Source organism: Synechococcus sp. CBW1004 (assembly GCF_015840715.1).
Classification (GTDB): Bacteria; Cyanobacteriota; Cyanobacteriia; order PCC-6307; family Cyanobiaceae; genus Cyanobium.
Window position 1 is genome coordinate 2,081,686 of the sequence record NZ_CP060397.1, and the last position, 55,138, is coordinate 2,136,823.

Annotated in this window: 55 protein-coding genes, 1 tRNA gene and 1 pseudogene (2 of these 57 running past the window's edge); 26 read left to right on the forward strand and 31 right to left on the reverse strand. The window is 69.0% G+C overall.

The features are described 5' to 3' along the window. On the forward strand, nt 1-951 hold the 3' portion of the coding sequence (gene trpB, locus H8F25_RS09940) for a tryptophan synthase subunit beta (protein ID WP_197210282.1). The gene continues 324 nt to the left of window position 1, outside the view; the window shows 951 of its 1,275 coding nt (coding positions 325-1,275); the start codon falls outside the window, past its left edge; it ends in the stop codon at nt 949-951. A gap of 111 nt (nt 952-1,062) precedes the next feature. On the opposite strand, the gene H8F25_RS09945 is transcribed toward trpB, so the two are convergent. The 3 genes from H8F25_RS09945 to H8F25_RS09955 all read right to left on the reverse strand — a co-directional run bounded on the left by H8F25_RS09945 (nt 1,063) and on the right by H8F25_RS09955 (nt 3,514). After that, entirely contained in the window at nt 1,063-1,878 is an 816-nt protein-coding gene (locus H8F25_RS09945) for a 20S proteasome subunit A/B (RefSeq protein WP_197210283.1), read from the reverse strand. A gap of 13 nt (nt 1,879-1,891) precedes the next feature. Next, nucleotides 1,892-2,917 (reverse strand): heat-inducible transcriptional repressor HrcA, encoded by a 1,026-nt coding sequence (locus H8F25_RS09950; protein ID WP_197210284.1) that lies wholly within the window; start codon nt 2,915-2,917, stop codon nt 1,892-1,894. A 222-nt stretch (nt 2,918-3,139) separates the two neighbouring features. Continuing rightward, nucleotides 3,140-3,514, reverse strand: coding sequence for a rhodanese-like domain-containing protein (locus tag H8F25_RS09955; RefSeq protein ID WP_197210285.1), 375 nt, complete (start codon nt 3,512-3,514; stop codon nt 3,140-3,142). 45 nt (nt 3,515-3,559) lie between these two features. Here H8F25_RS09955 and H8F25_RS17720 point away from each other — a divergent pair, with 45 nt between their 5' ends. The 10 genes from H8F25_RS17720 to H8F25_RS10005 all read left to right on the forward strand — a co-directional run bounded on the left by H8F25_RS17720 (nt 3,560) and on the right by H8F25_RS10005 (nt 12,916). Beyond that, the gene (locus H8F25_RS17720) at nt 3,560-5,704 is read left to right on the forward strand and encodes a DUF3352 domain-containing protein (protein ID WP_231596749.1); all 2,145 of its coding nucleotides are present in this window, start codon (nt 3,560-3,562) and stop codon (nt 5,702-5,704) included. 99 nt (nt 5,705-5,803) lie between these two features. Continuing rightward, a complete protein-coding gene (gene sixA / locus H8F25_RS09965; protein ID WP_197210286.1) occupies nt 5,804-6,328 on the forward strand; it encodes a phosphohistidine phosphatase SixA in 525 nt (174 codons plus the stop codon). A 149-nt stretch (nt 6,329-6,477) separates the two neighbouring features. After that, on the forward strand, nt 6,478-7,656 hold the full coding sequence (locus tag H8F25_RS09970) for a citrate synthase (RefSeq protein ID WP_231596750.1): 1,179 nt from the start codon (nt 6,478-6,480) through the stop codon (nt 7,654-7,656). An 85-nt stretch (nt 7,657-7,741) separates the two neighbouring features. Next, entirely contained in the window at nt 7,742-8,860 is a 1,119-nt protein-coding gene (nuoH, locus tag H8F25_RS09975; RefSeq protein ID WP_197213702.1) for an NADH-quinone oxidoreductase subunit NuoH, read from the forward strand. 90 nt (nt 8,861-8,950) lie between these two features. Then, entirely contained in the window at nt 8,951-9,568 is a 618-nt protein-coding gene (gene ndhI / locus H8F25_RS09980; protein WP_197213704.1) for an NAD(P)H-quinone oxidoreductase subunit I, read from the forward strand. Next, nucleotides 9,568-10,203, forward strand: coding sequence for an NADH-quinone oxidoreductase subunit J (locus H8F25_RS09985; protein WP_197210288.1), 636 nt, complete (start codon nt 9,568-9,570; stop codon nt 10,201-10,203). Before ndhI ends, H8F25_RS09985 begins: the two co-directional genes overlap by 1 nt. Beyond that, nucleotides 10,200-10,520 carry an NADH-quinone oxidoreductase subunit NuoK gene (nuoK, locus tag H8F25_RS09990; RefSeq protein ID WP_197210289.1) on the forward strand — a complete coding sequence of 107 codons (321 nt, stop codon included), beginning with the start codon at nt 10,200-10,202 and terminating at the stop codon, nt 10,518-10,520. Before H8F25_RS09985 ends, nuoK begins: the two co-directional genes overlap by 4 nt. 151 nt (nt 10,521-10,671) lie before the next feature. Next, nucleotides 10,672-11,634: an NAD(+) kinase gene (locus H8F25_RS09995; RefSeq protein WP_197210290.1), complete on the forward strand. Its 963-nt coding sequence runs from the start codon at nt 10,672-10,674 to the stop codon at nt 11,632-11,634. 223 nt (nt 11,635-11,857) lie between these two features. After that, complete coding sequence (locus tag H8F25_RS10000) at nt 11,858-12,112, forward strand: hypothetical protein (RefSeq protein WP_197210291.1); 255 nt, start codon at nt 11,858-11,860, stop codon at nt 12,110-12,112. Between the two features lie 300 nt (nt 12,113-12,412). Continuing rightward, entirely contained in the window at nt 12,413-12,916 is a 504-nt protein-coding gene (locus H8F25_RS10005; protein ID WP_231596751.1) for an adenylate cyclase, read from the forward strand. Nucleotides 12,917-13,049: 133 nt separating this feature from the next. Here H8F25_RS10005 and H8F25_RS10010 read toward each other — a convergent pair whose 3' ends face one another. Then, nucleotides 13,050-13,370, reverse strand: a complete 321-nt coding sequence (locus H8F25_RS10010) for a LuxR C-terminal-related transcriptional regulator (protein WP_370525717.1) — start codon at nt 13,368-13,370, stop codon at nt 13,050-13,052. A gap of 45 nt (nt 13,371-13,415) precedes the next feature. Here H8F25_RS10010 and H8F25_RS10015 point away from each other — a divergent pair, with 45 nt between their 5' ends. Beyond that, nucleotides 13,416-14,351 (forward strand): methylenetetrahydrofolate reductase, encoded by a 936-nt coding sequence (locus H8F25_RS10015; protein ID WP_197210292.1) that lies wholly within the window; start codon nt 13,416-13,418, stop codon nt 14,349-14,351. Between the two features lie 183 nt (nt 14,352-14,534). On the opposite strand, the gene H8F25_RS10020 is transcribed toward H8F25_RS10015, so the two are convergent. From H8F25_RS10020 to H8F25_RS10040, 5 genes and pseudogenes are all read right to left on the reverse strand, one after another. Further along, complete coding sequence (locus tag H8F25_RS10020) at nt 14,535-15,719, reverse strand: NDP-sugar synthase (RefSeq protein WP_197210293.1); 1,185 nt, start codon at nt 15,717-15,719, stop codon at nt 14,535-14,537. 45 nt (nt 15,720-15,764) lie between these two features. Then, nucleotides 15,765-16,673, reverse strand: coding sequence for a segregation/condensation protein A (locus tag H8F25_RS10025; protein ID WP_197210294.1), 909 nt, complete (start codon nt 16,671-16,673; stop codon nt 15,765-15,767). A 158-nt stretch (nt 16,674-16,831) separates the two neighbouring features. Continuing rightward, nucleotides 16,832-17,200: a lipopolysaccharide assembly protein LapA domain-containing protein gene (locus H8F25_RS10030; RefSeq protein ID WP_197210295.1), complete on the reverse strand. Its 369-nt coding sequence runs from the start codon at nt 17,198-17,200 to the stop codon at nt 16,832-16,834. Nucleotides 17,201-17,385: 185 nt separating this feature from the next. Next, nucleotides 17,386-18,945 (reverse strand): annotated as a pseudogene (locus H8F25_RS10035) (NAD(P)H-quinone oxidoreductase subunit 4); the annotation flags it as partial. Between the two features lie 559 nt (nt 18,946-19,504). Further along, a complete protein-coding gene (locus tag H8F25_RS10040) occupies nt 19,505-20,296 on the reverse strand; it encodes a hypothetical protein (protein WP_197210296.1) in 792 nt (263 codons plus the stop codon). A 366-nt stretch (nt 20,297-20,662) separates the two neighbouring features. Here H8F25_RS10040 and H8F25_RS10045 point away from each other — a divergent pair, with 366 nt between their 5' ends. Next, nucleotides 20,663-21,508 (forward strand): hypothetical protein, encoded by an 846-nt coding sequence (locus H8F25_RS10045; RefSeq protein ID WP_197210297.1) that lies wholly within the window; start codon nt 20,663-20,665, stop codon nt 21,506-21,508. A gap of 173 nt (nt 21,509-21,681) precedes the next feature. Here H8F25_RS10045 and H8F25_RS10050 read toward each other — a convergent pair whose 3' ends face one another. The 3 genes from H8F25_RS10050 to H8F25_RS10060 all read right to left on the reverse strand — a co-directional run bounded on the left by H8F25_RS10050 (nt 21,682) and on the right by H8F25_RS10060 (nt 25,760). After that, nucleotides 21,682-22,248, reverse strand: coding sequence for a Uma2 family endonuclease (locus H8F25_RS10050; protein ID WP_197210298.1), 567 nt, complete (start codon nt 22,246-22,248; stop codon nt 21,682-21,684). A 572-nt stretch (nt 22,249-22,820) separates the two neighbouring features. Beyond that, a complete protein-coding gene (locus H8F25_RS10055; RefSeq protein WP_197210299.1) occupies nt 22,821-24,830 on the reverse strand; it encodes an NAD(P)H-quinone oxidoreductase subunit 5 in 2,010 nt (669 codons plus the stop codon). Between the two features lie 228 nt (nt 24,831-25,058). Beyond that, nucleotides 25,059-25,760 carry an NnrU family protein gene (locus H8F25_RS10060; RefSeq protein ID WP_231597353.1) on the reverse strand — a complete coding sequence of 234 codons (702 nt, stop codon included), beginning with the start codon at nt 25,758-25,760 and terminating at the stop codon, nt 25,059-25,061. 239 nt (nt 25,761-25,999) lie between these two features. On the opposite strand from H8F25_RS10060, the gene H8F25_RS10065 reads away from it, so the two are divergent. Beyond that, nucleotides 26,000-26,971, forward strand: coding sequence for a LysR family transcriptional regulator (locus tag H8F25_RS10065; protein ID WP_197210301.1), 972 nt, complete (start codon nt 26,000-26,002; stop codon nt 26,969-26,971). A 189-nt stretch (nt 26,972-27,160) separates the two neighbouring features. On the opposite strand, the gene H8F25_RS10070 is transcribed toward H8F25_RS10065, so the two are convergent. The 4 genes from H8F25_RS10070 to H8F25_RS10085 all read right to left on the reverse strand — a co-directional run bounded on the left by H8F25_RS10070 (nt 27,161) and on the right by H8F25_RS10085 (nt 29,145). After that, nucleotides 27,161-27,715 (reverse strand): hypothetical protein, encoded by a 555-nt coding sequence (locus tag H8F25_RS10070; protein WP_197210302.1) that lies wholly within the window; start codon nt 27,713-27,715, stop codon nt 27,161-27,163. Further along, nucleotides 27,687-28,043, reverse strand: a complete 357-nt coding sequence (locus H8F25_RS10075; protein WP_197210303.1) for a hypothetical protein — start codon at nt 28,041-28,043, stop codon at nt 27,687-27,689. Before H8F25_RS10075 ends, H8F25_RS10070 begins: the two co-directional genes overlap by 29 nt. 102 nt (nt 28,044-28,145) lie before the next feature. Continuing rightward, nucleotides 28,146-28,370, reverse strand: coding sequence for a DUF3955 domain-containing protein (locus tag H8F25_RS18160; RefSeq protein WP_197210304.1), 225 nt, complete (start codon nt 28,368-28,370; stop codon nt 28,146-28,148). Between the two features lie 175 nt (nt 28,371-28,545). Next, on the reverse strand, nt 28,546-29,145 hold the full coding sequence (locus tag H8F25_RS10085) for an SH3 domain-containing protein (RefSeq protein ID WP_197210305.1): 600 nt from the start codon (nt 29,143-29,145) through the stop codon (nt 28,546-28,548). Between the two features lie 311 nt (nt 29,146-29,456). Between H8F25_RS10085 and H8F25_RS10090 the strand changes: the two genes are divergently transcribed. Then, nucleotides 29,457-30,065 (forward strand): hypothetical protein, encoded by a 609-nt coding sequence (locus tag H8F25_RS10090; protein ID WP_231596752.1) that lies wholly within the window; start codon nt 29,457-29,459, stop codon nt 30,063-30,065. After that, on the forward strand, nt 30,062-30,955 hold the full coding sequence (locus H8F25_RS10095; protein WP_197210307.1) for an MlaD family protein: 894 nt from the start codon (nt 30,062-30,064) through the stop codon (nt 30,953-30,955). The genes H8F25_RS10090 and H8F25_RS10095 overlap by 4 nt, the downstream gene beginning before the upstream one ends. A gap of 216 nt (nt 30,956-31,171) precedes the next feature. On the opposite strand, the gene H8F25_RS17725 is transcribed toward H8F25_RS10095, so the two are convergent. Further along, the gene (locus H8F25_RS17725; protein WP_231596753.1) at nt 31,172-31,927 is read right to left on the reverse strand and encodes a DUF3172 domain-containing protein; all 756 of its coding nucleotides are present in this window, start codon (nt 31,925-31,927) and stop codon (nt 31,172-31,174) included. Next, nucleotides 31,924-32,271, reverse strand: coding sequence for an NAD(P)H-quinone oxidoreductase subunit M (ndhM, locus tag H8F25_RS10105; RefSeq protein WP_197210308.1), 348 nt, complete (start codon nt 32,269-32,271; stop codon nt 31,924-31,926). The genes H8F25_RS17725 and ndhM overlap by 4 nt, the downstream gene beginning before the upstream one ends. A gap of 223 nt (nt 32,272-32,494) precedes the next feature. Here ndhM and pds point away from each other — a divergent pair, with 223 nt between their 5' ends. Both pds and H8F25_RS10115 read left to right on the forward strand, forming a co-directional pair. After that, the gene (gene pds / locus H8F25_RS10110) at nt 32,495-33,910 is read left to right on the forward strand and encodes a 15-cis-phytoene desaturase (RefSeq protein ID WP_197210309.1); all 1,416 of its coding nucleotides are present in this window, start codon (nt 32,495-32,497) and stop codon (nt 33,908-33,910) included. Nucleotides 33,911-33,915: 5 nt separating this feature from the next. After that, nucleotides 33,916-34,842, forward strand: a complete 927-nt coding sequence (locus tag H8F25_RS10115) for a phytoene synthase (protein ID WP_197210310.1) — start codon at nt 33,916-33,918, stop codon at nt 34,840-34,842. A 10-nt stretch (nt 34,843-34,852) separates the two neighbouring features. Here the strand turns inward: H8F25_RS10115 and H8F25_RS10120 are convergent, their stop codons facing one another. The 3 genes from H8F25_RS10120 to H8F25_RS10130 all read right to left on the reverse strand — a co-directional run bounded on the left by H8F25_RS10120 (nt 34,853) and on the right by H8F25_RS10130 (nt 38,175). Then, complete coding sequence (locus tag H8F25_RS10120) at nt 34,853-35,803, reverse strand: alpha/beta fold hydrolase (RefSeq protein WP_197210311.1); 951 nt, start codon at nt 35,801-35,803, stop codon at nt 34,853-34,855. A gap of 366 nt (nt 35,804-36,169) precedes the next feature. Beyond that, entirely contained in the window at nt 36,170-36,598 is a 429-nt protein-coding gene (locus tag H8F25_RS10125; protein WP_197210312.1) for an RNA-binding protein, read from the reverse strand. Nucleotides 36,599-36,657: 59 nt separating this feature from the next. Continuing rightward, nucleotides 36,658-38,175 (reverse strand): CCA tRNA nucleotidyltransferase, encoded by a 1,518-nt coding sequence (locus tag H8F25_RS10130; protein ID WP_197210313.1) that lies wholly within the window; start codon nt 38,173-38,175, stop codon nt 36,658-36,660. Between H8F25_RS10130 and H8F25_RS10135 the strand changes: the two genes are divergently transcribed. The 3 genes from H8F25_RS10135 to H8F25_RS10145 all read left to right on the forward strand — a co-directional run bounded on the left by H8F25_RS10135 (nt 38,174) and on the right by H8F25_RS10145 (nt 39,875). Next, complete coding sequence (locus H8F25_RS10135; RefSeq protein WP_197210314.1) at nt 38,174-38,425, forward strand: Ycf34 family protein; 252 nt, start codon at nt 38,174-38,176, stop codon at nt 38,423-38,425. The two genes, H8F25_RS10130 and H8F25_RS10135, sit on opposite strands and share 2 nt — an antisense overlap. Further along, nucleotides 38,422-39,150 carry a tRNA (adenosine(37)-N6)-threonylcarbamoyltransferase complex dimerization subunit type 1 TsaB gene (locus H8F25_RS10140; RefSeq protein WP_197210315.1) on the forward strand — a complete coding sequence of 243 codons (729 nt, stop codon included), beginning with the start codon at nt 38,422-38,424 and terminating at the stop codon, nt 39,148-39,150. The genes H8F25_RS10135 and H8F25_RS10140 overlap by 4 nt, the downstream gene beginning before the upstream one ends. 62 nt (nt 39,151-39,212) lie before the next feature. Next, a complete protein-coding gene (locus H8F25_RS10145; protein ID WP_370525718.1) occupies nt 39,213-39,875 on the forward strand; it encodes a YdcF family protein in 663 nt (220 codons plus the stop codon). Here the strand turns inward: H8F25_RS10145 and H8F25_RS10150 are convergent. The 5 genes from H8F25_RS10150 to rpaB are packed head-to-tail and all read right to left on the reverse strand — an operon-like array spanning nt 39,802 to nt 44,859. Further along, a complete protein-coding gene (locus H8F25_RS10150; RefSeq protein ID WP_197213713.1) occupies nt 39,802-40,560 on the reverse strand; it encodes a 1-acyl-sn-glycerol-3-phosphate acyltransferase in 759 nt (252 codons plus the stop codon). The two genes, H8F25_RS10145 and H8F25_RS10150, sit on opposite strands and share 74 nt — an antisense overlap. Before the next feature lie 44 nt (nt 40,561-40,604). Further along, entirely contained in the window at nt 40,605-41,495 is an 891-nt protein-coding gene (gene fabD / locus H8F25_RS10155) for an ACP S-malonyltransferase (protein WP_197210317.1), read from the reverse strand. A 37-nt stretch (nt 41,496-41,532) separates the two neighbouring features. Beyond that, nucleotides 41,533-42,591 (reverse strand): beta-ketoacyl-ACP synthase III, encoded by a 1,059-nt coding sequence (locus tag H8F25_RS10160; RefSeq protein WP_231596754.1) that lies wholly within the window; start codon nt 42,589-42,591, stop codon nt 41,533-41,535. A 59-nt stretch (nt 42,592-42,650) separates the two neighbouring features. Next, on the reverse strand, nt 42,651-44,105 hold the full coding sequence (gene plsX / locus H8F25_RS10165; protein ID WP_197210319.1) for a phosphate acyltransferase PlsX: 1,455 nt from the start codon (nt 44,103-44,105) through the stop codon (nt 42,651-42,653). Beyond that, nucleotides 44,086-44,859 (reverse strand): response regulator transcription factor RpaB, encoded by a 774-nt coding sequence (gene rpaB / locus H8F25_RS10170; RefSeq protein WP_197210320.1) that lies wholly within the window; start codon nt 44,857-44,859, stop codon nt 44,086-44,088. Before rpaB ends, plsX begins: the two co-directional genes overlap by 20 nt. A gap of 140 nt (nt 44,860-44,999) precedes the next feature. Between rpaB and radA the strand changes: the two genes are divergently transcribed. Continuing rightward, nucleotides 45,000-46,748, forward strand: a complete 1,749-nt coding sequence (radA, locus tag H8F25_RS10175; RefSeq protein WP_197210321.1) for a DNA repair protein RadA — start codon at nt 45,000-45,002, stop codon at nt 46,746-46,748. On the opposite strand, the gene H8F25_RS10180 is transcribed toward radA, so the two are convergent. Beyond that, nucleotides 46,749-47,297, reverse strand: coding sequence for a photosystem I assembly protein Ycf3 (locus H8F25_RS10180; RefSeq protein ID WP_370525719.1), 549 nt, complete (start codon nt 47,295-47,297; stop codon nt 46,749-46,751). A 251-nt stretch (nt 47,298-47,548) separates the two neighbouring features. Here H8F25_RS10180 and H8F25_RS10185 point away from each other — a divergent pair, with 251 nt between their 5' ends. From H8F25_RS10185 to H8F25_RS10195, 3 genes are read left to right on the forward strand one after another with little or no spacing between them, the layout of a single operon-like run. Further along, nucleotides 47,549-50,047: a cation-translocating P-type ATPase gene (locus H8F25_RS10185; protein ID WP_197213715.1), complete on the forward strand. Its 2,499-nt coding sequence runs from the start codon at nt 47,549-47,551 to the stop codon at nt 50,045-50,047. Beyond that, on the forward strand, nt 50,034-50,768 hold the full coding sequence (tmk, locus tag H8F25_RS10190; protein ID WP_197210322.1) for a dTMP kinase: 735 nt from the start codon (nt 50,034-50,036) through the stop codon (nt 50,766-50,768). Before H8F25_RS10185 ends, tmk begins: the two co-directional genes overlap by 14 nt. A gap of 6 nt (nt 50,769-50,774) precedes the next feature. Then, entirely contained in the window at nt 50,775-51,767 is a 993-nt protein-coding gene (locus H8F25_RS10195) for a DNA polymerase III subunit delta' (RefSeq protein WP_197210323.1), read from the forward strand. 61 nt (nt 51,768-51,828) lie between these two features. On the opposite strand, the gene H8F25_RS10200 is transcribed toward H8F25_RS10195, so the two are convergent. The 4 genes from H8F25_RS10200 to H8F25_RS10215 all read right to left on the reverse strand — a co-directional run bounded on the left by H8F25_RS10200 (nt 51,829) and on the right by H8F25_RS10215 (nt 54,376). Beyond that, the gene (locus H8F25_RS10200) at nt 51,829-52,623 is read right to left on the reverse strand and encodes a response regulator transcription factor (RefSeq protein WP_197210324.1); all 795 of its coding nucleotides are present in this window, start codon (nt 52,621-52,623) and stop codon (nt 51,829-51,831) included. Nucleotides 52,624-53,134: 511 nt separating this feature from the next. Then, nucleotides 53,135-53,206 (reverse strand) — tRNA-Asn (locus H8F25_RS10205). A gap of 178 nt (nt 53,207-53,384) precedes the next feature. Further along, a complete protein-coding gene (locus H8F25_RS10210; protein ID WP_197210325.1) occupies nt 53,385-54,095 on the reverse strand; it encodes an ABC transporter ATP-binding protein in 711 nt (236 codons plus the stop codon). Nucleotides 54,096-54,112: 17 nt separating this feature from the next. Then, complete coding sequence (locus H8F25_RS10215; RefSeq protein ID WP_197210326.1) at nt 54,113-54,376, reverse strand: hypothetical protein; 264 nt, start codon at nt 54,374-54,376, stop codon at nt 54,113-54,115. Nucleotides 54,377-54,539: 163 nt separating this feature from the next. Here H8F25_RS10215 and psbD point away from each other — a divergent pair, with 163 nt between their 5' ends. Beyond that, nucleotides 54,540-55,138, forward strand: the 5' portion of a protein-coding gene (gene psbD, locus H8F25_RS10220) for a photosystem II D2 protein (photosystem q(a) protein) (protein WP_197210327.1). Its footprint extends 457 nt past the window's final position; the window shows 599 of its 1,056 coding nt (coding positions 1-599); its start codon is at nt 54,540-54,542; the stop codon falls past the right edge of the window.

Consider the following 55,138-nt stretch of genomic DNA (forward strand, 5'->3'; position numbering starts at 1 on the left):
AATCACACCGGCGCCCACAAGATCAACAACGCCCTCGGCCAGGCGCTGCTGGCCCTGCGCATGGGCAAGAAGCGGATCATCGCCGAGACCGGCGCCGGACAGCATGGGGTCGCGACCGCCACCGTCTGCGCCCGCTTCGGGCTGGAGTGCGTCATCTACATGGGCGCCGAGGACATGCGCCGTCAGGCGCTGAACGTGTTCCGCATGCGCCTGCTGGGGGCCACGGTGCAGCCGGTCACCGCCGGCACCGCCACCCTCAAGGACGCCACCAGCGAGGCGATCCGCGACTGGGTGACCAACGTCGAGTCCACCCATTACATCCTCGGTTCGGTGGCCGGTCCGCACCCCTACCCGATGCTGGTGCGCGACTTCCACGCCGTCATCGGTGAGGAGGCCAGGCAGCAGTGCCAGCAGGCCTTCGGGCGCCTGCCGGATGTGCTGGTCGCCTGTGTCGGTGGCGGCTCCAACGCCATGGGCCTGTTCCATCCGTTCGTGCAGGACACCTCGGTGCGGCTGATCGGCGTCGAGGCGGCCGGTGAGGGCGTGGCCAGCGGCCGCCATGCCGCCACGATCACCGAGGGGCGTGTCGGTGTGCTCCATGGCGCCATGAGTCTGCTGCTGCAGGACGGCGAGGGCCAGGTGATGGAGGCCCATTCCATCAGCGCCGGTCTCGATTACCCCGGTGTGGGCCCGGAGCACAGCTATCTCAAGGGCATCGGCCGCGCTGAATATGCCGCCGTCACCGACGACGAGGCCCTCGACGCTCTGCAGCTGATATGTCGGCTGGAGGGCATCATTCCTGCCCTCGAGACGGCCCATGCCTTCGCCTGGCTGGAGAAGCTCTGCCCCACCCTCGCCCCCGGCACCGAGGTGGTGGTCAATCTCTCGGGTCGCGGCGACAAGGACGTCAACACCGTGGCCGACCGGCTGGGAGATCGACTCGGGGGCTGAGGCCTCTTCTGACCGCGGGACCTCCCGATCTCCGAGGGGCCGTCGAGGGCTGGCCTGGAGCCAGAACCGTCCCCCGCTCCCGGGGCGCCGAGCTGTGACGGATCCGGCTCTTCAGAGGGGATCCTGCTCCCAGCTGAAACGCGGCAGGCGCTGCACGCTTTCCCGCATCGTCGTGGCCCACACTTCCATGGCCCGGATCACCTCGGGGGCATCCTTGTCCAGCTTCATCCGGCGCGACACGCGCAGGTCACCGGCAGGCACCAGGGCGATCTCGAAGGGCGGCCCCACGGTGAGATTGGAGCGGCGCGTGATGATCTGCGACACCAGGCAGAGGCGTGCCCCATCCTCCAGCGACAGGCCTGGATGGCCGACGTAGTCGAGCGGTGGCTTGCCGTATTTGCTCTCGCCGATCTGCAGAAAGGGTGTCTCCGCCGTGGCCATCACGGCATTGCCCTGGGGATAGATCAGGTAGAGGCCGTGGGGCTCTCCGGCGATCTGACCGCCGAGGATGAAGCTGGCCTCACCGGTGGCGCCGGCCTCCCGCAGCGAGGTGGCGAACTGTCGCTGCACCGCCACGCTGAGGTGGCCGATGTAATCCGCCACCTCGAACAGGTAGCGGGCGCTGCGCAGATCGGGCCGTTTCGGTGTCCCTTCGTTGGTCGTGGCTGCCGTTCCCCGCTCGCTCGCGCCCTGCTCAGTTGTGCCGTCGTCCACCGCCGCTGCGGCCAGGTCGCGGCGGATGCGGTTGAGCACCGCCTGGGTGGTTCCCAGATTGCCGGCCGCCATCAGCACGAACAGCCGATCGGGCGCCGGCTGGAACACATGCATCTTGCTGTAGGTGGAGATGTAATCCACCCCGGCGTTGGTGCGCGAATCGGAGGCGAACACCAGGCCCTTCTCCAGCAGGAAGGCAACGCAGTAGGTCATGGCGTCTGCTCCCTCAGCCCAGCAGCCGCTGCAGAATCGCCGCCACGGAGCGCACCGCCGCGCCGGCGGTGGCGTAGGCCATGCGCATCGGTCCCACCAGGGCCACATGTCCCAGGTCGCCATCACTGGTCCGATAGGGAGCCTGGACCACGGCACAGGCCGCCAGCGCGGCATGGGGATGCTCGCTGCCGATCCAGATGTGGTCCGCCGGAGTCTCCAGCGGGGGAGGCAGCTCCGAGGCGGAGGCCAGGGGGCCCAGCACCTGCTCGGGGCGATGTTCCACGAGCTGCACCAGGGGCAGCAGCGCCGCCGTGCGACTGAACTCCGGCTGGGCCAGCAGGCCCCCCAGGCCGGCCGCCACCACACCCTCCGGTTCGGCGCCACCGCGCCGCTCCAGATCCTCCAGGCCCTGGCGCAGCACGGCCCCGCCGGTGCGCAGCTCCTCCGGCAGCCGCTCCCAGGCGATGTGTCCGCCGCCCTGGCGCAGGCTGTCGTTGGCCCAGCGCTCCAGGATCGCCAGGTTGGCCTCGGCCTCCAGCGGCAGGCGCAGGTTGAGGCTGCTGGTCAGCGCCGGTCCCTGCACCAGGAACACCAGCAAGCGGTCGCGGCTGGGCACCAGGCGCAGGGCCTGAAGCTGGGGTCGCTGCCGCTGGGGCCGGCTGATCAGGCTGAGGAGGCCGGTGAGGTCCGAGAGGCGTCGGGCCAGGTGGCGCAGGAGGTCGTCGAGGGCGGCCCACTGCAGGCTGATGCCAGCCAGCTCCCGCTCCAGCTGGCGGGCGGCGGAGCCGGGCTCCGGCAGCAGCTGATCGACATAGAGGCGATAGCCCTGCTGGCTGGGGATGCGGCCGGCGGAGGTGTGGGGCTGGGTGAGCAGGCCGCGCTGCTCGAGGGCTCCCATCGCCGAGCGCACCGTGGCCGGGCTGGCGGTGAGGCCGAAGCGACGCACCAGCGTGCGGCTTCCCACCGGCTCCACCGTGTCGACGTAGTGGCGCACTGTGGCACGCAGGACGTCCTGTTGGCGGCGCGGCAGGGGATCCAAGCCGAGGAGTAGCGAGGCGAAGAGGTGCGTGGATCGTAGGGAGGTCGCCGCGGGCCCGGAGAACGGCGGCACCAACCGTTGTGGCTCCGTGGCGCATCGCCGTGCCGGCGAGGGTATTGCGGGTCGCGCCAACCGCAGGACTCATCCGCAGGACTGGCCGGCTGTCTGTCCGCCCGGGGGGGGCGCCGGAATGCCAGCGCCGCTTCGCAGTCGCCTGCGCCGTCAGTAGCGCGGCACCGAGCGGTCCACCTCGACGCTCCACGCATCGATGCCGCCCTGCAGGTTCCACACCTGGGGAAAGCCCTTCTGCTGCATCAGCCAGCAGCCGAAATGCCAGCTGCGCACACCGGCGTGGCAGAACACCGCCACCGGCCGTGAGGCGTCCAGCAGCGTGTCGAGCCGCTCCATCCATTCGGCCGAGCGGCTCAGGGGCAGGTGCAGCACCGGCAGCGGCAGGCGGGCGATGGCCAGCTCCTCGTCCTCGCGCACATCGATCAGCTGGATGCCGCTCCCTTCCACGTCGCCCTCGACCAGGCGCCCGGCCAGATCGGCGGCGGTGATCGGGAGGGGAGTGGGCGCCGGCGCGGCAGGGGCCATGGGGGGCAGGGGAACGGCAGGATGGAGCCATCCTGCTGTGCGTGCATGAAGGGCCGCGCCTTCGCGGCGGTGGTGCTGTCGGCGCTGCTGCTGCTGTCCGGCCTCGGGATCGGGGGCTGGTGGCTGGTGTGGCAGCGCGGTCCCCTGCAGCTGGCGCACCACCGTCTGGCGATGCCGCGGTCGGCCCGGTTCGTGCCGGCCTCGGCCTCCTTCAGCCTGTATCTGTTCAGCGATGGCCAGCGGCCGGTCGACTACGCCCGCGCCGTGGCTCCGGCCCGCCAGCGCCGCCCCGCGGGAGAGGCGATCGCCCGTCTGCGCGACGGCGCCTTCGCTGCCGCCGGCCTCGATTACCAGGATGAGCTGGCCGGCTGGCTCGGCGGAGAGATCGCCATGGCCCTGTTCGAGGATCCGGTGGTGGCCGCCACCGGTGGGGCTCCCGAGCAGCCGTCGCGGGGGTGGCTGCTGGCCCTGGCGAGTCGTGATGACGACGGTGCCCGGCGTTTCCTGCAGCGGTTCTGGCAGACCCGCAGCCTGGCCGGCACCGACCTGCAGGTGAGCCGCTACCGCGGCATGGGGTTGATCAGCGGCCGTGGTGCCCTGCTCGGCAGCCGATCCGAGCCCCTGGCCACGGCCCTGGTGGATGACGATCTGGTGCTGATCGCCTCCGGCCGCAATCTGCTGGAGCGGGCCCTCGATGTCTCCCAGATTCCGGGTCTGAATCAGGCCGGCCAGCCGCTGCTGCGCCAGGGGCTCGCCTCCTTCGCCAGCGGTGCTGCCCTGGCGGTGGCCGCCCCGGAGGCCCTGCAGACCTGGCTTGGATGGCCTGCGCCCCTGCCTGCCGATGCGGTGGCCAGGCCCATGGACCTGTCCCAGGCCGTGGCCGCGGCCCGTGGCCTGCCCCGCACGGCTGCCCTGGCGGCGGTGCTGCCCGATCCGCAGGACTCCGCCGACGCCGTCAGTGGCTCCAAGCGGCCTGCGGAACCCTCGCCGTCGGGGGAAGGAGACCTCGTTGTCGTCTCCACCGACAGCCCGGATCCGGGCGAGCCGGCCGCATCAGCGCCCTCCGCTCGCCAGGCCCTGCCGGACGTTCCGGCCTCTGGCCCGGCGCCGGATGCGGCTTCTCGTAACCCCACCGCCGGGCCCCAGGACGCCCTCCAGCCTCCTGAGGCACCACCCCAGGCCCCGCAGCCCGGCACTCCGGTGCGCACGGCTGCGCCAGTTGCTCAGACCCCCGAGGACGTCCCCGCCACCACGCCAGCTGCTCCTGCTCCCTCGGCCTCCGCGCCTCCCGCCAGGAGCGACGCCGCTTCCGGCGGAGCCGTCCCAGTGGCGCCGCCCCCGACCAACGCTCCTGGCGCACCAACCCTGCTGGCGGTGCTCCAACCCCAGGGCCGCCAGCTGGAGCTGCGCGCCCGGTTGCTGCTGCCCGAGGCGCCGCGCCTGGCGCCGCTGCTGCCGGAGCAGGCCGAGGCGCTGCTTTCGGCCCTGCGCGGCAGCCCCGAAAGCCTGGCGCTGATCCAGGATCCGCCGGCCCTGGGCCAGGTGGCCCTGCTGCGCCCCCTGCTGGAGCGCAGCCTGGGTCTGCGTCCGCAGGGGATGGCAGAGCGCCAGGGCCCCCTGCCCGCTCTGCTGTCGCGCACGATCCACGGCCCCTTGCTGGCGAGTCAGGCGCCCATGGGCTGGCAGCTGGCCAGCCTTTCAGGCGATCCCGCGTCGTCCGATCTGGAGCCGCTGCTCCGCCAGGAGGGTCTGCTGGAGGCACCCCTCGCCGTGGACGGCCACAGCCTGCGGGTGTGGACCCACCTGTCCCTGCCGGGCCGGGCCGGCCGCCGGGAGCGCGGTGGCGCCGATGCGCTGGTGGCCCCCCTGGCCGGCTGGAGCGAGCAGCGCCAGGAACTGGCCTGGTGGGGACAGACGCTCGCGGCGCTGGAGGCCCCGGCCGAGAGCCGCTCCCTCACCTTTCTCCGGCGTGGCCTGCGCGAGCTGGGGGTGCCGCAGGCGCCCCTGCAGTGGAGCCTCGACGGCGACGGTGCCCGCGGCCTGCTGCGCTCCTGGCAACCCTGGCGGCTGCTCTCGGCCCTGGCCGGTGGCGGTCTCGATGGGCCTGTGCGGGGCCTGGCCCTGGCGCTGGAGTCGCCGCCCGAGCTCTCGGCGCTGGAGCTGCGGGCCCGCCTCAACCTGGGCGAGTGAACCTGGGCGAGTGAGCCTGATCGAGGGCTCCGCCGCTGGCGCGCGTGGCCCGGAGCCTCAGCATGGGTGAGCGCCCCTGCCGTTCGCCGTTCTGTCGCCATGGCTGCCTCCACCCTCCTGCTCCTGCGCCATGGCATCGCCGAGGAGCGACGGGCGGGACTGGAGGATGGCGATCGGGCCCTCACCGAGCGGGGGCGCAGCCGCACCCGTGCGGTGCTGGAGCGGCTCGTGGCCCTGGGGCTGATGGCGGATCGGCTGCTCTGCAGCCCGTTGCTGCGGGCTCGTCAGACGGCCGAGATCGCCGTGACGGCGGGCTGGGCGCCGGATCTGACGCTCGCCTCCGAGCTGGCTCCGGGCGGAGCGGCGCTGGCCTGCCTGCCAGAGTGGTGCCAGGCATGCGGTGGCGACAGCCTGGCCTTGGTGGGCCATGAACCGGATCTCTCCGCCCTGGCCGCCTGCCTGATCGGCGCGCCCGCAGGCCATCTGGACCTGCGCAAGGCGGGCCTGATCCAGCTGCGGCTGTCCGAGGCTGCTGCGCGTGGTCAGGCTGTTGCCGGCGGCCAGCCTGCCGCCGGCGGGGCCGTGCTGGTGTCGCTGCTGCGGCCGGGGCTGCTGCTCGGCTGAAGCCGCTGGCTGGCCATCAGCGCTACGGCAGAGCCACCGGGCCGGAGCCTAGGTTCGGCAAAACGGTACGACCTTTGATGGCGGTCAAGAGCCCCTCCAACGGCCCGAGCGGTGCCGATCCCAGCGCGGCCTCCGACGGAAGTCCCGCTGTGACCAGCAGCCCCGCCCCGCAGGCCGCGAGCGTGCCTGTGCCGTTCCGCCCGGGTCTCGAAGGTGTGCCCGCCACCCAGTCGGCGATCTGTGACATCGATGGCATCCGCGGCCTGCTCACCTATCGCGGCTATCCGCTCGAGCAGCTGGCGGCCAACAGCACCTTCCTGGAGACGGCCTACCTGCTGATCTGGGGTGAGCTCCCCACCATTTTCCAGCTGCGGGACTTCGAGCAGGAGGTGCAGATGCATCGGCGGGTGAGCTTCCGCATCCGCGACATGATGAAGTGCTTCCCAGCGGGTGGGCATCCGATGGATGCCCTGCAGGCGAGCGCCGCGTCGCTGGGGCTGTTCTATTCCCGCCGCGCCCTGGATGATCCGCAGTATGTGTTCGACGCGGTGGTGCGGCTGATTGCCAAGATCCCCACAATGGTGGCGGCGTTCCAGCTGATCCGCAAAGGACAGGATCCGATTCAGCCCCGTGATGATCTGGCCTATTCGGCCAACTTTCTCTATATGCTCACCGAGCGTGAGCCCGATCCGATCGCGGCCAGGATCTTTGATCGCTGCCTGATCCTGCACGCCGAGCACAGCCTCAACGCCAGCACCTTCAGCGCCCGCGTCACCGCCAGCACGCTCACCGATCCCTATGCCGTGGTCGCCTCGGCCGTCGGCACCCTGGCCGGACCGCTGCACGGCGGCGCCAACGAGGACGTGCTCGAGATGCTGGAGGAGATCGGCACGGTGGATGCGGTGGAGTCCTGGCTCGATCAGGCGATCAAGGCCCGCAAGAAGATCATGGGCTTCGGTCACCGCGAGTACAAGGTGAAGGATCCCCGTGCCGTGATCCTGCAGAAGCTGGCCGAGGACCTGTTCCTGCGCTTCGGCCATGACGCCATGTATGACGTGGCGCGCCGCCTCGAGGAAGTCGCCGCTGATCGCCTGGGGCCGAAGGGCATCTATCCCAACGTCGATTTCTACTCCGGCCTGGTGTATCGGAAGCTCGGCATTCCGCGCGATCTGTTCACACCGATCTTCGCGATCGCTCGCACAGCCGGCTGGCTGGCCCACTGGCGCGAGCAGCTGGGCGCCAACCGCATCTATCGCCCCACGCAGATCTACACCGGCTCCGGCGAGCGGGCCTGGCTCCCCCTGGAGAGCCGCCCGGCGGTCGTCTGAAGCACCACGCCGTCTCCCCCGTTCCACCAGCGGGGCCTTAACGTCTCCCCCACTCCTCCCACCCGCCATGCAGCCCTTCGCGGTCGTGACTCCGGGACTCGATCTGCAGGCCAGCTTCGTCGACCTGCTCGAGGGCTTCGGGCTGACTCCCGGACTCGCCCACCTGATCTGGCTGCCGCTGCCGATGCTCACCGTCCTGGTGGCGGCGGTGGTGGGCGTTCTGGTCAACGTCTGGCTCGAGCGCAAGATCTCGGCAGCCGTCCAGCAGCGCATCGGCCCGGAGTACGCCGGCCCCCTGGGGGTGCTCCAGCCCATGGCCGACGGCCTCAAGCTGCTGTTCAAGGAAGACGTCATCCCGGCCCGAGCCGACGGGCTGCTGTTCACGCTCGGCCCGGTGCTGGTGCTGGTGCCCGTGATCCTTTCGTGGCTGGTGGTGCCCTTCGGCCAGAACCTGCTGATCAGCAACGTCGGGGTGGGGATCTTTCTGTGGATCGCCCTGAGCAGCATCCAGCCGATCGGCCTGCTGATGAGCGGCTACGCCTCCAATAACAAGTATTCGTTGCTCGGCGGCCTGCGGGCTGCGGCCCAGTCGATCAGCTACGAAATCCCCCTGGCCCTGGCGGTGCTGGCGGTGGTGATGATGAGCAACTCTCTTAGCACCGTCGACATCGTCGCCCAGCAGAACGGCGCCGGCATTCTCAGCTGGAACATCTGGCGCCAGCCGGTGGGCTTCGTGATCTTCTGGATCTGTGCCCTGGCCGAGTGTGAGCGCCTCCCCTTTGACCTGCCCGAGGCGGAAGAGGAGCTGGTCGCCGGCTACCAGACCGAGTATTCGGGCATGAAGTTCGCCCTCTTCTACCTCGGCAGCTACATCAACCTCGTGCTCTCGGCGCTGCTCGTCTCGGTGCTTTATCTGGGTGGCTGGGGCTTCCCGGTGCCGGTCGAGTGGCTGGCCAACCTGCTGGGACAGTCGGTCGATGCACCTCTGGTGCAGGTGATCACCGCCACCACCGGCATCGTGATGACCGTGCTCAAGGCCTACCTGCTGGTCTTCTTCGCGATTCTGCTGCGCTGGACCGTTCCCAGGGTGCGGATCGACCAGCTTCTCGATCTCGGCTGGAAGTTCCTGCTCCCCGTCGCCCTGGTCAATCTGCTGGTCACCGCCGCTCTCAAGCTGGCCTTCCCCGTCGCCTTCGGCGGTTGATCTGCACTTCCGATCCCGATCCTCCAGTTCTCAGCCGGCCCCGCCATCATGGGCCGATCCCGCCTGTCCGCCCCTCCCCCAACCAGCGCCATGTTCGGGTTCCTCAAGAAAGTCGGTGACTACACCAAGGATGCTGTGAGTGCCGCCCAGTACCTGACTCAGGGGTTGGCGGTCACCTTTGACCACCTCAAGCGCCGCCCGATCACGGTTCAGTATCCGTACGAGAAGCTGATCCCGTCCGAACGTTACCGCGGCCGTATTCATTACGAGTTCGACAAGTGCATCGCCTGTGAGGTGTGTGTGCGCGTCTGTCCGATCAACCTGCCGGTGGTGGACTGGGTGATGAACAAGGCCACCAAGAAGAAGGAGCTGCGGAACTACTCGATCGATTTCGGGGTCTGCATCTTCTGCGGCAACTGCGTGGAGTACTGCCCCACCAACTGCCTCTCGATGACCGAGGAATACGAGCTGGCCGCGTTTGATCGCCACAGCCTCAATTACGACAATGTCGCACTTGGGCGACTCCCCACCAGCGTCACCTCCGATCCGTCGGTGTTTCCCCTGCGTGAGCTGGGCTACCTCCCCGCCGGTGAGATCGATCCCCACGGCGTGCCCGCTGATGCTCCCCGGGCCGGCAGACTGCCTGAGCAGGTCCTCGAGACCCTGCCTGCAGCCGCCAAGACCCCGCAGCAAGGAGTCCAATCCTGATGACGATCGCCTCCACCACGCAGCAGATCTGCTTCCTGGTGCTCTCGGCCACCCTGGTGCTGGGTTCCCTGGCCGTGGTCCTGCTGCCCAACATCGTCTATTCCGCCTTCCTGCTGGGAGGCGTCTTCCTCTCGGTGGCTGGCCTCTACCTGCTGCTCAACGCCAGTTTCGTGGCGGCGGCCCAGGTGCTCGTCTACGTCGGCGCGGTCAACGTGCTGATCCTGTTCGCGATCATGCTGGTGAACAAGCGTGAGGCGATGGCCGACATCCCCGGCCTGCTGCTGCGTCGGCTGCTCTCCGGGGCCGTCTGCGCCGGGTTGTTCGCCCTGCTCCTGCGCGTCGCCTTCACCACCCACTGGGCCCTGCCCGGTCCGGTGCCGGTGGGCGAGGAGGCGACGATCCGCATCGGTGAGCACTTCTTCAGCGACTACCTGCTTCCCTTTGAGCTGGCGTCGGTGCTGCTGCTGATGGCCATGATCGGCGCCATCGTCCTGGCCCGACGGGACGTGTTCAGCACCGATGTGGTGACCGGCGAGCCGGCCGATCAGGGCCTGCTTGAGAAGGCCCGCACCCCTCTGCTGCTGGAGACGCCCTCCGGCTCCACCACATCCACCCTGGCGGAACCCCGTTCATGAGCTCCTCGGCCATTCCCCTCCAGGCTTTCCTCGCCCTGGCTGCCGTGCTGTTCTGCACCGGCGTCTGGGGCCTGATCAACAGCCGCAACGCCGTTCGCGTGCTGATGAGCATCGAACTGATGTTCAATGCCGTCAACCTCAACCTGATGGCCTTCTCCAGCTATCTCGATGGTCAGCTGGTCCGCGGTCAGGTGTTCACCATCTTCGTGATCACCGTGGCGGCGGCCGAAGCTGCGGTGGGTCTGGCGATCCTGCTGTCCCTCTACCGCAACCGCGAGACGGTCGACATGGAGCGCTTCAACCTGCTGCGCTGGTGATCCGCTCGGCTGCGCTCCCCCAGTTCCGAGTCCACCACTGCCGCGTCGCCTCCCCTTCCGGCCCGGCTTGAGGCGATCGTCTGAGGCTTCGCATCGCTTCTGGCGTCTGGCCCCAGGAGAGAGCAGGCTGGGCCCCTGAGTTCCTCAATCGATGCGCCTCGAGCGGGTCTGGGTGATCCATCGCAGCGGCAGCCCCGCCGCACAGCGTCAGGCCAGGGCCTGCGCCGCTGAGCTGCGGGCCGAAGGGGTTGTCGTCAGCGTCGCCGAATCCGGCCTGAGCGCCAATCCGTTCCCGGGTCTGCAGGCCACCGAGCCCGGCCCGCCCGATCTGGCCCTGGTGCTCGGCGGCGATGGCACCGTGCTCGGAGCGGCGCGGCACCTGGCCCCCCATGGGGTGCCGATCCTCAGCTTCAACGTCGGCGGCCACCTCGGCTTCCTCACCCACGAACGGGTGCTGCTGCGACCGGAGCACGGCATCAGTCTCTGGGAGCGCCTGCGGCAGGATCGCTTCGCGCTGGAGCGACGCATGATGCTGGAGGCGCGCATCGACCGCGCCGATGGCGTGCCGTTGCCGGGTGACGCGGCGCGCATCGGCCACGCCCCAGCAGAGGTGGATGCCTGTGGTCCCCACAGCGCCCTCAATGATTTCTATTTCCGGCCCTGTCTCGATGAGGTGTCGCCCACCTGCCTGCTGGAGCTTGAGATCGACGGAGAGGTCGTCGATCAGTACCGCGGCGACGGTCTGATCATTGCCACCCCCACCGGCTCCACCGGTTACGCGATGGCGGCAGGGGGCCCGATCCTGCATCCCGGCATCGAGGCGATCGTGGTGAATCCCATCTGCCCGATGAGCCTCTCCAGCCGGGCCATCGTGGTGCCGCCCCGCGCCCGGCTGAGCGTCTGGCCCCTGGGGGAGAGCAGCCGTCGCGTCAAGCTCTGGAAGGACGGCGCCCACGCCACCGTGCTTGACCCTGGCGATCGCTGCACCGTGCAGCGGGGGCCCCATCCGGCCCTGCTGCTGCAGCTCCAGCAGAGCCCCTCCTACTACCGCACCCTCACCCGCAAGCTGCACTGGGCGGGAAGTCTCACGGGCGTGGAGCCCTCCCACAACTGAGTGGCGCCCACGGGGGTGCTCAGGCCAGGGCGGCCTCGCCAACGTGCTGGGCGATTCGATGCTTCGTGGTCCGGGCTGGTTGGTTGAGCGGAGCCTGACCAGGGGATGCCCTCGCCTGGAACGCGGCAATCGTTCACGATTCCGGCAGGAGGTGTTGCCAAGACCTTTGTCTTTCTGTATTCTTATCTCCAGAAGTGAGGCGCTTCATTCTATAGCCTCGGACATGGATTTTGGCCTGTCGGCTCAGCAGAAGCTCATCCTCCGTCTTGCCCGGGCCAACGGTCTCAGCGGCGCCCACCGCTGGCAGGTTCTGCCGCCCCTCTGGCTGATTGCCCTGGTCAGCCTGGCGCCCTGGCTTCTGGTCTGGCATCCAGGCCGCTATCTGTGGTTGCTCCTGATTCCGCCGCTTGGGTTCTGGTACCGCCGCCGGGTGGAGCGTCGTTTTCAGGAGTGGGTCCTGGATCTGCGGGAGCTCTGAGCGCGCCTTCCGGCAGGCATGGCCGATGGAGATTCCCTGCGGTCGGCAGATCTCGCCATCGTCGGGAGGTTGGTTGCGGCCGGCCGGTGCGTTACGCAGGGTGATCCTCGGCGGCGGGCGTGGGCAGAATCGATGGGGTGATGTGTTGGGAGATCTGTTCTGGCCCTTGAGATCGAACGGCGGTTTCTGGTCGCTGGCGACCGGTGGCGAGGCCATGTCCTCTGGCAGGCGCGCCTGCAGCAGGGTTATCTGAGCCGTCCCGGCGAAGGGCTGACGGTCCGGGTCCGCACCCGTGAGCCGTTGGAGGGTGGAGCGGCCGAGCAGGCCTGGCTGACGCTCAAGGCACCCGCGCCCTCCTCGGGGCAGCGGCAACCTGAGGGGCCTTCGCTGGCGGCCCCGGACGGTCCGGCGGCAGGCGACGCCCTCTCCTCCGTGCAGACGGCTCTTCAGGCCAGGGGGGAAGGGCTGGCCGGGCTTGCCCTCAGCCGCCTGGAATTCGAATACGCCATCCCCACGGCAGATGCCGAGGCGCTGCTCGCCCTGACCGAGCAGCGACTGGTGAAGTGCCGCCATGGCCTGGATCTGCCCGGCGGCGACTGGGTGCTCGATGTGTTCGAGGCAGAGAATGCGCCGCTGGTGGTCGCCGAGGTGGAGCTGGAGCATCCCGATCAGCCCGTCGATCTGCCGGCCTGGTGCATCAGGGATGTCACCGGCCGTCGTGACCTCAGCAACGCCGCTCTGGCCGCGCGTTCGCTCGCACGATGGAGCGAGGCCGAGCGCTGCGAGCTGCTCAGCGGTCTGTAGAACGCCTGGCCGGGATGGCTGCATACGGCAGAGGCGGCCCCCATCCTCTGGCGTTGTCACTCCGGTGGCGTGCTCACTCCCCTGATGGACCCCGCCGGGAGGCGGCCCAGCCCCAGGCTTGCCCCGGTACGGTTCAGTCCTGATCGCCGCCTGGTCCGTCCTCGAGCGAGCAGCAGTTGAAGCCGTCGCGGCAGATCTTGCCGTTGTCCATCGCCCAGTTCAGAAGCGCCACCCGGTTCTTGGCTCCGGTCTTGGTGAAGATGTTGCTGACGTGGTTGTCGACCGTGCGCTTGCTGATCGTCAGGCGTTCGGCGATCTCCTGGTTCGTCAGGCCGGTGGCCACCAGCTCGATGATCTCCAGTTCCCGCTCGGACAGGTCGCCGCGCGGCTGGGGGGAGTGATGGGTCGGCGGACGGGGTGCCGGAGCCCGATCAGGCAGGCCGCGCTCTGGCATGGACGCACAGCGAAACCCGCACTGTAGGCAGGCTGCTGCTGCATGATGGGCCGGATCGAGGGGGGCGGGCCGCTGCTGCGCGAGGCACTGGAACGAGGCGAGTTCGCGCTGACGGCGGAGGTGACGCCGCCGCGTGGGGGAGATCCGTCGCGCACCCTGGCGGCGGCCGCTGCCCTGCGTGGCCTGGTGCATGCCATCAACGTCACCGACGGCAGCCGGGCCGTGATGCGGATGAGCAGCCTGGCGGTGTGCCGGTTGCTGCTCGACGCCGGCATTGAGCCGGTATGGCAGGTCACGGGCCGGGATCGCAACCGCATCGCCCTGCAGGCGGATCTGCTCGGGGCCCAGGCCCTGGGCATCCGCAATGTGCTCTGCCTCACCGGCGATCCGGTGAAAGCCGGCGATCAGCCTGAGGCACGGCCGGTGCATGAGCTGGAGTCGGTGCGGCTGCTGCAGCTGGTTCAGAGCTTCAACCAGGGGATCGATCCGGTGAAGGGGGAGCTGCCCGATGGCGGCACCAGCCTGTTCGCCGGGGCCGCGGCCGATCCCCAGACGGGCAGCTGGAGCGGCCTGGTGAGCCGGGTGAAGCGCAAGCAGCAGGCGGGCGCCCGCTTCCTCCAGACCCAGATGGTGATGGATCCCGAGGCACTCCGGCGCTTCGTGGAGGAGGTGAGCGGCCCGCTGGGGCTGCCGGTGCTGGCGGGGGTGTTCCTGCTCAAGTCGGCGAAGAATGCGCTCTTCATCAACCGCGTGGTGCCCGGAGCCAGCATCCCCCAGGCGATCATCGACCGCCTGGCAGGCGCCAGCGATCCGGCCGCCGAGGGCATTGCGATCGCCGCTGAACAGGTGGCCGCTTATCGCGACATCGCCCAGGGCGTGCATCTGATGGCGGTGAAGGCCGAGGAGCGCATCCCGGCGATCCTGCAGCTGGCAGGAATCCAGCCCCGGCCCGTGCCGCCCCTGCCAGCGGCGGTGGGCTGACCTGCCACGGCCTTGAGGCCGGAGCTGCGGTGATCCCTGGAGCGCTGCCGCCCTTGGCTGCTCGGCAAGATCACCGTGCAAAGCACATCAGAAGCCGCAGGCGGCCTGAGGCTCTGGTCTGGCAGGCCGGCTGGGGAGATTCGCTCACCCTGGTGGGTGGCGTCGACAGGCGTTGCGGCGCTCCTAGTTGGCCGCCTGGCTCAGCGCCAGGTCGCTGCCCAGCAGCTCGGCCATGGCCTTCTGTTGCGGTGAGGGGGTGGCCAGGTCCTGGCGGCGGGCGTCGGTGATCAGCCAGTCGAGGGCCGCCTCCTGCAGGTCGAAATGGTCGCCGTTGCGGTCGACGCAATAGCGGCCGTACACCAGCTTCTCCACCAGGCGCACGCCGGGGCCGATGCGCGAGTAGTCGAAGATGATCGAGTTGTCGATCGTGGCGCCGCTGCAGATGTGGCAATTGGGTCCGATCATGGCCGGGCCGATGATTGTGGCTCCGTCCTCGATCTTCGTCATGCCACCCACATAGATCGGGCCTGCCACCGTGATCTGGTCCCAGTCAGCGGCCACATTGAGGCCCGCGTAGATGCCCGGACGCACCTCCTTTCCGGGGATCTGCACCTGGCGCACATCCCCCTGCAACACGCTGCGGATGGCCTGCCAGTAGTCCGGCACCTTGCCGATGTCCACCCATTCGAACTCCATCGGCAGCGCGTAGAACGGCGCTCCGGCATCCACCAGCTTCGGAAAGAGATCAGCGCCGATGTCGAACGGCTCGCCACTCGGGATGAAGTCCAACACCTCCGGCTCGAAGATGTAGATGCCGGTGTTGATCATGTCGCTGGCGGCTTCCTCCACCGGCGGCTTCTCCTGGAAGGAGCGCACGCGACCATCGTCGTCGGTGACGACGACCCCGTAGCTGCTCACCTGCTCGCGCGGCACCCGCTTGGTGATCAGGCTGGCCATCGCCCCCTTCTGGCGGTGACGACGCACGGCTTCGGTGAGGTCCAGGTCAATCAGCGCATCGCCGCAGAGCACCACGAAGGTGTCGTCGAAGAAGGGCTGGAAATCCTGGATGCGCTTGAGGCCGCCGGCCGAGCCCAGGGCGTCACCGATCAGTTCACCGTCTTCGATGCGTCCCTCGAAGCTGTAGGCGATCTGCACCCCGAAGCGCTGGCCGTCGCGGAAATAGTTCTCGATCTCCTCGGCCAGATGGGAGACGTTGACCATGATTTCGTCGAATCCGTGCTCGCGCAGTAGCTCCAGCAGAAACTCCATCACCGGTTTCTGCAGGATCGGAATCATCGGCTTGGGTGTGGTGTGCGTGATCGGACGCACCCGCGTTCCCTTGCCGGCCGCCAGGATCATCGCCTTCATTAGCGTCGGCATCTCACAGATAAGCAGGCAGCCTAAGCAGTCAGCTCAGGCCGCCAGGTCCGCGCGAGCCGGCCCCCCATCTGACCCCTGTCCCGACAGCCCGCCACGCCGAGGCAGGGGCAGGGTGCCGTCCTCGCCGCTGCGAGCGGCCCCCTCCGGTCGCCGCAGCCGCAGCGGGCCGAACAGGCCGCCCTGCTGTTCCAGCTCCACCGCCCCCTGGGAGCAGAGGAACAGCAGCGCCCAGAAGACCCCGACCCGATCGCCATCGAGTTCCTCCTCGGCGCCGGCTTCGCGCACGGATGTGTGCCAGGCGATGACCAGATCCTCGAAGCCCAGCCAGTCGCCGCCAGCTTCGATGCCCTGCTGCAGGAAGCGCCCCAGGGCGGCGGTGGTCTCCGGCAGCTTCTCCCGGTGGGCCAGAGCGGCCACCTGGGCGATCGCGGCGCGATCGCTGTAACGCTTCGGGCGATGGCGGCCGCGGCTCCTGCCCTCATCCTGTTCGAGCCGTTCGGCGATGTCCTCCAGCTGGCGGATCAATTCGCCGAGGGTGACCGGCCGCTGCAGCGGCGGCGGTGCCACCGGGCGGCGGATCAGGTGCCGTTCGGGCCGCGCCGGCAGCACGATCCCCCCGGGTTCCTCCGACCAGCCGTCGTCCTCAGGGCCGCACTCCTCCTCCAGCAGGGGAGCCGGCGGGAAGGTGGAGGCCTCGAGCACCTCCGCCTTCAGGCCCACCAGCACTGAGGCCGCCAGGAAGGCTTCGCTGCTCTCGGCCAGATCCAGCTCGTAGCTGCCCCCCACGCCGGCCGCCAGCCGCGGCAGCTCCAGGCGCGAACGCAGCTGATCGAGAAAGCCATCGATCACGGCGATCACATCCACATCCCAGGGATCGATGTCGCCACGCTCTGCCGCATCCTGCAGCAGGCGGATGGCGGCGCGCGCGCCGGTCTCACTCACGGCGGCATCCCGCGGACATCGGGCTGGCTGGGGATCGGCTCATCCCAGGCACCGTACCGATCGCGACCGGCCAAGGCCAGCGCTGCCCTTGGTTTGACCAGGCCGCGCCTTCACGGAAGACCGCAGCAGACCAGGCCGGGACGAACGCGGGTGTCGGTTCAGCCGGCCTCGATGCCGCTCTCCGCGGCGCTGCTCTGACCGGCGGCGGGGAGAAGTCCCAGCTGGGCGTCGACCGTGGCGCGGTAGCGCTGGAGATCGTTCTCCAGCTCGCGGATGCGCACTTGATCGGCTTCCCGCTCTCCCTGCTCCTGAAGGGTCTCCACCTTCTTCACCACACCGTTCCAGACGGCGAAGATCCACGCGGCGGTGGCTCCGATGCCGCCGGCCACTAGCAGCAGGGCCGCCAGGGGGAGGGTGCTGCTGACGCCGGGAAGGAAGTGGACTGTGGTGGCGGTGGTGTTCTCCAGCGTGAACATCACCGTGGCCAGCCCGAAGCTGAAGATCAGCAGGAAGTTCAGCTGTCGCATGGCAAGGGCGAAAGTGGCACGACCTTAAGTGAGGGACCCTTGTCCGGTGCCCTGTCTTCACAGCCGGGAACCATGCCGGGAATGGGGGATCCCGATCAGGGCAGAACCCTTCAGGACAGCGATGGAGCCTGCAGGAGCGGCGGTGGCACCAGACTCATCACCCCGGCTGCTCGCAAAGGTCTGGGCGGTTCGCCCATGGCGGTCAGAGCGCTTTCTTCGCGTGCCACCAGGGTTTCGATCGAGGCCCGGTAGGTGTCGGTCATGATCCTGGGGTAGAGGCCGATTCCGACGATCGGCACCAGCAGGCAGGAGATCACATAGATCTCACGCGGCTCGGCATCGACCAGATGGGTGTGGGAGGCGAGCTCGCTGTTCTCCTTGCCGAAGAAGATCTCACGCAGCATCGAGAGAAGGTAGATCGGCGTCAGGATCACCCCCACTGCGGCCAGCACCGCCATGACGATGCGGAAGCTGAGGCTGTAGGCCTCACTGGTGGCGAAGCCGACGAACACCATCAGCTCACTGACGAATCCACTCATCCCGGGCAGGGCCAGAGACGCGAGTGAGCAGACCGTCCAGAGGGCGAACATCTTGCGCATCTTCTGGCCTACGCCGCCCATCTCATCGAGCTGCAATGTATGGGTGCGGTCGTAGGTGGCGCCCACCAGGAAGAAGAGGGAGGCGCCGATCAGGCCGTGGCTCACCATCTGCAGCATCGCGCCGCTGGTGCCCAGGGCGCTGAAGCTGCCGATGCCGATCAACACAAAGCCCATGTGGCTGATCGAGCTGTAGGCGATCTTGCGCTTGAGATTGCGCTGCGCAAACGAGGTGAGCGCCGCATAGATGATGTTCACCACCCCCAGCACCACCAGCAGCGGCGCGAACCGGGCATGGGCATCGGGCAGCAGCTGCACGTTGAAGCGCAGCAATGCGTAGCCGCCCATCTTGAGCAGAATCCCGGCAAGGAGCATGTGCACCGGCGCCGTCGCTTCGCCGTGCGCATCGGGCAGCCAGGTATGCAGCGGCACAATCGGCAGTTTCACGCCGAAGGCGATCAGCAGGGCCGCATAACACAACACCTGGAAGCCGACGCCGAATTCGCGGCTGGCCAAGACCGTGTATTCGAAGCTGGGAGCTCCTCCACCGAAGAAGCCCATCGCCAGGGCTGCCAGCAGAATGAAGAGCGAACTGCCTGCGGTGTAAAGGATGAACTTGGTGGCCGCATATTGACGTTTCTTGCCGCCCCAGATCGCTAGCAGCAGATAAACCGGAATCAGCTCCAGCTCCCAGGCCAGGAAGAACAGCAGCATGTCCTGCACCGCGAAGACGGCGATCTGGCCGCCATCCATGGCCAGCAGCAGGAAATAGAACAGCTTCGGCTTGAAGGTCACCGGCCAGGCGGCCAGGCAGGCCAGGGCTGTGATGAAGCTGGTGAGCAGGATTAGCGGCATGGAGATGCCATCGGCTCCAACCGACCAGGCCAGGCCCAGGTCCGGCAGCCACTGCACCCGCTCCACCAGCTGCAGGCCCGGTTCAGAGGGGTCGTACCCGTTGAGGTATCCCCCCACCGTCAGCAGGAAGGTGGTCAGCGACACCCCCAGGGCGTACCAACGCACCCGCTTGCCGTCTCCGGCGTCGGGCACAAAGGGGATCAGCAGGGAGGCCGCGATCGGGAACAGGATCGAGGCGCTCAGCCAGGGGAAGGCCACAGGCCGGGTCAGGCGTCTGGCTCGGAGTGTAGAAATCTCAGCCTGGAGATCTCAGTGCGGGTGGCGGTTGTCACACAAGCTGTCGGGACTGGCGCCGCCGGGCTGATCCGTCCGGCCGTCGCGCTCGCGGGCGAGCGCAGCGGCCTCCCGGAGTCAGCCCGGCGGCGCCCCCTGGCGTTGGCCGGGGTTCGGGCGGCAGGTTGCGGGACCTGCCGAGCGAGACCTCGCGGCGGGGGCGAAGGCAGATTCAGGCCCAGGGGGGGCGAGCGGCCGTTGCCCCGCGTTGCGGGGCTCGGCCTTGCAGTGCCGGGGCTGGAGGCCGTGGCCCCCGCTTTGGGGGGCCCGGCCTGGCGGTTCAGGGGCTTGGGTGGTGACGGGGTTTGGGGTGCGGGGCGACAGCATCTGCGGCGGTGCTCGCTCGTGCCCCGCTCAACCACTGACCGTCAACGACGTCGGAGTCGGACGTTCAGGGGACTTGATGACCCATGTGGCTCCGCAGCTCAGGCACGGGCAACACAACCTGCCTTCCCACATGGGATCCCTGCCTTCTGGCTCAGGCAGGGGCGGCACCTGTGGAGTGTTGCGGGTCATCAAGTCAGGGGATGGTTCGGAACAGGGCCCGCAGCTCGGGCTCCGGTCGGGTCAGCTCCGCGGCCAGGGTGCCCAGTCCGGGGCGTTCGGCGCTCGCCAGTCGGTTGACCTTGGCGCACACCGTCGGGGCATGGGGGCCAAGGGCCTCGGTTGACCGGGGGAAACGCCGGAAATAGGCCAGATCCACGCCGAGGCGATCGGCCAGGGCGGCCGTCCGCGACGGATCCTCGCCGGCGTGGGCCTGCAGCAGCAGCTCCCGGGCGTACTGGCCCATGGACCAGCAGTCCAGATCCGTGAACTGACCCGGTGCCGGCTCCAGTCGCTCGTCGGTGCTGAACACCATCAGCCGTTGAGCTGCCGTGAAGGCCAGGGCTCCCTGCCCCATCAGCGAGCGGAGGCTGTCGAGCACCACCATTTCGCCGCCGGTGTGGGCGCCGCCGGCGGTGGCGAAGGCGGTGGCACGCACCCCCTGCAGGGACACGTTGCCGCCCAGCTCGAACAGACGGCGCAACGGCGGCGCCGAACCCTGACTCCAGGTCGAGCCGCCCACCACCAGCACCCGCGGTTGCCCCTGAAGCAAGGCGGCCGCCTCCGGTCGGCCGGCCTGGGCCGACAGCGCCCTGAGGCTGATCCGGACCGGCAGGTGATACTCCCGCGCGAGACGGTGCAGTTCCAGGGCGATCCCCAGTCCGGCTCTGGTGGCATCGAAGCGGCCGGTGTACGGAGAGGGCGCCGCCAGCACAAAGCGCACCTCCGGAGGCGGTGTCTGGACGACGGGCGGGTGAAGAATCGGCATCCGAACGCAAAGCCGAAGCGAAGCTTGCGCTGCGAGCAGCGGGTTCAGTCTGAATCAGAATCAGCCTGACGGACTGCCGGGGTGAGGTGAACGTCTGACAGGCCGAACTGCCATGGATCTTCGTCTGAGGAGGAGGCTGGCATCACCGATGCCTGCAATGCAGTTGGCGCTGCAGTCCTGCGGATTCGTGGACCGAATGGCTTTGTCCTGGTCCCGTCGGTCACGCCTGTTCCCCCTCGGCCACCTGTGGAGGCTCGTCCCTGTCGGTTGATCCAGCTTGTTCGCCGCTTCCTTGCGGGGCTGTCTGACCACCCAACACGCAGGCCCCGCTTCCTGTGGGCCGCAGTCGATCAACCTGGAGCACGAATGTTCAACCTGTCGGCACGTGGCATCCGCCACGATCATCAGCACACGCCCTGGTACGAGCTCTGGCGTCAGCCCCTGGCGGCGCTGATCAGGATGCCGTGGTGGCTGTTTTTCCCGGTGATGTTCCTGGTTTATCTGGGAGTCATTCTTGCTGTTGCGGTTCTTCTCAGTTTCGATCGGCGTCATCTGCTTGGTGATGCGCCGATGGGCCTCCCCAAGCCGCTCGTGTTTGCGATGGAAAGCTTCTTCGCCAATGGCTTCAGCAGCGTCACGCCGGATTCGCTGTTCACCTATGCGGTGGGCGTGTTGAGCCTGATCGCCGGCTTGATCACGCTGTCGACGTTGACGGCCATTGTGTTTGCGCGGCTGAGCAGCAACGAGGCCCCGTTGCGCTTCAGCCGACACCTGTGCATCAGCTCCATGGATCACGGGCACCTGTTCTGCCGCTTTGTGACCGCAGATCCTGGGCAATGGTTGAATGTGAGCTATGGTTTATCACTGATCTATGATGATCAGATTCAAGCGGGAGTCTGGCAGCGACGGATCGTTGCCCTGGAGCTCCTCAACACTGCCACGCCCCAGCTCAGTCAGACCGCCACCCTCACGCATCCCCTCACGGCGTCAAGCCCGGTTGTTCGCCTGGGGCTCGACGAGCTGGCCAGGCGCCATGCGGTGATCATGCCGCTGGTGGAGGGAGTCGATGAGAGCACCGGTTCCGGCTTGCTTCAGACCCATCTGTATCCGATCGGCAGCATCCAGGTGGGCCGCCATTTCGCCGATCTGGTCACGACTGACCGCGCGGGCCATCGCAGGATTGAGCTTCGCCATCTCGACAAGTTGCGCTAGCGCTCAGCGGTGCGGGTGAGGGAGGCCATGCCGGCCTGCCTTACGGAGTCGCTGCGTTCCGGATGACAGGAGGGTGCATGCTCAAAGCTGTTGGGGCTCATCCCGTGGCCGATGGGTTCTTGTCGGCGGGGCGAGTGCGCTTGCAGGGCTGGGTTGAGGCGGCGTGGATGGGCTCAGACTTTTTCACTGGCCGGTGGCATGGTGAGCAGCAGCTCCTCGATCCTGTGGTGCAGGGATTCCAGCGGTGGGTCCTGCTGATCGGGGCCGAATGCCCGGATCAGCTGCGGTCCACTGACATCGATCACCCAGTCACTGGGGATGCCGGCATTCCTGTAGAGGTGCCCTTTGGTCTGCAGATCAAAGGCGAGAGAGCTGTCCGACACTTCGATCACCAGCACGGTGTCGGGGGCTTCTGGATGGGCGCTGAGATAGCCATGGCTGCGTTGCCGCACCAGGGCCAGGTCTGGCTCGGGTTCATCGCGCTCACCCAGACAAAGCGGTGATTCCACCCACAGTTCCCAGGGACAGTCGGTCCGGGCCGCCAGCCAGAGCGTGATCAGCTGCGTCACCCGGTTCACCAGGACGCTGTGACGCGTTCCCTTGGCGAGCACCGTCAGCACCTCGCCTGCGATGAGCTCCAGCCGCTGTTCCGGCACGGCCTCACAGAGCCGATGGAACTGCTCCACGGTGAAGCGGGCATGGGGCGCCTGCGGATCGGACGGGGAGGTGAGCCGTGTCATCCGCCGGGCCCTGAAGGGAGGGTCTGAGGTGAGGAAGCCTGGCCCGACCAGACGGATCGAAGCCCGGAGGCGCCCTCCGCCTCACCAGAAGGTTGCTTGAACCCCGAAGCGGTCATTGACCAGTCATCGCCACCGAATCTCGGTGGAGGCGCAGCCATCCCCTCGTTTCCACCCCCAGGCGGGGCGGACGGAAGCCGTGCGGAGAGGCCTGGAGCGGGAGGCGTAGGCGGCCTGCGTTCCTCAGGAACGCCAGCCGCCGTAGGAGTGCTCTGGGCTCGACCCGCTGGTGCTGTGAGCCGTGCTGCCGGCTGGATCCGCGCGTTGGGGAAGATGAGCGTCGCTGCTGCCGTCCAGCCCAGCCGCTCGGCGACTGGGGCCACTGGCGGCGCAGGCATTCAGGTCAAGTGAACGCCACCGAGTTTCGGTGGGGGCGAAGCCATCCCCTCGTTTCCACCCCCAGGCGGGGCGGACGGAAGCCGTGCGGAGAGGCCTGGAGCGGGAGCCGTAGGCGGCCTGCGTTCCGCAGGAACGCCAGCCGCCGGAGGCCCCCGCTCCAGGCCCCGCCGGCAGCCTCAGCCCAGAACGCCGAACAGGGCCACCAGGGCGATCACGCCGCCGAACACGATCAGGGCATAGAACTGCACCCGGCCGGTCTCGAAGTACTTGAGGCCCTCGCCGCTGCCGAGGGTGAGCAGGCCGGTGAGGTTCACGACGCCGTCGACCACCTTGGAGTCGACATCGAGCACCTGACGGGCGATGCGGCGGCTGCCCTGCACGAACAGCTTGTCGTTGATCGCATCGAGATACCACTTGTTGGCCAGGAAGCGGTTGATCGCCGGGAAACGGCCCGCCACCTCGGAGGCGAGGTCGATGCGGTGCAGAAGGTAAGCGAGCACTGCCACCGTGATCCCCACCAGAGAGATCGCCACAGAGGCGCCGGCCAGGGGCAGAAATTCACTCCAGGAGAAGTGCTCCGCCATCTCGGTGGCTTCGTGGGGATCGATCAGGAAAGCGAAGCGGCTGTTCCAGGGGGTGCCCAGCAGGCCGATCAGCACCGAAGGCACGGCCAGCACCACCAGCGGCGTGGTCATCGACCAGCTGGATTCGTGCGGATGCTCGGCGTGGTGGTGCTCATGGCTCTCCTCCTCGGAGCCGGAACGGCCGGCCGCGGCCAGGAGCTGGGCCGCCATCGCCTTGTCATTGCCGCGGAAGTCCCCCTCGAACGTGAGGAAGTAGAGGCGGAACATGTAGAAGGCCGTCATCCCGGCGGTGACGAAGCCCATGCCCCACAGGAGGGGATAGGTGTTGAAGGCCTGGCCGAGGATCTCGTCCTTGCTCCAGAAGCCGGCCAGCGGCGGGATGCCGGCGATGGCGATGCAGCCGATCAGGAAGGTGATCGAGGTGATCGGCATCCAGCGGCGCAGACCGCCCATCAGACGCATGTCCTGGGCCAGCGCCGGTTCGTGGCCCACCACCTCCTCCATGGCGTGGATGACCGAGCCGGAACCGAGGAAGAGCATCGCCTTGAAGAAGGCGTGGGTGACGAGGTGGAACATGCCGGCCACCGGGGCGCCGCAGCCCATCGCCAGCATCATGTACCCGAGCTGGCTGACGGTGCTGTAGGCCAGGCCCTTCTTGAGGTCCATCTGGGTGAGCGCGATCGAGGCTCCCAGGAATAGGGTGATCGTGCCGATCACTGCGATCGTGGTCTGCACCACGGAGAAGGGCTCGTACACCGGCTGCAGGCGCGCCACCAGGAAGACGCCGGCGGCCACCATCGTGGCGGCGTGGATCAGGGCCGAGATCGGTGTGGGGCCCTCCATGGCGTCGGGCAGCCACACGTGCAGTGGGAACTGGGCTGATTTCGCCATCGGGCCCATGAACACCAGCAGGCACAGCAGCACGGCGACACCGTTGCTGAGGGTTCCTCCGGCCACGGCATCGCTCAGGCGTGCGCCGATCTCCTCGAAGCCGAAGCTGCCGGTGGCCCAGAACAGGCCCAGGATCCCCAGCAGCAGGCCGAAGTCACCGACCCGGTTGACCACGAAGGCCTTCTGGGCTGCGTGGGCGGCGCCGTCGCGGTCGTACCAGAAGCCCACCAGCAGGTAGGAGCACATGCCCACCAGCTCCCAGAAGACGTAGATCTCGAGAAGATTCGGCGAGATGATCAGCCCCAGCATCGAACTGCTGAACAGGGCCAGATAGGTGAAGAAGCGCACATAGCCCTTGTCGTGGGCCATGTAGCCATGGGAATAGACCATCACCAGCAGGGCGATGGTGGTGACCAGCGAGAGCATCACCGCGCCGAGGGCATCCACACGGAAGCCCATCGGCAGGTTGAACGTGCCGGCGCTGGCCCAGTTGAACAGCACCTCGGTCATGCCCGCTCCGGCGATCTGCTCAGCGAGCACTGCGTAGCTGAGAACCGCCGAGGCGCCGACGCAGCTGATCAGCAGCAGCGCGACGGGGCGACGCAGACGGTTGACCGTGCGGTTGAAGCTGATCAGCCCCAGGCCGGAGATGCAGGCTCCCAGAAGGGGGAGCACCGGAATCAACCAGGCAAGTTCGGCGGCGGCGGGCATCCGGCGAGGCTCCCTTGGGGGCGGTTCCGGCCGAGTGTAGGCAGCTCTCCCGCCGTGCTTGGTCGCCGGTGTTCGACCAGGGATCACCGGGGCCTGTCGCCGATGTCCTGGCGATGGCCCGGCGCCCTCCTCACCCGGGTTCCAGCTCGCGGGCGATGGGAGACCTTCAGGCGAGGCCGGCGGCGGCGGAGGCGAGGCCCGAGACCGCGTCGTTCAGGACGATGGTTCTCAGCCCAGCCAGTGCGCCAGGCCTGTGCGCGAAAAGGCCGTGGCGCCGACGCCGATGTAGCGGTGCGCCCACCAGAACACCCCCACGGCGATGGCGATTCCCAGCTGCGCCGGGCGCAGGAACTCGCTCCACATCAGCTGCTGCCGGCCATCGAGCACCGCCTGGAAGGGGATCACCGAGGTGCTCGCCCTGAGCTCCTCGAAGGCCGCGCCGAAGCGGTTGCGCAGACGCCGGTCGCCATTCCAGACGGCGAACAGGTGGTGGCCGATCAGGCCGATACAGGCTGCCACCATGAAGCTGCTGCCGATCCAGAGCAGATGGGTGGCGCACCAGAGGATCTGGCCGACCGCCTGGGGATGGCGGCTGACGCGGATGATGCCGGTGGCGTAAAGGCGCACCTGCGGTCTGAGCACGGCCGGGATCTCCAGCAGGTTGTAGGTGGCCGGGTAGAGGAACAGAAAGCTGATCGCCGTGCCCCCCCACACCAGCGGAATGATCCAGGGCTGGTCCTGCAAGTTCCAGAGCCGCACGCCGTCGTAGCGGTGCTGCAGGAAATAGCCGATCACCACCACCGCGGCCGGGATGCTGACGGTGGCGAACAGCAGCCGCCAGGCGCGCGCACCGATCCGCTCCTCACCCCACACCCGCAGCGAGGCCCCGCCGCTGTGGAGCACGGCGAAGGCCAGCAGAAGCAGCAGCATCACCAGGCTGCTGTGGTGGTCGGCACCGGCCCAGGCCGGGGCGGCGTCGCCTCCGGCGGTGGCGGGAAGGCTGCTGAGGGCCATGCGGCGGGAAGGGACTGTGAAGCGGGATTCTCGCCACCGGTCGCTCCCCCTAGAGTCCCTGTCTCTCGGACCCTCCTCGCCGCGGCCAGGCTCCTCGAGCGCGAGGAGCCGCGGCGTCCTGCCCTTCTCCCCAATCCTGTGGCGCGAGCCATTCCATGGCGGATCTGCCCTTCACCCTCGATCAGCTGCGCATCCTGCGGGCCATTGCCAGCGAGGGCAGCTTCAAGAAGGCCGCTGACAGCCTCTATGTGACCCAGCCGGCGGTGAGCCTGCAGATCCAGAACCTGGAGAAGCAGCTCAGTGTGTCGCTGTTCGACCGCGGCGGCCGCAAGGCCCAGCTCACCGAGGCCGGTCACCTGCTGCTCAGCTACTGCGACCGCATCCTCAGCCAGTGCCAGGAGGCCTGCCGCGCCCTGGAGGACCTGCACAACCTGCGCGGCGGTTCGCTGATCGTCGGCGCCAGCCAGACCACCGGCACCTATCTGATGCCGCGGATGATCGGCCTGTTCCGGCAGAAGTATCCGGATGTGGCCGTGCAGCTGCAGGTGCACAGCACCCGCCGCACCGCCTGGAGCGTGGCCAATGGCCAGGTGGATCTGGCGATCATCGGCGGCGAGCTGCCCGCCGATCTCAACGATCTGCTGCAGGTGGTGCCCTACGCCAACGACGAGCTGGCCCTGGTGCTGCCGCCCAAGCATCCGCTGGCCCGCCTGCCCGAGCTCACCAAGGACGACCTGTACCGGCTCGGCTTCGTCTGCCTCGATGCCCAGTCAACGACACGCAAGATGGTCGACCAGCTGCTCAGCCGCTCGAAGCTGGATGTGGGCCGCCTCAAGATCGAGATGGAGCTCAACTCCTTCGAGGCGATCAAGAACGCCGTCCAGGCCGGCCTCGGTGCCGCCTTCCTGCCCGTGGTGTCGATCGAGCGTGAGCTCACCGCCGGCAGCCTGCACCGGCCCCAGCTGGTGGATCTGCTGGTGCGGCGCCAGCTGAAGCTGATCACGCACCCCGCCCGCTACTGCTCCAGGGCCTCCGAGGCCTTCCGCCGAGAGGTGCTGCCGGTGTTCGCCAGTCCCGACAGCCCCTTGCGTCAGGTGCCGGTCCGGGCGGAGGCGGCGACCGCCTGACGCCTGCGCGATGGAGGCGGCAGGCCGCTGGATTGCAGCATCCCGGGAACAGGGTGCCCCGCACCGCCGGTTGTCAGGCCGCCATGGCTGCAATGTCAAGGCGGCCGAAGGAGATTGCAGACTTTGCAGGGCCAAGGCAGTGCCCCGCTGCCACCGGCAGCTGGGCTGCGGCTGCGGGGCGCCTGGCGATCAGTTGCAGTTCGAGGGGTTGGCGTAGGTGAACGACTGATAGCGGTTGAGGATGGTGCGCACATCCACGCAGCTGCGACCGCGTTTCCAGAAGGAGTCTTCGCCGTTCTCCCGCGGATTCGTGCGGATGTAGGTGTAACCAGCGCCGGTCAGGCGGCTCTCCACATAGCCCGGATCACTGCCGATCAGATTCTGGAATTCCGCCACGGGTTGGCCTACGCCAGCCACCGGCGCACTGGCAGGTTTGCCACCACCCAGCAGGGAACCGATCAGAGCACCCACCGCCGCTCCTGCCAGGGTCGATCCAGTGGCTGTGCTGGGGTGGTCGTCGAACTGGGCATTGGGATTGGTCACCACATCGGTCTTGACCGACAGCCGGGTGGTGGTGCTGCCGTCATTCCAGGTGAACACCCCCTTGCTGCCGTGGTCTTCGTACAGCACATTCTGTCCAATTCCATAGGTGGTTTCCACATGCAGCTGCTGGCGGCCGGGGCCGGAGAAGCGGAAGTGGTTGCCGTTGTCAAGATCAATAACAAAAAACCGTTGTCGGGCCATTCTGCTTTTGCTTTACCGTGCAGTAGCCGTTGAAGGCCTCGTAGCCGTTCTGCTTCAGTGAGCAGCGGCCATTGGCGCGCGCCACAGTGTCGGCCAGGGCGGCTGATGCAAAGAGGCCGTGAGCCAACAATGCGGCCGGCAGTATCGCAAGTCCGCGTTTGAAAGACATTGATTTCCACTGTGAATCTTGGCGATTCTGACAGGTGCCTGCTGGGTTGGCAACCGGACCTTGGTCAATGGATTGATTTCTCAATCCAGACAGTCGCTGCCAGCCCATTTCTTCGCTGTGAGCGATTGAAGCCGCGGCCCGGATGTTGACGGTCGTCATGGCCTGTGTCCAGGCATTCCGTTGTGGTCAGTCAGAACTTGTGTAGGCATTCAGAACTTGCCAGGAAGGGCTGGGCCCGACCTGCTCTCCACGGTGCGGTGCTCACCTGCGTTTGCAGGAGGTCAAGACGAACACAGCCGAAGACCCGAGCATCGCTGCGCCAGCCAGATACCCAAGGGGAATCAGCACGAAAGGCTCCCGCAGCACCCCCTTCGCATCGATGGACGTCGGGCAGGCTGACCAGCCAATCCAGGCTGCCAGGAGAAATCCGGCCGAAGAGCAACTGATGGCCAGGGCACCGGTGCGGATGGCCTGCTGGTGCTTCATGGTTCAACGGCTCCGGGCAGATGGCTTCGCATGCATGGTTCCTGCTGCGAGGGCCAAAAGGAGCGCATGGGAATGGAACCCGGCGGCCATGACGGCCCATCGCTCCGATCGGGTGAACACCAGACAGGTTGAGGACGTCAACAGCGAGCACGCCCAGCAGCTTCTGGGCTCGCCTCTACTCCCCGTCACCGAGGAAGATCAGGGAATCTCGATGCACCCACAGCACCCTGCCGCTCTGGCCGGGGTAGCCCACCCGACACCAGGTGCCCTGGCTGTTTTCGGTGCATTCCAGCTTGTCGAGCGTTTCGCCCGAGACGCCCATCCCCGCGATCGCCGCGCCGTGGTTCGGCTTCGCATAGAGAGTCACGGTGGACTGGCCATGGCCGTTCAGTTTCACCTTGCTGTGGAAACTGTGGTTCACGGCCGGTGCTGCCGCACTCTTCACATTGGAGACGGAAATCCTGTTGCCGTTTCCGGTCTGCTCGGTGAGCGTGAAGCTGCGGTGGCCGCTCATCAGCCAGATTCGGCCCTGTTCGTCCCGCATCCGGCGGTTGTCGGTGGTGGGGGGGGCGGCCGGCACGAAGCGGTAGATCGCACTGCCGCTGAAGCGGATCTCGAATCCCCCTTGGCTCCAGGGCTGGATCAGGCAGGACTGCTTCCTGTCGTTCAGCCAGCAGTCAACGTTCTCGGCAGCGGCGGCTGGCTGTGCAAGCGATGCGCCACCAATGAAACTGGCCGTGACCGCAGCCGCGGCGACGAAACGATGGCATTGCAAGACAGGTTCACCTCAGGAATCTTTTGATGGCATCAGGGCTGATGCACCTCAGAGCGGAGTTTAGATCCACCCGTGTCATGTCCCCACCAGGTTGTCCATCGAAGGCATGGGCACGGACGCCCCGAATGGGTTTCGGTGCTCAGGCGAGGCGTCGGCGTATCTCCGATCGGGCGCCATGGATCCTGGTTGGTATCCACTGACGAAACGCTGAGCCCTCCTCGACAGGTGCTGTGCCTTCGCCAAGCTGCACGGTGCCGATCCGACTCGACTGCATGCATGCCACCGGCCCAGCCTGGCGATCCCTCCACACCGTGGCGTCATTGGCTGAGTGCAACGGAGAGCGTTGTGGTGGCCCCGTGATCCTGGCAGGGTTGGTGCTGGGGCTGGGGGTGGTGCAACTGGCCAGCGGACCCCTGGCCCAGACCAGCCGTTTCAGCCTCGAGTTGCTGATCCTCCTGGTGCTGCGGCTGGTGGGTCCGATGCTGCTGGCGCTGCTGGCGTTGGCGTTGCTGTTGCCGCGCTGGCTGGAGCGGGTGCAGCGTCTGGGGACGGAGGCCTGGCGAACATCGACCCCTGCCGCCGCCGTGGTCGGAGCTCTGCTGATGCTTCTGTTCTTTGTCGCCGCGATGTGCGGTGGGGTGCTGGCCAGTCCCCGCGCCGATCTGGCGGGCGAAATCCGGGATCTCCTGCGGGGGGTTCTGCTGCTCGATCTGAGCCGCGCCTGCCTGCGCGCCGGTGTGTTTCTGGGCCTGGTGTGCTTCTGGAGCCAGTGGCGCATGGCCCTTGGCTTGCGTCTTGAGCGCGATCCTGGGCTGCTGGTGAGCGATCAGCTGGCGGAGGGTCTGGTGCTGCTGCTGCTGATGAAGCTGGTCTGGATCACAGTTCTCGACCCCTTGACTCTGACCGCCAGCCCCCAATGAACAGCGAGCAGTCCTCAGGGTCCCCGCGCGAGCGGTTTCTGTTTCTGGGCTCGGGCCTGGTGCTCGCGATCGCCGTGCTGGGGGCGATGGCCCGCGAGCAGGGCTGGGGAACGCCAAGCGTGGAGTTCCAGCTGCGTGGTTCCAGTGCCGATGGACTTCGGGTCGGCCAGGAGGTGCGCATCTCGGGCCTGCCGGTGGGGAAGGTGAAGGCGCTTCAGCTCCGTCCCGACGCCCTGGTCGATGTGCAGCTGCGGGTGCAGGAGCGTTACGCCGCACTCGTCGGGCCCCGGAGTGTCGCCAGCCTTGGTCAGGTGGGCCTGGTGGGTGATCACTTCGTGGTGATCTCGGCTGATCCGCAATCCGGGATGAAGGCGGGCGTCCGCGCCGGCCGTCGGCTGCCCTACATCCAGCCCCTGGCGATCAGCAACCTGATGCATCGGCTGGTGGAGACGCAGATGGAGCTGCAGCGCACCCTGCGCAACACCACCCGCCTGACGGCAGGGGAGGTGCCGCAGGCCTTGAGGGAGATGCGGCGGGGCCTCAGTGGTGTGCAGCGTCTCACCACCACCCTGGAACGCGAAACAGCGGCCACGGCCCCCCAGTTGCGTGCGGGCCTCACCAGCATCAACCGGCTGAGCGCCAGCCTCGATCGGGAGACCGGGGTCACCGCGCCCGCGCTGCGCCGCACCCTCCAGCAGGTGAGCCGCACCGGAGAGCGCGCGGAGCAGACCGCGCGCGAGGTCCAGCAACTGCTGCGCCAGAGTCAGCCGCTTCTGGTCAGCAGCCTCAGGGAGATCGAAAGCCTCAGCCGCAGTCTCAACAGCCTGCTGCAGGGGCTGATCGGGGTGAGCGGCAGCGAGGGGAGGCCCGCCCCCCAGGTCAAACCGTGAGAGGGGGCTGGACTCGCCGTCCAGGGCACCGCTGCGGCCGTCGATGGCGCCTGGCCGGAGGCCTGCGCTGTCTGGAGAGAGGAGGCTGTTCCATGGGGGGATGCTCGCTCCAGGCCGATGCACCCAGCCTGGATGCGGTCGGCGCCTGTGCAGGGCCGTGCCTCCGGATCGGTGATCCTGGCCCAGATCGCCCTGGAGTTCCAGGCCGCTGAGCCTTCAGAACTGACTGGCTTCCGGCGTCACCCCGGCCGCGTCGTCGGCGACGCCCCTGGTGATGAACTTGTTCTCGCTGATGTCGGTCTGGTAGACGCAGCGCACGATCGGCTTGTCCTTGACCGAGCCCACATAGGCAAAGGTGTTCATCCGCTGCTTGCACTGGCGCATCTGCTCGGCGGTGATGGCTCCCTCCTTCTGCAGCACGCTCCAGTTCTCCCGGCGGATCACGCAGCCGGGCCTGAGCGCGGGCTGGGTGACGAAGCTGCTGCTGGGGTTCATCGTCGTGTAGAGCTCGATGTCCATCACGAAGGCGCTGGCGCCCCACTGACGGCAGAACTCCGGATCGGGCACGGCCATGTCCAGCTGCTGGCTGCTGGCGATGTTGCCCTGATCCCCCTGGGTGGTGCTGGAGAGGCCGGTGCCGATGCCGATGCCCACGATCAGCACACCCGCCAGCACGGCGAGGGTGGCCGGGTTGAAGGCGATGCCGCCACCATTGGCACCTTTGCCACCGCCCGGACCACCACCGGCCCCGCCACGGCCGGGAGGGCGTCCGCGGCCGTCGTCTTCGTTCTCCCAGTCGCGTCGACCGCCCCGGCCGTAGGCGGAGGGCTCACGGCCGGGCCTGCCTCCGCGTTCGGCATCGCCGCGGGGATCGCGGCGACCCCAGTCCTGGCCTGAGTCGCGGTAGGCGCGCTCCGGCTCACGGTCGGAGCCGTAGCGGTCTGTGGAGCGGGGGCGGGGGGAGCGGGTCACAGGGTTTCGGTGCTGCGCGGCAGGCCCATCGAATAGTTGAGCACCCGTGCAGACGGGTTGTAACGCAGCTCGCCCGCCTGGAGCATGGTGCGGATCACTCCTTCGAGTTCCGAGCCGATGCGGCGCAGGGTGTAGTCGTTGAGGTCGGCGCCGGCATGGCGGTCCACCTCGCTGCGGAAGGCGCTGCGCAGCTTCTCGAGGGCTGTGTCGTCCCAGAGGAATTCGTTGTCCGGATCGATGTCGAGGGTCAGCTGGCCCGCGTCGGGAACCAGATCGCCGTTCTCCACCCGGGCCGTGAACAGACGGATGTGGCGGGTGGTGGACTTCAGCAGGGTGTCGGCCATCGGGGTCGCGGCGAGCGGCTGGAGCGGATCGGATCTCGACTCTAGGAACCCTGCCTGCGGCCGGCGTCGACGCAGCTGCGCGTGCGCCGAGCCGCAGCCCGTCCCATGCGCAGGCAACCGCCCGCCGGCTCCGTGGTTCAGCTCCGGAGAGGACCTCCCGGCCCCGCGCTCCCGGACGCTGCAGGGCGCCTCTTAAGGTTGCTGTCGCTATTAGCCGGTTTCCATGCGCATCGCCATCGCCGGGGCTGGTCTCGCCGGTCTCTCCTGCGCCAAGTACCTGTGTGACGCCGGCCACACGCCGGTGGTCTACGAGGCCCGTGACGTGCTGGGCGGCAAGGTGGCGGCCTGGCAGGACGAGGATGGCGACTGGTATGAGACGGGCCTGCACATCTTCTTCGGCGCCTACCGCAACATGCGCCAGCTGTTCGCCGAACTCGACATCGAGGACCGGCTGCAGTGGAAGAGCCACGCGATGATCTTCAACCAGAAGGAGACGCCAGGCACCTACAGTCGCTTTGATTTCCCTGACATCCCGGCTCCCTTCAATGGGGTGGCTGCGATCCTGGGCAACAACGACATGCTCACCTGGCCGGAGAAGATCTCCTTCGGCCTGGGTCTTGTGCCGGCGATGCTGCGCGGTCAGAGTTACGTGGAGGAGTGCGACAAGTATTCCTGGAGTGAGTGGCTCAAACTGCACAACATTCCTGACAGGGTCAATGATGAGGTGTTCATCGCCATGGCCAAGGCGCTGAATTTCATCGATCCCGATGAAATCTCCAGCACCGTGGTGCTCACCGCCCTCAACCGTTTTCTCCAGGAGAGCGACGGCTCCAAGATGGCCTTCCTGGATGGAAACCCGCCTGAGCGCTTGTGCCAGCCGATGGTTGACTACATCACGGCCCGCGGCGGTGAGGTGCATCTGGAGGCCCCTCTGCGGGAGATTGAGCTCAATGCGGATGGAACCGTCAGCGGCTTCCGCATCGGTGGCATCAAGGGCAAGGAAGGCTTCACAGCCACCGCCGATGCCTATGTCAGCGCCATGCCGGTGGATCCGTTCAAGCTGCTGATCCCGGAGCCCTGGAAGGACATTCCCTACTTCAGGAAGCTCGACGGGCTCAATGGTGTGCCGGTGATCAACATCCACCTCTGGTTTGACCGAAAGCTCACGGACATCGATCACCTCCTGTTCAGCCGTAGCCCGCTGTTGAGCGTCTACGCCGATATGAGCAACACCTGTCGTGAATACGCCGATCCGGATCGCTCGATGCTCGAGCTGGTGTTTGCCCCCGCCAAGGACTGGATCGGTCGCAGCGATGATGAGATCGTCGCCGCCACGATGGAGGAACTGAAGCGCCTGTTCCCCATGCACTTCACCGGCGACGATCAGGCCACGCTGCGCAAGGCGATCGTCGTCAAGACGCCCCTGTCGGTCTACAAGACCGTTCCGGGTTGCCAGCAGCTGCGCCCCGATCAGGCCAGCCCGATCGCCAACTTCTTTCTGGCCGGTTGCTACACGATGCAGCGTTATCTCGCTTCCATGGAGGGAGCCGTGCTCAGCGGCAAGCAGTGTGCCCAGGCCATCTCGGCCTCCCCGCTGGCTGCGTCGTCCGGTGGCGGCAAGGTTGCGGTGGCGGCCTGACTCCGGTGGCCGTTGCCCCCGCTGCTCCCGCTGGTCTTCCCTCGCTCCAGGAGGCCTACGAGGCCTGTCGCCGTGAGACCGCCGAGTGGGCCAAGACCTTCTATCTCGGCACTCTGCTGATGCCGCCCGCCAAGCGCCGCGCCATCTGGGCCATCTATGTCTGGTGCCGGCGCACCGATGAGCTGATGGACAGTCCGGAGGCTCAAGGACGGCCGGTGCCGGAGCTGGCGGCCCGCCTGGATGCGTGGGAGCAGCGCACCCGCGCCCTGTTCGCGGGAGAGGTGTGCGACGGGCTCGATCTGGTGATGCGTGACACGATCGAGCGCTACCCCCAGCCCCTGCAGCCCTACCTCGACATGATCGAGGGCATGCGGATGGATCTCACCACCAGCCGCTATGCCGATTTTGATCAGCTGTACCTCTACTGCTATCGGGTCGCCGGTACCGTCGGCCTGATGACCCAGGAAGTGATGGGCGTTGATTCCGCCTACACCTCCGCCCCCTGGAGTGACCCGCCGGACACCAGTGAGGCGGCGGTGGCCCTGGGCATCGCCAATCAGCTCACCAACATCCTGCGCGATGTGGGCGAAGACCGGGCGCGCGGCCGCATCTATCTGCCCCAGGAGGATCTGCGGCGCTTCGGCTATAGCGAGGCCGAGCTCATGGATGGCGTGCTCAACGACAGCTGGCGTGAGCTGATGCGCTTTCAGCTGGCCCGTGCCCGCGACTGGTTCGCCCGCTCGGAGGCGGGGGTGCGCTGGCTGGCACCCGATGCCCGCTGGCCGGTGTGGGCCTCTCTGCGCCTCTACCGCGGCATCCTCGATGTGATCGAAGCGCTCGATTACGACGTCTTCAACCATCGGGCCTACGTGCCCACCGCCGGCAAGATGCTCGATCTGCCACGTTCATTCGTGATCGCCCAGGCCCGCTGAGCGGGACCGCTCAGCGGGCCGCCTCCTCGAGCCAGCGCACCAGGATCGGGTTGACCCGCTCCGGTGCCTCGTCGTGGGGGCAGTGGCCCAGCCCCTCCAGCACCTGCAACTCGCGGATGCAGGCATGGTCTGCGGCCCAGTGGCAGGCTTCGCTCGGATCCTCCCAGGGATCAGCGCCGCCCCAGACCATGCGCACGGGCCCATTCAGCTGGGCCAGCAGCTGTGGCGCCAGGTGATCGTCGAACAGGTTGACGAAGCCACGGAAGCTCTCCAGGGCACCCGGTTCGGTGGAGGGGCGGTGCAGCAGCTCCACCAGCTCGGCGTCGACGTTGCCGCCGCTGGGATAGGCCTGGGCGAGCACCCGGCGGATGAAGGCAGGTCGTGCCAGCAACCGGAACAGCGGCGCCAGCAGCCAGCGCTGGCGCACAGCGCCCTCCAGCCAAGGGCGCAACAGACGCTGCAGGGCCGGCTGCTCCGCCAGTCGCTTGCGATCGAGGGTGCGCTGGGCGCAGTCGATCAGCACCACCTGGGCCGGCGGTGTGCCGGCCTGCTGCAGCATCAGCGCCGCCCGCAGGGCCACCACCGCCCCCACGGAATTGCCGATCAGATGCAGACGCCGGCCGTGCAGCGGCACCTGTTCCGCCAGGAAGTCCACCACCTGGCTTGCCCAGAGATCGAAGCAATAGCGCACCGCTCCGGGACGTTCGGGTTCATCGGCCAGGCGCGAGGGCGGTTTGTCACTCGCTCCGAAGCCGAGCAGATCAAGGGCGAACACCTCCGCCTGCGTCGCCAGGGCTGGAATCGTGTGGCGCCAGTGTTGCTGCGAGGCGCCGAAGCCGTGGATCAGGAGCACCACGTCTGCGGCGTCCGGGTCGCCGGCCCGGCTCCAGGCGATGCGCCGCCCCTGCCAGCGCCAGAAGGATGGGGCACCAGGGCCGATGCTCTCCGGGGCCTGTGTCATCCCCGCCTCAGCTCGGAGGTCCCTGCCTGTGGGTTCGGGCTGCGGCAGGGTTTCGGAGGCTGAGTGGGCCTCCCACCCTGACGAGGGGAGGCGCCCCAGCCATGGCTGGGTTGCAGGGCGGTCGTCGCAGCTGGGGTCGGTCAGGGATCCTCCGCCGGTCGTCCCATTCTTCCGGCCCAGGCCGGGGACTGTTGGCGTCGGGCACCGGTCGGAGTGCAACAGGAAGCCCGGCGGCTGTGGAACGGCCGCCGGGCTGGGAAGGATCGGAACTGGTCTTGTGACGTCGGCCTGGAACCTCGAGCCCTCGGGGGCAGCCCCGCCGGTTGTCTCTGAGGCTCCTGGCTGTTTCAGATGCCGCTGGCCGGTTCAGACGCCGACGGTCTGATTGGCGAGCAGAGCCTTCAGCTTGGCCAGTTCACCGGCCCAGCGGGGATCGGGAGCTTCGGTGTCGACGCTGTCGGAGTGCACCACCTTGTTGACGGCCTTGCGGGCAGCGGTGGGAGCCGGGCCGTTGCCGCGACGCTCGCCGCCGGCAGGGCTGCGGCTGTCGCGACGCTCGGAGATCTCGATGCGCAGGGCGTTGCCGCCGAAGTCACGGCCGTTGAGCTGCTCGATCACCGCCTCGGCCAGTTTCTGGTCGTCGACGTTGGCGAAGCCGAAGCCGCGGCTGGCGCCGGTCTCGCGGTCGTTCACCGCCTTGAACCGCACCCCCTCGCCGACGCTGGAGAACAGCGCCTCCAGTTCCTTGGCATCAAAAGTCTGCGGCAGGTTGCCGACGTAAAGGCGAACGCTCATGGGAGTGCGGGTGAATGAATACTTTTGCTGGCGGAACAACACGCCGTTGCACCAGAAAGTTAATCACGGCGCCTGCCCCTGGAGGACGCTTCCACCTCGCCGTTGCGCCCTCCATCCAGCCATTGCCGCGCCACCTGAAGCACCGGATCCGGCCCGGCGGCGGCCGCCAGTCGTCCGAAGGCCCGCTCGCGCGTGAGATGGGCGAGCAGAGCGCCCAGGGTTCGGCCCGCCGGGATCCCCAGACGTTCCTGCAGCTGCTGCCCGTCCAGAGGGGGGCGTGGGTGGAACAGCGGGTCGCCGCTGTCGCGCCAGCGCTGCAGGGCCTCCCTGGCTTCCCGCGGCCCCAGATGCAGCACCAGGGCCGGCAGGTCCTCCTCCAGCTCGCGTTGCAGGGCCAGGCGCTCCTCCTCGGGGAGGCCTGCCAGGGTCAGGTCACCGCCCTGGGGCCCGTCCGCCTCTCCCGGCCCTTCGGCATTCTCCAGCCGTTCCAGCCAGTGACGCAGCCGTCGGCTCCGTTGCTGCAGGCGGCGGCTGGCCCGCAGCCGCACCAGCGCTGCAGGGGGAAGTAGGGCCGCCAGGCGTGCCAGGGGCAGGGCCCAGGCCTGCTCCTCGGTCTCAAGGCCACAGCGTCCGGCGCGGTCGGGCGTCAACCGCTCCAGCCACCGCGCCTCCGGGGCCGGCGCCTGCCCGCCCGGGGCTTCGCCTTGCGGGTCCCGTGCCTCCTGCCAGCCCCGCAGCAGGCCGAGTCGCCGCACCTGGAGCAGGCCTTCGGCTCCGCCCGGGGCGGCGGCCAGGCGCTCCAGTTCGGCGAGCACCCGCTCTCCGGCCACCTCCCCCAGGCGCCGGTGATGGGTATGGATCCAGCGGAGGGTCTGGGCGTCGATGGTGAAGTCCAGCTCGCAGGCCAGCCGCACGCCGCGCAGCAGCCGCAGCGGATCCTCCAGCAGGTTCGTCTCGCCCAGCGCCCGCAGCCGCCGGGCGCGCAGATCCGCCAGGCCGCCGCCGGGATCGATCGGCCCCAGGTCGGAGGCGCCGCCCGATGACCTCAGCGTCGCGGCCGCGGCCTCCAGGCTCGCCGGCCCACCGTCTGCCGGTCCACCGTCTGCCGGTCCAGGCTTGGCTTTCGCACGCTGCGACGTGGCAGCCCGGTCGCAGGTCTCCGGGGCGCACAGGGCTGCCAGCGGCAGGGCGATGGCGTTGATGCTGTAATCACGGCGCGCCAGGTCCTGCTCAAGGCTGCTGCCCATCCGCCGGGCCAGGTCGAAGCTCCAGCCCTTGAGCACCAGGCGGGCGATCGAGCGCTCCGCGTCGAGCACGACGCAGCTGCCGCCGCAGCGCCGGGCGAGGCCGCGGGCCAGAGCGATGGCGTCTCCCTCCACCACCAGGTCCAGATCGGGGCGTTCCCCCAGGCGGCCCAGCAGGGCGTCGCGCACGGCACCGCCCACCAGCAGGGCATCGGCCGGCAGCAGGGCGGGATCGAGGGGCCAGCGCTGTGGCGCCAGGGCCCGGCGCAGCGCCTCGAGCTGGTCGCTGGCCCCGCAGGACAGAATGGGCGCCTGAGGCGATCCGGCCGGCATGTGCATCTGCGTCGATTGCCACTGGGTCGACCGCTGCCAGGCCTATCACGCGGTGGAGCGACAGCACGGCGTGGCCCATCTCAGCGATGCCCCGGATCGACGGCCGCGGGAGCCCCGGATCCACGTGCAGGTGCGTGATCTGCCGGGAGGCGGTGTCGGTGTGGAGTGGGATGTGCGCGCCTGCAGTGACTTCCAGCTGGAGGCCGGCCGCTGGCAGCGCCTGCGGCCCGATGCCCCCCTCCCGACATGAGTGGCCTCGACCCGGACGACATGAGCCGCGACAGCGGTGACGGTTGGCTGCTGGCCCTGCACAGCAGCGGCGAGGGCTTCGGCGTCGGTGTTCTGCCCTGGCCCCCGCCGCACGACCTTGCGGCTCGCGTGTCGGCCCATGCAGGCAGCCAGGCCCTGTCGGCAGCGGATCCGCTGCTGCGCCGGGCGCGGCTGCAGCACTTCGCCACCGGCCGCGACCTCTCCAACCGGCTCCTGTCCTGCCTGGAAGCGGTGTTGCCGGCGCCGGAGTGGCCGCGGCTGCGGCGGCTGGCGGTGGCCATCGGTCCGGGCGGGTTCACCAGCACACGGCTGACCGTTGTGCTCGCGCGCAGCCTCGCCCAGCAGGATGACCTGCCGCTCGACGGGATCAGCAGCTTTCTGCTGATCGCCCGTCGCCTCTGCCGCGGTGCCCAGCCGCCCAGCGCGCCCTTCTGGCTGGTGCAGGAGCTGCCGCGCCGTGGCCGGGTCGCCGGCCTGTACGGCCTGGATCCGGCGGCTCCGGGGGGCGTGGTCGAGCTGGAGGTGCCCCGGTTGCGCGGTGATGCGGAGGAGCTCATGGGTGCGGCGCGGCCGGCGGAGCCATGCCTGCCGGACGATGTGGCCGAACTTCTGTCGATCAGTGCCCTGAGGGCGCTCCAGGGCGCTCAGGCTCCCTGGCAGACGGTGGTGCCGATCTACCCCACCAGCCCCGTGCAGCAGGCCTGATGGGACAGGCTCCCGCCCCACGCTCCCGCTGCCGCCGTCGTCCCCGGCCCTCGCTTCCGGCCGTGTCGCCGCGATCCCCGGATCCCGCCGCCAGCCCTCCCGGCCGTGGATCGCGCTCCCGTCGGCGGCCTCCCCGTCCGGCGCGCACCCGCTGGCGCTGGCTTCCGCTGGCGTTCGCCTGCGGTGGCCTGCTGTGGCTGTCGCGGGGCTGGTGGCTGCCGGAGCCGCCACCACCTCAGATGATCCTGGTGCTGGGCGGCGATGCGGACCGCGAGAGGGAGGCAGCCCGGCTGGCCCGCGAGGATGGATTGCCGGTGGTGGTCAGTGGTGGCACCAATCCCGAGTACGCCCGCTGGCTGTTCGAGCAGCGCGAAGGGGTGCCGCCGTCGCGGCTGCGGCTCGACTACCGCGCCACCGACACCCTCACCAACTTCACCTCGCTGGCGGATGATCTGCGACGCGCCCGGATCCGCCATGCCCTGCTGGTGACCAGCAGCGACCACATGCAGCGGGCGATGCTCGTGGGTCGCATCGTGGCCGGCAGCCGCGGCATCCATCTGACACCGGTGGCGGTGCCCTGCGGGGATCGCTGCGAGCCGGAAGGCCGGCGGCTGGTGTGGGGTGACGGCCTGCGAGCGCTGATCTGGGTGGTCAGCGGTCGGGATGTTCGCCACTGGGCGGAAGAGCACCTCTCTCCCTGGCTGCACCGATTCGGCCTGGAGTGATCAGGCCCTGATCGAGCATCCGGTTGATCTGCTCCTGCACCACCCGGGTGGTGGCGTCCAGATCGGCGCGACGGCGTGAGGCCGGAGGCGGCACCGGTGTGCCGATGCGGATGTGCACCGGCACCAGCCGCGGCTGGCTCTGCCCCGGGCCCAGGGCCCGGTGGCTGTTGATGATCGCCACAGGCAGCAGCGGCACACCGGCCCGGGCCGCCAGCAGGGCGGCGCCGGGCTGGGGGTCGTTGACGCGGCCGTCGCTCTGGCGGGTGCCGTCGAGGAAGACGCCGGTGGCCCAGCCCTGCTGCAGTCGGTCGGTGGCCGTGCGGATCGCCTCGCGGTCGCTGGCGCCGCGGGCCACCGGATAGGCGCCGCAGGCGCGGATGATCGGCCCCAGCAGCGGTACCCGGAACAGCTCGGCCTTGGCCATGAAGGCCACCGGCCGGCCCAGGGCATGGCCGAGCAATGGCGGATCGAGGTGGGAGCCGTGGTTGGCCACCACCACCAGGGCACCCTCCTCGGGCACATTGGCATTGCCGGCGGTGCGACCGCGGAACAGCAGGCGGTACACCGGAAAGACCAGCAGATAGCTGATCAGCCGGTAGGTGAGGCTCGGCCTGGGCGTGCTCAGCAGTGCCGGCGGCTCGGCCGGTCTGCGGCGGCGCCGCAGAACCCGCTTGACCGCGGCCACGGGCCGGCTGCCGGGACGTCCCGGGCTCTGGCCTGCGGGATCGCTCACAGGCCCAGGTCCGCGGCGCAGCTGATCTGGGCGGTGGCCACCGAGGGGCAGGAGCGTTTGATCAGGCCGCTGAGCACCGCGCCCGGGCCGATCTCGACGGCGGTGTCGATGCCTGTCGCGACCAGCTGCTCCATGGTTTCGCGCCAGCGCACGCCGCTGGTCATCTGGGTGATCAGCCGCCGCTTGAGGGCCGCCCCATCCCGTTCGGGCGTGGGATCGGTGTTGCTCAGCACCGGGATCACGGCATCGGCGAAGGGAACCGGTTCCAGTTCGGCGGCGAAGGCGGCCGCGGCTTCGGCCATGAACGGGGAGTGGAAGGCGCCGCTCACCGCCAGAGGCACCGCCCGCTTGCGCTTCAGCTGACCGCACACCGTGGATACCGCCTCCGGGGTGCCGGAGAGCACCACCTGGGCGCTGCTGTTGTCGTTGGCGATCACCACACCTTCCGTGGCGGCCACCAGATCCTCCAGTCCGGCGCGGTCGAAGCCCATCACCGCTGTCATGGCACCGCCGCCGGCGGCGGCCATCAGCTCGCTGCGGCGGCGCATCAGCCCCAGGCCGGTGTCCACGTCGAAGACGCCGGCGGCATAGAGCGCGACCAGCTCGCCGAGGCTGTGGCCGGCCACCAGCTCGGCCTGGCGGCCCTGGTCCCGCAGCGCATCGATCAGCAGGCTCTCGACCACGAACAGGGCCGGCTGGGTGTTGCGGGTGTCGTTGAGATCGCTCAGGTCGCCGCCGGCCTCGCCGGCGCAGATGGCCAGCAGGTCGCGGCCGAGCAGTTCGGAGGCAGTGTTGAAGCGCTCGCGGGCGCCAGGCAGGTCAAGCACGCCCTCCGCCATGCCCACTTTCTGCGAACCCTGTCCGGGAAACACCCAGGCGATGGCCATGCTGGCGTCGTGCTTCAGATCGGCAGGAGATTAGGTGTCAGCTCGCCTGCGGCCCTCTCCAGCGCAGAAGGGCTCCGCCCCAGCTGAGGCCCGCGCCGAAACCGCTGCTGGCGATCAGGTGACCGCTCTGGATGCGGCCATCGCGCACGGCTTCATCGAGCATCAGCGGAATTGTGGCAGCCGAGGTGTTGCCGTAGTGGGCCAGGTTGCTGAGCACGCGCTCGTGGGGCACGGCGAAGCGGTCGGCGACGGCGTCGAGGATGCGCTGATTGGCCTGGTGGAGCAGCAGCCAGTCGAGGGCGGAGGCCTCCAGGCCGGTGCTCGCCAGCAGCTCGGCCAGCACCGCCGGCACCTCGCGCACGGCGAACTTGTAGACCTCCTGGCCGTTCATGTGGATCGTGGCGAAGCCGCCGATCTGGGCGCTGGTGTCTCCCACCAGGGGCCTGTGATGCTCGGTCTGGGCGAGGGTGAGGCAGGCGTTGCGGCTGCCGTCGGAGCGCATGCGGAAAGCCACCAGGCCGTCCTCATCGGCTTCGCAGGCCTCGAGGGCCACGGCACCGGCCCCGTCGCCGAACAGCACGCAGGTGCGGCGATCGTCCCAGTCGAGCCAGCGGCTGAGCTGATCGGCGCCGATCACCAGCACCTTCGTGAAGCTGCCATTGCGGAGGTACTGGGCAGCCGTGATCAGGGCGAACAGGAAGCCGCTGCAGGCGGCGGTCAGGTCGAAGGCCACGGCGCGGGAGGCGCCGATGGCGGCCTGCACCCGCGGTGCGGTGCCGAACAGGTCGTCGGGGCTCGAGGTGGCCAGAAGGATCAGATCCAGCTCCTGCGCCTCCCAGCCGGCATGGGCGAGGGCGGCGCGGGCGGCCTCAGCGGCCAGGGTCGTGATCGTCTCGCCAGGCCCGGCCACCCGCCGGGCACCGATGCCGGTGCGGCTGCGGATCCAGTCATCGCTGGTCTCGACCCGCGCGCTGAGGTCGCTGTTGCTGAGGCTGGTGGCGGGGACGGCGCTGCCGCAGCCCACGAGTGCCGCGCCGCGGAGATGTGACGCGCCGCGGTGGGCGGGAGTCGCCGCGCTGAGGGTGTTCGCTGACAAGCCTGCGTCAGCTCCCGGCCCGGGCGACTGCGCCATCCCATCTCCGTTGCGACCGTCAGTCAACCACAGGTGGATGCACCGGTGACGCCGGTCGTTCCCGCGGGAGCGCCGCTCGTTCCCTGCTCACCCAGGGCATGCAGGTCCTCCATGACGCCATGGCTGGCGGCGGAGTGGGCCAGCCGCAGGGCGCTGAGCACCGACAGGGCCTTGCTGCTGCCGTGGCCGATCACGCAGACGCCGTCGACGCCCAGCAGCAGCGCGCCGCCGTGCTCGGCGTGGTCAAGGCGTTTCTTGATGCGGCGCAGGTTGTTGATCAGGAAGGCCGAGCCCACCTTTCCGCGTCGGCCCCGCGGCAGTTCCACCTTGATCACGTCCAGGAGCACGCTGCCGACGCTCTCCAGGAACTTGAGCAGGACGTTGCCGGTGTAGCCGTCGCACACCACCACGTCGAAGTTGCCCGAGAGAATGTCGCGGCCCTCGCAGTTGCCGGCGAAGCGGAAGCGGCTCTCGCCGGCCAGAAGCGGGTAGGTGCGCAGACAGAGCTCGTTGCCCTTGCACTCCTCCTCGCCGATGTTCACCAGGCCGATGCGCGGGCGGGCCACCTGCAACACATCACGGCTGTAGATGTTGCCCAGCAGGGCCCATTGATGCAGCCATTCCGGCTTGCAGTCCATGTTGGCGCCCACATCGAGCACCAGCACCTGCTGGCTCGGATCGCGGGTGGGGAACAGGGCGCCGATCGCCGGCCGGTCGATGCCCTTGAGGCGCCCGAGTCGGAAGATCGCCGAGGCCATCACCGCCCCGGAGTTGCCGGCGGAGTAGACGGCGGTGGCCTTGCCGTCCTTGACCAGATCCATCGCCATGTTGATGCTGGCGTCGCGCTTGCGGCGCACGGCGGTGGCCTCGTCATCCATGCCCACCGAGGGACCGCTGGCCACCAGCTGGATCAGGCCGCGCGCCACGGCGTCGTCAAGGGCGTCCTGAAGCTCCATCGCCGCCACCGCCTCCTGCAGCGGTCCGGGCTCGGCCACGAAGCGCACCCGCAGCGGCAGGCGCTGCACGGCCTGCAGGCAACCCTCCAGGATCGGACCGGGGGCGTAGTCGCCGCCCATGCCGTCGACGGCCACCCAGACCCGCCGGCGATCATCGATCGGCCCATCGCCGCCGCCGCCACCAGCGCCGTGTTGCAGGCGCCTCAGTGGATCGAAGACCAGCGGCTGCAGCACCGAGCCCGCCATCGAGCTGGCGGCGCCGGCGACGCTGCCGGCGGCGTTGCCGGCGACCCCGGCCATCGAGCCCGCCACGCCGGCCACGGAACCCGCCACCGAGGCGGTGCGGTTGGCCGTCGCATTGGCGGTGTCCACCAGGGCGGAGGCGGTGTCCACCAGGGTGGTGACAGCCGGATTGCGTCGATACCAGATCACCAGGCGCCGGATCGCCCGGCTCGGTTTGGCGCGACCGGAGCGCCCGGGGGCGGGGCGGGGGTCGGCGCGGTCAGGCTCCTTCGGTGGCAACGGGGGCGGTGCGGGGTTCGGGGGAAGGGGTGTCGACGATCCGCTGGAACAGGTAGCCGGTTCCCCGGGCCGTGAGGATCAGTTCCGGGTTGGCCGGATCCTGCTCCAGTTTGGAACGCAGCCGGGAGATATGAACATCCACCACCCGTGTGTCGACATGCCGCTCTGGGGTATAGCCCCACACCTCGCGCAGGATCTCGCCGCGGCTGAACGGCTCGCCGGAGCGGCTCACCAGCAGCTCCAGCAGGCTGAATTCCATGCCCGTGAGGCGGATCCGTTCCTCCCCCTGGAACACCTGGCGCTTGTTGGTGTCGATGCGCAGGTCGCCGACCTGGATCACGCCGGTATTGGGGATGCCGCTGGCCGGCTCCTTGTCCACCCGCCTGAGCACACAGCGGATGCGGGCTTCCAGCTCCTTGGGGCTGAACGGCTTGACGACGTAGTCGTCAGCGCCCAGCTCCAGGCCGGTGATCCGGTCGGCGACATCCCCCAGGGCCGTGAGCATCACGATCGGCACATCCGATTCGCGCCTGAGCTCCTGGCAGACGCCGTAGCCGTCGAGCTTGGGCATCATCACGTCCAGCACCACAAGATCAGGGCTGGTGCGGCGGAAGGCCTCAATCGCCTCCTCGCCGTCGCAGGCGGTGATCACCTGGTAGCCGATCATCGAGAGCCGCGTTTCCAGGATTCTGCGGATGCTTGCCTCGTCATCGACGACGAGAATGGTCTCCTTGGCAGCTGGGGTCGCGGACATGCAGGGGTTGGAGCGCGAGGCGGCAGGCCCTGTCGGGGGCGAAGCGGAAGGGGCACGCCCGGATTCGGAGGGCTCAAGCGTTCCACTGAAAAGCCCTGCCGGGGAGTTCATTACGGAACGCCACCTTTCTTCATAAGTTCGTGCCCAAGGCCAGCGCCTCCTACGTCTGCCAGGCCTGCGGGGCCCGCACGCGCCAGTTCTTCGGTCGCTGCAGTGCCTGCGGTGCCTGGAACACGCTGGTGGAGCAGCGGGAGGCCCCGGTCGATGCCCGGCGGCGCCGGCCTGTCGCCGAGGAGACCGGGGCGACCACGGGACGGCCGCGGCGCTCCGAGCCGATCGAGACGGTGGGGGAGCGGCCGCTGCAGCGGCTGGCCAGCGGCTACGGCGAACTCGACCGGGTGCTGGGCGGGGGGCTGGTGCCGGGTTCGCTGGTGCTGGTGGGCGGCGACCCCGGCATCGGCAAGAGCACCCTGCTGCTGCAGTGCGCCCGGGCGATGGCGCTCAGCCGTTCGGTTCTGTATGTGAGTGCGGAGGAATCGGCCCAGCAGGTGAAGCTGCGCTGGCGGCGCCTGCACAGCGGCGATGCAGGCGATGGGGTGCCTGCGGGCCGCTCCGCCCGGGGCGGGGCCGCTGCCCCACAGGTCCGGCCGTCCGCCGGTGCGGCGGCTCCGCGGGTCTCCGCCTTCGGAGCCGCCGAGCCCGCCGCCCCGCGCCGTTCGGCCGGTGCGATCCCGGCGGGCGCTTCCGGAGGGCCGTTGCCACGCGATGCCGCCGGTGGGTCGCAGGGGCCGCCTCCCGGGGGCGTTGGATCTGCTACACCTGCGGCTGGGAGCGCCGTGCAACGCGGCTTGGCCGGCTCAGGCTCGGATGAGAGCCCCACCGGCGATCCGGAGGCCGCGCCCGGCGCGGCCCCATCCCCATCTCCATCCGCCTCGCTGCAGCTGCTCGCCGAGACCGATCTGGAGCTGGTGCTGCAGGAGCTGGAGGCGCTGCGGCCGGCGGTGGCGATCATCGACAGCATCCAGGCCCTGCACGACGCCGAGCTCGCCAGCGCCCCCGGCTCGGTGGCCCAGGTGCGCGAATGCGCCGCCGCCCTGGCCCGCATCGCCAAGCGACAGGACACCGCCCTGGTGCTGGTGGGCCATGTCACCAAGGAGGGGGCCCTCGCCGGCCCCAAGGTGCTGGAACACCTGGTGGATGCGGTGCTCACCTTCGAGGGCGACCGCTTCGCCAGTCACCGCCTGCTGCGGGCGGTCAAGAACCGCTTCGGCGCCACCCATGAGCTGGGGGTGTTCGAGATGCGCGATCGCGGCCTGCATGAGGTGGCCAACCCCAGCGAGCTGTTTCTCGGCGGCGGCGAGCCCAGCAGCGGCACCGCCACGATCGTCGCCTGCGAGGGCACCCGGCCGCTGCTGGTGGAGCTGCAGGCGCTGGTGAGCACCACCAGCTACGCCAGTCCCCGCCGCACCGCCACCGGTATCGCGGTCAATCGCCTGCACCAGATCCTGGCGGTGCTCGAGAAGCACCTGGGCCTGCCGCTGTCGCGCTTCGACTGCTACCTGGCTGTGGCCGGCGGCCTCGAGGTGGAGGAGCCGGCGGCCGACCTCGGCGTGGCCGCGGCGGTGGTGGCCAGCTACCGCGATCTCACCCTGCCGCCGGGCACGGCGCTGATCGGTGAGCTGGGCCTTGGCGGTCAGCTGCGGCCGGTGGGTCAGCTGGAGCTGCGGCTGCAGGAGGCGGCCCGCCTGGGGTTCACCCGGGCGGTGGTGCCCAGGGGCGGTGGGCTCGGCCCGATCGCCGCAGGGCTGGGGCTGGAACTCCGCGAAGCCGGCACGGTGGCCGAGGCGCTGGTGGCGGCCCTGGGGGTGAACCCGGCGGAGGACGCCTGATCAGAAGTACACGTCGACGCTGCTGCGTCCCGACGACTTGAGCCAGTTCTCGATGTCGAGGTAGCCGCCCGGGTAGAGCTTCACCGCCTTGCTCCAGCTCTCGGCGGCCATGTCGAGCCAGCGGTCGGCGCTGTCCTGGTCGCCCGATTCGGCGGCGATGCGGCCCCATTTCTCATAGATCAGCCCCATGTTCTTGAGGCAGGAGGGGGAGTTGGGGTTCTCCGCCAGCGACTGGCTGTAGTACTCGAGCGCCTTCTCCTCCTCGCCGGTGCTCATGAAGATGATCGCCATGTTCTTGAGGATCTCGCCCCGGTCGTTGGCGTTCTCCTCGAGCCTGAGTGCCTCCTCGTAGTTGTCGAGCGCCTCGGCGTAGTCGCCGTCGTTCTGGGCCGAGAGGCCGTCGCGGTAATAGACGTAGGCCTCCTTGGAGCGGGCGTCGATCGGCAGCAGCTTCACGATCAGATCCGCCATCACCGTGAAGCTCTTGTCGATGAAGTTGTCGTTGCGCTGCGAGCGGGGCACGGCGAAGGAGGCGGATCGTCGTCCCATCCTGCCGCCTGCGCGCATCCCGAGACCGCCCCAGGGAGCAGCGACCCGCTCTCCCTAGCCTGTGGCTCCCTCGCCCTCGGCCGTTGCCTCCCGGCACCCTCCGACTCTGGCCTCACCGTCCTGCCGGGTCCGTCGGCCCCGCGGGGGCTTCTGGTGGTGGTGGCCCGCTGGGGCCCGAACCTGCAGCAGCCGAGCCGGCGGAGGGGTCTGCCGACCAGGCCCCCTTCTCGCTGCTGCTGGAGGTGGAGGGGATGAAGTGCGGCGGCTGCGTGCGGGCCGTGGAGCAGCGCCTGATGCAGCAGCCGGGGGTGCGCCAGGCCAGCGTCAATCTGCTCACCCGCACCGCCTGGCTGGAACTGGAGCCCGGTCTGGGGCGGTTGGGCGAGCCCGGCGCGAGGCCGGATGCCGAAGCGGCGGCCCCCGAGTGGATGGCGGCGCTCCTCGCCAGCCTGGCCGAGCTGGGCTTCCAGGCCCGTCCGCGCCAGGAGAACGCCACCCCCCTCAGCCGGCGTGAGCGGCTGCGGCAGCGCGACTGGTGGCAGCAGTGGCGCACCCTCTTCGTGGCCCTCAGCCTGGTGCTGGTCTCGACCCTGGGCCATGCGGCAGAGAGCGGCGCCTTCCCCGACCGGCTGCCGTTCACGACCCTGTCCAGCCCCTGGCTGCACGGTCTTGTGGCCACCCTGGCCCTGGCCTTTCCAGGTCGCATGATCCTGCTGAACGGCTTCCGCGCCGCCCTGGCCGGCCTGCCCAGCATGGACACGCTCGTGGGGCTGGGCATGGCCAGCGCCTGGCTCGCGAGCGCGGTGGGTCTGCTGTGGCCCGCCAGCGGTTGGCCCTGCTTCTTCAATGAGCCGGTGATGCTGCTGGGCTTCGTGCTGGCCGGACGCTTCCTGGAGGAGCGAGCCCGCTGGCGCACTGGCCGGGCGATCGAGGAGCTGATCGAGCTGCAGCCCGATCAGGCCCTGCTGCTGGTGGACGACGGCCCGCCGCGGCAGGTGCGCGTTGGCGGTCTGCGGCCCGGCGATCGCATCCAGGTGCTGCCGGGAGATCGCGTCCCGGTCGACGGCGTGGTGGTTGCCGGCGAGTCGGCACTGGATCTCTCGGCGCTCACGGGCGAGGCGATGCCCGAGACGGCCGTGGCGGGTCAGGAGCTGTCCGCCGGCTGCCTCAACCTGACGGCGCCGCTGCAGCTGGAGGTGCGTCGCAGCGGCGCCGAAAGCGCCATCGCCCGCATCGTCCATCTGGTGGAGCAGGCCCAGGCCCGCAAGGCCCCGATCCAGGGCCTCGCCGACCGGGTGGCGGGTCGCTTCGCCCTGGCGGTGCTGCTGCTGGCTGGTGCCACCTTCCTGTTCTGGTGGCTGCTGGGCGCCAGGCTCTGGCCCCACGTGCTGATTGTTCCGGCCGGATCGTCCCTGGCCATGCATGGCGCCCACGGTCTGGCGCTGCATGGGGCCCATGGGGCGATGGCGGCGGGCACCACGATCACCCCCCTGGCCCTGGGTCTGCAGCTGGCGATCGCGGTGCTGGTCGTGGCCTGCCCCTGTGCCCTCGGCCTGGCGACCCCGACGGCGATCACCGTCGGATGCGGCCGCGCTGCGCGGGCCGGCCTGCTGTTCCGTGGCGGTGATGCGATCGAGATGGCCGCCTCACTGCGGGCGGTGCTGTTCGACAAGACCGGCACGCTCACCCTGGGGCGGCCGTTGGTGACCGCCGTGGAGCTGATCGCCATGGGGGCCGCGTCCCGGCTCGATGCCGGCGCCGCGGCGGCGGAGGTGGATCCCGAGGTGGGTCTGATCGTGCAGCTGGCCGCCAGCCTCGAGAATCAGAGCCGCCACCCCCTTGCCCATGCGCTGCTGCAGGAGGCCCAGCGCCGCGAGCTGGCGCTGCTGGCGGTGCAGGACGGGCGCAGCGTCGCCGGCGAGGGGGTGCAGGGGCGCCTCCAGGTGCCGCACCCGGGCCTGAATGCCCTGCTCGTCCGCGTCGGGAAGGACGCCGCTGTGGAGGACAGACCGCTGCTGCTGCTGGGCCGGCTGGGCTGGTTGATCGAACAGGGTGTCGTCGCCGGTGAGCAGCCTCTGGTGCGCCAGGCGGCCCTGGAATCCGAAGGCGCCACCGTCCTGGCCCTGGCGGCAGGTTCCTCCCTGCTGGCGCTGGTGACGGTCGAGGATCAACCTCGCCGGGACGCTGCCTCCACCCTGCGGGCCCTGCGTCAGCGGGGCCTGCGGTTGGCCCTCCTCAGCGGTGATCGGGCCGTGCCGGTCAGGCGGCTCGGTGAGCGTCTCGGATTTGAGCCGCAGGAACTGGCCTGGGAGCTGCGGCCCGAGCAGAAGCTGGAGCGGATCCTTGCGGCCCGCCTCAAGGGGCCTGTGGCGATGGTGGGCGATGGCATCAACGACGCCCCCGCCCTGGCGGCCGCCGACCTGGGAATCGCCATCGGCACCGGTACCCAGATCGCCCAGGAGAGCGCTGCTCTGGTGGTGATGGGGGAGCGACTCGAGGGGGTGCTGGAGGCCCTCCGGATCGCGGAGCGCACGATGGCCAAGGTGCGCCAGAACCTGGCGTGGGCCTTCGGCTACAACCTGATCGTCATCCCGATCGCCGCCGGCGCCCTGCTGCCGGCCTTCTCGCTGCGTCTCACGCCTCCCCTGGCGGCGCTGCTGATGGCCCTCAGTTCGATCACCGTCGTGGTCAATGCCCTGCTGCTTCCCGGTGGATCCCGCGCTCTCGGGAAGGAGCATGGTGCAGCCTGATCCCGCCCCCGGCACCGCGGCCGCAGACTCCGCTCCAGCCGCCTGGGCCCCCCCCACCGACGCCGGTCCCCGCCGCGGTCGCTTTCTGGTGCTGGAGGGCATCGACGGCTGCGGCAAGACCACCCAGCTCGAGGCCCTGGCCAGCTGGTTGCCGGCCAGCGGTCTGCTGCCGCCCGGAGCCCGGCTGATCCGCACCCGTGAGCCCGGCGCCACCCCGCTGGGGACGGCCCTGCGCCAGCTGCTGCTTCATGCGGACGATGCGCAGGCTCCCTGTCCCACCGCCGAGTTGCTGCTGTACGCCGCCGACCGAGCCCAGCATGTGCAGACGGTGATCCTGCCGGCTCTGGCGGCCGGGCACTGGGTGCTCAGCGATCGCTTCGTGGGCTCCACGGCCGCCTATCAGGGCCATGGCCGCGGCCTCGATGCCGCCCTGATCGCCCAGCTCGAGGCGATCGCCACCGCCGGCCTGCAGCCCGATCTCACCCTCTGGCTGGATCTGCCGCTGGAGCTGTCCCTGGAGCGGCGCAGCCAGCGGCCGGCGGACCGGATCGAGGCGGCGGGCACGACCTTCCTGGCCCGGGTGTCGGCTGGCTTCGCGATCGAAGCGCAGCACCGGGGCTGGACGCGCATCGCCGCTGAGGCGCCGGCCGGGCAGGTCACCGCTGCCTGCATCCAGGCGTTGGCGCAGCTCCTGGCGCCCCAGCCCGGGCCGGCAGGCTGAATGGTCATGGACGAGCTGTTCGCCGATCTGCGGGGACAACCCCGGGCCGTGGCGTTGCTGACGGCAGCCCTCGAGCAGCGGCGCCTCGCCCCCGCCTATCTGTTCGCCGGGCCGGACGGGGTGGGCCAGCGGCGCGCGGCCCTGCGTTTTCTGGAGGGGGTGATCCGTCTGGCGCCGCAGGCCGGCCAGGCGGAGGCGCCCCGGTCGCCGGTGGGCCTGCGACGCCGTCTCGAGCAGGGCAACCATCCCGACCTGCTGTGGGTGGAGCCCACCTATCAGCACCAGGGCCGGCTGGTGCGGGCCTCCGAGGCGGAGACGGAGGGGGTGAGCCGGCGTGCGGCGCCCCAGATCCGGCTGGAGCAGGTGCGTGAGCTGGCCCGCTTCCTCGCCCGCCATCCTGTGGAGGCGCCAGGGCCGCTGGTGGTGCTCGAGAGCGTCGAGGCGATGGCGGAAGGGGCCGCCAATGCCCTGCTCAAGACCCTCGAGGAACCGGGTGAGGGGCTGCTGCTGCTGATCAGCGCCGCACCCGAGCAGCTGCTCAGCACGATCCGCTCGCGCTGCCAGCAGATCCCCTTCGTGCGGCTCGCCCCGGACCAGGTCCAGGCCGTGCTGCAAGGCCTGCCCGAGGCGGGGGACCTGGCCCAGACGGATCCTGGCGATCCCCCTGAGCTGCTGGAGCTGGCCGCCGGTTCACCGGGCGCCCTGCTGGAGCAGCGGCGCCGCTGGCGTGAGCTGCCCGAGGGGCTGGCCGCTCGGTTGCTGGAGCTGCGCGCCGATCCGATGGAGGCGCTGGCCCTGGCCCGCGATCTGTGCGAGGTGCTCGATGGAGAGCAGCAGCAGTGGCTGCTCGACTGGTGGCAGCTGGCCCTGTGGCGACGGCGCGGGCCGTCGGTCGAAGTGCGCCGTCTGGAGCGGCTGCGGGCCCAGCTGCGCGCCCATGTGTCGCCGCGACTGGCCTGGGAGGTGGCGCTGCTGCAGTTGGGCGGGTGTCTGGGCTGAGCAGGGCCGGGCCGGGAGGGTGGCGGTTTCCTATGGGGTGTGGGCAGGGGTGGCCCTGGCCTCAGGCGACGGCGCTGCCTTTGGCGGCGCTTTTCTGGCGAGCGGCTTCGCGGGCCTCGCGGATCACCGGCTCGAGGCTGGAGAGCTGGTCGCCGTTCGGCAGCTCCAGGCAGTAGCCGGCGCCATAGACGGTCTTGATGAAGCGCGGCTTGCGCGGATCGGGTTCGAGCTTGGTGCGCAGGTGTCGCACGTGCACGCGGATGGTCTCGATGTCGTCGTCGGGTTCGTAGCCCCACACCTCCTTGAGGATCAGCGACGGGGCCACCGTCTGGCCGTGGCGCTGCAGCAGACAGTGGAGCAGTTCGAATTCCAGATGGGTGAGGCGCACGGGCTGGTCGAACCAGATGGCCTCGAACCGCTCCGGCACCATCGTCAGACAGCCGTAGCTGAGGATCTCGTTGTGCTTGCTGGAGAGCGGGGCCCGCTCACTGCGACGCAGCAGGGCCTTCACCCGCACCATCAGCTCCTCGAGATCGAAGGGCTTGGCCAGGTAGTCGTCGGCCCCCGAATTGAAGCCGCTCACCTTGTCCTTGGTGCTGCCCAGGGCGGTGAGCATCAGGATCGGGATCTTGGCGGTGCGCTCATCCCGCCGCAGGCGCTGACACAGGGTAAGGCCGTCCACCTTGGGCAGCATCAGATCGAGCAGGATCACGTCCGGGCTGTACTGCAGCGCCAGGGCCTGGCCCTTGATGCCGTCATCGGCCCGCTGCACATCGAAGCCGCCATGTTCGAGGTGGCCGGCCACCAGCTCACGCATGTCCGCGTCGTCCTCGATCAGCAGGATGCAGTGCTTCATGGAGTGGAGAAGAAGGCCGTTGCAGAGGGCGGCGGGGGCTCCCCCGACCGGTTCGCGTCTGCGGGCGGCAACCGAACTGCGTTGCATTGTCTTCGCTTTTGGCGCCCTTCGGAACGCCCCGGGATCCTCAGGGCCGCTCCGTCGACTTCTCGACGGCCCGGTGAGACCTCCGACGCTCGGGCTGGAATCGCTGCAATCCAGCTGGGAACTGGGATCTGCCGGCGCAGCCGGGCCCAGCCGATGCCGCAATCTTTCGATTTTCTTTCGCTGCAATTCCTTGCAAAACCCGGCCACCGAGCGGAACACTCCGGTCCGTCGCGGCTATCGGGGCGCTCCTGCCTGTTGCAGTGGCAAGCCCTGAGTCCGCCCCCCGGACTGACGCGGCAAGCGCCCCCGGGATGAAAGTGGCGGCCTGGAGCCAGTCAGACGACTGGGACATGCAGATATGAGGAACTCCACCCTGTCTTGCCTGCAACAAGACAAGAATCAGACTTGGGGCATTGAAGTGAAACTCCCCGGGCGGGATTCGAACCTGCGACCAATCGGTTAACAGCCGACCGCTCTACCGCTGAGCTACCGAGGAATGCACCGGCCATCGCCGGGACTTGGAGAACCTACCCCCGAGCCCTGCCGATGGGCAAGAGGGGACAGCGCCGGAATGGCCTGCCTCCGGATCGGCTCGGTCGCTCCCGCTCTCGGCACCGGGAAGCAGCGGGCGCGATTCGATGCGGGAGCTGATCTGATGGGCCTCGGCAGCGCTCTCAGGCGCGGCTCAGGGACCGGCGCAACGCCGCGCCGCTCTGCCAGGGGCCGATCCGTCCCGCCTCCATGCGGGCCGCCCCGTCACACAGCTCCAGCTCCTCAAGGCGGTGGGTGATCCACAGGGCGCTGAGCTGGCCCGGCTCCGGGCCGCAGAGGCGGCGGATCAGCTCCAGAACCTCCTGCTGGCTGTCGGGATCCAGCAGGGCGGTGGGTTCATCGAGCAGCAGCAGATCGGCGCCGCTGGCCAGGGCGCCGGCGATTGCCAGGCGCTGCTTCTGGCCGCCACTGAGCGTGTGGATCGGGCGTTGCAGCAGGCCCGCCAGCCCCACCTCGGCCAGGCAGCGTTCCAGCCGGCGCCGACGTTGAGGCCGCGGCAGTCCCCCTGCCTCCGGCAGCCCTGCCAGGCTGAGCAGCAGGTCACTGCTGCAGCTGGGCAGCAGCAGCTGGTGATCGGGGTTCTGGAACACCAGTGCGGCGCGGCCGCGATGCTCGATCGTGCCTGCGGCGGGTGTCAGCAGGCCAGCGATCAGGCGCAGCAGGGTGCTCTTGCCGCTGCCGTTGCTGCCCACCAGCATCCACAGCCCCGGGGCGGGCAGACAGAGATCACAGTCCTGCAGAGCCGGAGCCCCTGTGCCCCAGCCGAACCGCAGCCCCTGGATCCGAAGCGGCGGCGCGGCCGCGGCCGCATCGGCGGAAGCGGTGACGGTCAAGGTGTCCGTGTCGGAGATCAGGAGACGACGGCGAAGCCAGGCCGGCGGGCACCGGTGCCGGTGGCGGATTTCTCGTAGATCTGCACCGCCACGATCTCGCTGCTCAGCAGGCTGACGCGCTTGTGCTCCTCCTTCTCGCAGGTCAGCTCCAGCACGCGCGGCTGACCCTGCTCGAGCGCCTGCCGCACCTCGCCGTAGAGGGCCTGGGCGGCCTCGAGTTCGCGGCGCTGCACCGCGACCGGCATCGGGCTGAGGCGGAGGGAGAGCTCGATCACGTACATGGGCTGGGGGATGGCGGGCAGACCCTCACTCTGGCGAATCGCCGCGCGGTGGGGCGAACGCTCTGGGTACTTCTGCTCATTCGCCTGGATCCGGCACCGTCCCCTCGCACAGACGCGCCGGTTCCCCGTACAGTTGCCACGTAACGCTTCGTTAAGCACCCTCATGACGATCGCTGCAGGTCGCCTGCCGCAGCGGGGATGGTTCGACGTCCTCGATGACTGGCTCAAGCGCGACCGCTTTGTTTTCGTGGGGTGGTCCGGTCTTCTGCTGTTCCCCACCGCCTATCTGGCGCTGGGCGGCTGGCTGACCGGCACCACCTTCGCCACCTCCTGGTACACCCACGGCATCGCCAGCTCGTACCTGGAGGGCTGCAATTTCCTCACCGCCGCCGTCAGCACTCCTGCTGACGCGATGGGCCACAGCCTGCTGCTGCTCTGGGGCCCCGAGGCCCAGGGCGACTTCGTGCGCTGGGTCCAGCTGGGCGGCCTCTGGCCCTTCGTGGCCCTGCACGGCGCCTTCGCGCTGATCGGCTTCATGCTGCGTCAGTTCGAGATTGCCCGTCTGGTGGGCATCCGCCCGTACAACGCGATCGCCTTCTCCGGCCCGATCGCGGTGTTCGTGAGCGTGTTCCTGATGTATCCGCTGGGCCAGAGCAGCTGGTTCTTCGCGCCCAGCTTCGGCGTGGCGGCCATCTTCCGATTCCTGCTGTTCCTGCAGGGCTTCCACAACTGGACGCTGAACCCCTTCCACATGATGGGAGT

Coding starts and splice junctions, on each gene's coding strand:
- H8F25_RS09945 (WP_197210283.1), bottom strand. CDS start 1,878: ATGACCTACTGCGTTGCCTTCCTGCTGGAGAAGGGCCTGGTGTTCGCC.
- H8F25_RS09955 (WP_197210285.1), bottom strand. CDS start 3,514: ATGGCCCCTGCCGCGCCGGCGCCCACTCCCCTCCCGATCACCGCCGCC.
- H8F25_RS17720 (WP_231596749.1), top strand. CDS start 3,560: ATGAAGGGCCGCGCCTTCGCGGCGGTGGTGCTGTCGGCGCTGCTGCTG.
- sixA (WP_197210286.1), top strand. CDS start 5,804: ATGGCTGCCTCCACCCTCCTGCTCCTGCGCCATGGCATCGCCGAGGAG.
- ndhI (WP_197213704.1), top strand. CDS start 8,951: ATGTTCGGGTTCCTCAAGAAAGTCGGTGACTACACCAAGGATGCTGTG.
- H8F25_RS09985 (WP_197210288.1), top strand. CDS start 9,568: ATGACGATCGCCTCCACCACGCAGCAGATCTGCTTCCTGGTGCTCTCG.
- nuoK (WP_197210289.1), top strand. CDS start 10,200: ATGAGCTCCTCGGCCATTCCCCTCCAGGCTTTCCTCGCCCTGGCTGCC.
- H8F25_RS09995 (WP_197210290.1), top strand. CDS start 10,672: ATGCGCCTCGAGCGGGTCTGGGTGATCCATCGCAGCGGCAGCCCCGCC.
- H8F25_RS10000 (WP_197210291.1), top strand. CDS start 11,858: ATGGATTTTGGCCTGTCGGCTCAGCAGAAGCTCATCCTCCGTCTTGCC.
- H8F25_RS10010 (WP_370525717.1), bottom strand. CDS start 13,370: ATGCCAGAGCGCGGCCTGCCTGATCGGGCTCCGGCACCCCGTCCGCCG.
- H8F25_RS10015 (WP_197210292.1), top strand. CDS start 13,416: ATGGGCCGGATCGAGGGGGGCGGGCCGCTGCTGCGCGAGGCACTGGAA.
- H8F25_RS10020 (WP_197210293.1), bottom strand. CDS start 15,719: ATGAAGGCGATGATCCTGGCGGCCGGCAAGGGAACGCGGGTGCGTCCG.
- H8F25_RS10030 (WP_197210295.1), bottom strand. CDS start 17,200: ATGCGACAGCTGAACTTCCTGCTGATCTTCAGCTTCGGGCTGGCCACG.
- H8F25_RS10040 (WP_197210296.1), bottom strand. CDS start 20,296: ATGCCGATTCTTCACCCGCCCGTCGTCCAGACACCGCCTCCGGAGGTG.
- H8F25_RS10045 (WP_197210297.1), top strand. CDS start 20,663: ATGTTCAACCTGTCGGCACGTGGCATCCGCCACGATCATCAGCACACG.
- H8F25_RS10050 (WP_197210298.1), bottom strand. CDS start 22,248: ATGACACGGCTCACCTCCCCGTCCGATCCGCAGGCGCCCCATGCCCGC.
- H8F25_RS10055 (WP_197210299.1), bottom strand. CDS start 24,830: ATGCCCGCCGCCGCCGAACTTGCCTGGTTGATTCCGGTGCTCCCCCTT.
- H8F25_RS10060 (WP_231597353.1), bottom strand. CDS start 25,760: ATGCTGCTGCTTCTGCTGGCCTTCGCCGTGCTCCACAGCGGCGGGGCC.
- H8F25_RS10065 (WP_197210301.1), top strand. CDS start 26,000: ATGGCGGATCTGCCCTTCACCCTCGATCAGCTGCGCATCCTGCGGGCC.
- H8F25_RS10070 (WP_197210302.1), bottom strand. CDS start 27,715: ATGGCCCGACAACGGTTTTTTGTTATTGATCTTGACAACGGCAACCAC.
- H8F25_RS10075 (WP_197210303.1), bottom strand. CDS start 28,043: ATGACGACCGTCAACATCCGGGCCGCGGCTTCAATCGCTCACAGCGAA.
- H8F25_RS18160 (WP_197210304.1), bottom strand. CDS start 28,370: ATGAAGCACCAGCAGGCCATCCGCACCGGTGCCCTGGCCATCAGTTGC.
- H8F25_RS10095 (WP_197210307.1), top strand. CDS start 30,062: ATGAACAGCGAGCAGTCCTCAGGGTCCCCGCGCGAGCGGTTTCTGTTT.
- ndhM (WP_197210308.1), bottom strand. CDS start 32,271: ATGGCCGACACCCTGCTGAAGTCCACCACCCGCCACATCCGTCTGTTC.
- pds (WP_197210309.1), top strand. CDS start 32,495: ATGCGCATCGCCATCGCCGGGGCTGGTCTCGCCGGTCTCTCCTGCGCC.
- H8F25_RS10120 (WP_197210311.1), bottom strand. CDS start 35,803: ATGACACAGGCCCCGGAGAGCATCGGCCCTGGTGCCCCATCCTTCTGG.
- H8F25_RS10125 (WP_197210312.1), bottom strand. CDS start 36,598: ATGAGCGTTCGCCTTTACGTCGGCAACCTGCCGCAGACTTTTGATGCC.
- H8F25_RS10135 (WP_197210314.1), top strand. CDS start 38,174: ATGTGCATCTGCGTCGATTGCCACTGGGTCGACCGCTGCCAGGCCTAT.
- H8F25_RS10130 (WP_197210313.1), bottom strand. CDS start 38,175: ATGCCGGCCGGATCGCCTCAGGCGCCCATTCTGTCCTGCGGGGCCAGC.
- H8F25_RS10140 (WP_197210315.1), top strand. CDS start 38,422: ATGAGTGGCCTCGACCCGGACGACATGAGCCGCGACAGCGGTGACGGT.
- fabD (WP_197210317.1), bottom strand. CDS start 41,495: ATGGCCATCGCCTGGGTGTTTCCCGGACAGGGTTCGCAGAAAGTGGGC.
- rpaB (WP_197210320.1), bottom strand. CDS start 44,859: ATGTCCGCGACCCCAGCTGCCAAGGAGACCATTCTCGTCGTCGATGAC.
- H8F25_RS10180 (WP_370525719.1), bottom strand. CDS start 47,297: ATGGGACGACGATCCGCCTCCTTCGCCGTGCCCCGCTCGCAGCGCAAC.
- H8F25_RS10185 (WP_197213715.1), top strand. CDS start 47,549: ATGAAGTGCGGCGGCTGCGTGCGGGCCGTGGAGCAGCGCCTGATGCAG.
- tmk (WP_197210322.1), top strand. CDS start 50,034: ATGGTGCAGCCTGATCCCGCCCCCGGCACCGCGGCCGCAGACTCCGCT.
- H8F25_RS10195 (WP_197210323.1), top strand. CDS start 50,775: ATGGACGAGCTGTTCGCCGATCTGCGGGGACAACCCCGGGCCGTGGCG.
- H8F25_RS10200 (WP_197210324.1), bottom strand. CDS start 52,623: ATGAAGCACTGCATCCTGCTGATCGAGGACGACGCGGACATGCGTGAG.
- H8F25_RS10215 (WP_197210326.1), bottom strand. CDS start 54,376: ATGTACGTGATCGAGCTCTCCCTCCGCCTCAGCCCGATGCCGGTCGCG.